Origin of the sequence: Nocardia sp. NPDC005746 (assembly GCF_040630785.1) — a bacterium.
Lineage (GTDB): Bacteria > Actinomycetota > Actinomycetes > Mycobacteriales > Mycobacteriaceae > Nocardia.
In genome coordinates, this window is the sequence record NZ_JBEXYE010000001.1 from 399898 (window position 1) to 457568 (window position 57671).

Here is a 57671-nt window from a genome sequence, read left to right on the forward strand (position 1 = left end):
ACTGCCCTCGGAGTACATGGTGGTCGAGCCCTGCGGGTCGAAGCCCGCCAGTTTGGACCGCCAGCCGATGAACTTGCCGAGCGCCTGGATCGACACGTCGGTCGGATCGTCCTCCTCGTAGTCGCCCATCAGCGCGACGCCCGCGGTATCGATATTGAAGCCGCCCGCGTGCGCGCCCTCGACCGGGCGGTCCAGACCGCCGTAGCGTCCTTCGAAGATCTGCCCGTACTTGTCGACGAGGGCGTTGTAGCCGATGTCGCACCAGCCCAGCGTTTTCGCGTGATACGAGTAGATGGCACGCACGATGCCCGCGGACTCGGCCTTGGTGTAGTCGTTGCGGCCGGCGGTGTGGTGCACGGTGATCGCGGAGACGCCGTCGTCGTAGGTGGGTTCCTCGCAGCGCAGCGACTCGTCCGCGCCCCACTGCGCCCGGGAGATCACTTTCGGGCCGCCGCCGGGCAGCGGCGCGGCCACCGAGGTGAGGTTCTCGTCGATGCTGCCGCGGCCCGGATCGATCAGCACCGCGGCCAGTTTCTCCAGGTTGATCTGCGCGGGATCCGCTTTGCTGTCGTCCAGCGGAGTCGGTTCGGCGGGCGTGGCGACGGCTTTCGCCTTCGGCGTCACCAGCATCTGCACGGTCTTGGTGTTGCCCACGTAGATGGGCTCGGTGCCCTTGCGCTTACCCGGCTGGGACTTGTCGCTACCGGATTCGGACTCGGCGTCGTACCACGGTCCCCAGGTGCCGTCGGGGCGCTGGGCGCGAATCTTGGTGGTGGCGTTCAGAACGTCGGTCGCGGTGAGCGCGACCATGCTGAACGGGGTGTCGCGGGTGAGTTCCTTGACCTGCGCGCCGACCTTGTCGACCAGGTCGGTGGGGACCGCGCCCGGGGAGAGGGCGGGGGCGCGCAGATCGCCGGTGAGACCGGGGACCGGGTGTGGACCCGGGGCCGCCGGGTTGTCCGCGGCCGGGATCGGGGCCGGGGCGGGGGCATCAGCCGGTGCTACGCCGCCCGGAGCGGGAGCCACTGGGGCGGAGGAGATTTGGGTGTTCGGCGCCACCGGGATCTCCGGCCCCGGTTCGGCGATGAATCCGGGCGCGCCCGCAGGGGTGGCCGGTTTCGCGGAGCCGGGGACCACCGGTGTGGCGTTGGGGAGTGAGCCCGGCACGGGGGGCCGGATGGCGCGCGGCGCCGGGGCGGGTGCGACCGGCTGCGGCTGGGGATTATTGAGCCTGGGCAGCGGGATCTCGGTCGGCAGTGGCACGCCCGGGATCAGGTTCTGGGGGATCTGAATCGAGCTGGGCAGCGGCAACATCCGCAGATCGGATAGTCGGAGGTCGGGCAGGTCCAGCCCGGTCAGCTCGCGCAGCGGCAGCACGATGTCGGGCACCGAGGACAGGGCGACTTCGGCCATTTGTGCTGGTATAGCTGCCAAATTGCTTTCGTCCGCGTTCCGGACATCCCGGGCGTCACTCAGTGCGAGGACACCGAGGGGCACGGTCAGCGCGAGGGCGGTGATGACCGGGAGCGTGTAGGCATGTTTCGGTCTGCGATACGGCACAAGCATCTCCCATTCAGGTAAATCGGTCTAACCGCGCCCCCGAGCACAAGCTTGCTACTTGGCGCATCAACGAGCACACTAGTCCCTACTGTCACATTCCCTGAACGTATGGTTGAGGCTTAGCTTTGGGTAACTCGAATGTAGCTTCAGCCCTCGAAAGAACGGGTATGACATGCCGAACGGGTACCTAGCCGAGCGCCGTAGACGGCGCGGTCTGCTCACCCTGTCTCTCGCTGTCGCCGCCACCACCGGCGGCACCGCCCTCCTCGTGTGGGCCTGGCCCGAGAACGCCCTCCATTTGACGGTGGGCGCCGGTCACGGCCGCGGTCTCAGCCAGCACGGCGCATTCGAGAAGGCCGCGGAAGGCTGGACCGCCGACCGCATCCTCTCGAACTACTACTCCGGAGCCGACCTCGCCGACATCGGCGCGACCTCCGTCCGAGTACGCCTCATGGAGCAGGACGACAAAACCCTCGACGTCGTCTCCGACTCCGTCTTCTACGTCGCCGGCCGCCGTGTCATCCCCGGCCAGGCCGCCCACCTCACCCCCACCGCCTCAGGCGCGGACGTCACCATCACCCAGGACTGCGACGGAAACACGTTGTGGGAGGGCTCGACCGACGACCCGTGGGCCTACCCCGTCACCGAAGGCACCGCCCGCCCCGCCGAGGAACAACTGGAAATCTGCGGCGGCAACGCCTTCCGCGGCGTCCTCGGCGTAGCCCTGGACGGCGACTCCTTCCGCACCGTCAACGAGGTAGACCTCGACGACTACCTCAAGGGCGTGGTCCCCGCCGAAATGATCCCCGGCTGGGCCGACCAAGGCGGCGCCGAAGCCCTCAAAGCCCAAGCCATCGCCGCCCGCTCCTACGCCCTGGCCGAAGACCGCTACACCTACGCCCAAACCTGCGACACCACCGACTGCCAGATGTACCTCGGCACCGACAAAGAGGACCCCCGCACCACCGAGGCCGTCGACTCCACCTCCGGCCGAGTCCTGGTCCGCGACAACCACATCCTCCGCGCCGAGTACTCCGCCGCCCCCGACGGCGGCCCCCTGACCCCCGCCTCGGCCATGGAAATCGGCCCCGCCCTGACAGACTTCCCGGCAGTGCAGTCGCCCGGCCTCCTACCGGGCCTCCTGTCTCCCCAGACTCCCCAAACCGGTACAACCCCAACGGAAGTCGACCCGGAAACCGGCGCCCCGCTGGAAACCACCACCCCCAGCACAGGCGCGCCGACCTACCCGGATCCGTCCTACGCCCAACCGGCCCTTCCGGACGCCGAAAACCCGGCAACTCCAGGCAATGTCACCCCGGACACCCCGGCTCGCCCCAACCCGGGCAACCGAACCCGAGGCAACCTCCCCAGCCCCGGCAGTGCCGACCCGAACTCCCTGCACTCCGACACCCGCGGGGTCCCCGATCAAGCACCCCCACAGCCACTGGCGGTCCCCGCCGTCACCCCGGCTCCCCGAACCGTAACTACCCCAACTCAACCCACCCCTACTCGTCCGGCCTACACCCCGGCGCATCCGACCACGCCGAGCCCAACCCTCTACCCGGCCGAGTAACCCATGTACAGGGCGGCGCCTTCGAGAAGAGGGTGCCGCCCTTGTGTGTGTTTCAGTCCAGGGAAAGGTCGCCGAGGGATTCGGAGAACTTGCGGAGGAGGGGGATCAGGGCCTCGCGGTCGCCGGGGGTGAGGTCGGCCAGGAGGCGTTGTTCGTTTTCCATGTGTAGAGGGAGGACGTTGTCGACGAGGGTGCGGCCGGTGTCGGTGAGGCGGACTCGGATGGCGCGGCGGTCGGCGGGGTCGGGGACGCGTTCGACCAAGTCCTTGGCGACCAGGCGGTCGATGCGGTTGGTGATGGCGCCGGAGGTGCGCATGGCGGCCTTGTTGAGGGCGCCCGCGGTGAGGCCGGATTCGCTGCCGGAGCGGCGGAGGGTGGCGAGGACGTCGAACTCCCAGAACTCCAGACCCTGAGCGCGGAAGAAGTCGGTGAGTTCGCGCTCGATGATGTGGGCCAGGCGGGAGATGCGGCCGAAGATCTCCATGGGGGAGCTGTCGACGTCGGGGCGCTGCTGACGCCAGGCCGCGGTGATCTGGTCGACTGCGTCGGGCATGTGACCTGCTCCTTTCGGTCCCCGAAATAATCTCAACGTTGAGATACTTGACGCTGAGGTATCCGGGATGGTGTTATCTCAACGTTGAGATTATCAATGAGGAGCTATCGATGACCACCACACGCGCTGGAGCCGCAGGACTTGCGGGAACCCTCGCCGTAACCGCCCTCGCCCCGCTGGTCTTCGGATCGACGTACGCGATCACCACCACGTTCCTGCCGCCGGACCGGCCCATGTTCACCGCGCTCATGCGCGCGCTGCCCGCCGGACTGCTGCTGCTGGCCATCACCCGCAAGCTGCCGCACGGGCAGTGGATCGGCCGCGCGGCCGTGCTGGGCGCGCTGAACATCGGCATCTTCATGCCGCTGCTGTTCCTGGCCGCCTACCGCCTCCCGGGTGGCGTCGCCGCCGTACTCGGCGCGGCCGCACCGCTTTTCGCGCTGGGCATCGCGACCGTGGCGCTCAACGAGCGGCTCACCGTCCGCAAGGTGCTGGCGGGCGTGATCGGACTCTTCGGCGTCGCGCTCGTAGTACTGAGGGCCACAGCGGTTCTCGACACCGTCGGCGTGATCGCCGGTCTGCTGGGCGCGGCGTCCATGGCGGGCGGCACCGTGATGACCAAGCGCTGGGGACGCCCGGAAGGCGTGAGCCCCTTGGCCATGACCGGCTGGCAGCTCACCGCCGGCGGCCTGATGCTGCTGCCGCTGGCCGCCATCATCGAGGGCGCGCCGCCCGCGCTGGACGCCCGCAATATCGGCGGCTACCTCTACCTGGGCCTGATCGGAACCGCTGCCGCCTATGCCATCTGGTTCCGCGGCATCGCCAAGGCTCCCGCCACCTCGGTCTCGTTCCTCGGACTGCTCAGCCCGCTGTCGGCGGCCGTCATCGGCTGGGCCGCGCTCGGCCAGGCGCTGGCCCCGCTGCAGATCCTGGGCATGGCGATCGCGCTGGGCGGCACCCTGCTCGGTCAGACCGGCACCGCGCCCAAGGCGCCCGAACCCGTCACCGACACGCCCGCACCGGCCCGCACCGCGGCCTGATCCGGAAACCTTGCGAAGGAGCGAAACATCATGCAGATCACAGTGTTCGGAGCCAGCGGAGACACCGGGAGCCGGGTCGTGGCCGAGGCGCTGAGCCGGGGTCACCGGGTGCGCGCGGTCGCTCGCGACGCCGAGCGGCTGCGGCATCTGCCCGAGCAGGTCGAGGTGTGGGCGGGTAATGCCGCCGATGCCGCCGCCGTCGAGAAGGCCAGCGCCGGTAGCGATGTCGTGGTCAGCGCGACCCGCCCGGTCCCGGGCAGCGAGCACGAGCTGGCCGAGGTCGCCGCGGCCCTGCTGGAAGGGCTGGCGGACAGCGGAATTCGGCTGCTGGTGGTCGGCGGCGCGGGCACCCTGACCGTCGCCGGAACCGGCAGGACGCTGGCCGAGCAGCCGGAGTTCCCGGCCGAACTGGGCCCGATCGCCGAGGGCGGCCGCCGTCAGCTCGAGGTGTTCCGGACCACCGCGCACCCGGTGAACTGGACCTACGTCAGCCCGCCCGCGCTGTTCGAGCCCGGTGAGCGGACCGGCGTCTTCCGGTTCGGCCTCGACGAGATGATCGCCGACGACCAGGGCAATTCCTCGATCTCCATGGAGGACATGGCCATCGCGCTGCTCGACGAGATCGAGAATCCCCGCCACCACCGCGTCCGATTCACCGTCGGCTACTGAAAGCCGCTACCGCACAACGAAAACACCGCGGGGCGCGACCGATGAACCGGTCACGCCCCCGCGGTGTATCGCCGGTTCACCGGTTGCAGATCCCAGTGTTCGGAGGAATCAGGTTCCGTCAGGACGTCTGCAATCTGCGCTGCGGCTGGCCGGTCACGTCGGCGATGGTCTGATAGTCACTGTCGACATGAACCACGATCGCGCCGTGGACCTCGGCCGTTGCGGCGATGATCAGATCAGGGAGGGGTAGGCGGTGTGCGCCGCGTTCGGCCAGCAGGCCCTGCACTTGGAGGGCTCGATCCATCACCTCCTCGGTTATCGGTAACCAGACCAGCGCCTTCTGGCCGCTGATCTTGTCGAGGTAATCCTGATGTGATCGGGCGGAATAGCCGATCTCCAGTGCGGTCAGATGGCAGGCCGCAACCAGAGCGCCTGGAGTGCTGGTGATTTCGGCGAAATCCGCGGCCGCGCGATCATCGCGGAGCACCCACTCGAAGGCCGACTTGTCCGCCAGCATGAACAGTGTTCTCAGCGCCATGCACCTCGCATACCCTCGGGCGACAGATCGGTTTCGCTGTCACGCAACTGCTGCAGCACCTTCGCGACCGCACGGCGATTGGCGACTTCGCGCAGGGCCGCATTAACCGTGGCCACCTTCGTTTTCGTACCTAGCTCCTCGGCTGCGAGCTCGAGGGCTTCGTCGTCGATGTCGATCAGGGTTCGAGACATGGCCCACCTCGTTGATATCAGGAAATATGAACTCATGATATCAGCGATTCGCTCGCAGTGATATGAACTGGGCGGTTGGCAGTCCGGCAAAACGACCGTGGGGCGTGACCGATGGTTCGGTCACGCCCCACGTGTCGGCCGATTCCTCACGGCCCGAAGGCTTTACGCCACGCGGAAACCCGCGCCCGCCCCGCCGTGACGGTCGATGTCGGCCAGCACGGTGGTGATGTTGGTGGACAGCTCCGGCTCGTGGATCAGGTTGCCGCCACCGGTGCACAGCGGCAGTTCGATGCTGATCGGCCCGGCCCGGAAGTCGGTGCCCGCCACCACCATGCCGACCAGCTGGTCGCCGCGCAGCACGGGCGCGCCCGAGTCGCCGTGGTTGGCACACACCTGGCTACGGAAGTAGGTGGACTTGGTCTCCCATACCGGACCGCAGGTGAAACCGGTGGTGCGGCCGTTCTTGCAGACGTTCTCGCCGATCCGCGGCGGCGCGCCGACCGAGTTGATGACCGACTGCGCGACCTGACGGGTCGGGATCACCCGGTCGGCGTTGAAGACGATGATGGCCCAGTCCATCTCCTCGTCCTTCTCGGCGATGACGCCGATACCGCCGGAGCGGGTGTACTCGGCGGCGATGCGCGCGCCGACCTCACCGCAGTGGCCGGCGGTCAGTCCGACCAGCTGATTCTTGTTGTCGTAGCCCATCGCGGTGATGGTGCACTCGCTGACCGAGGTGGCGTCCTGGAGGTCTTCGACGTAGACGCCGGAGCCACCGCCGAGCGTCACCACCGGGGCGGCGTCCGCGGAGCCGGCGAACAGGAGGGTGGAGCTCACCGCAGTGACGGCCGCGGCCGCCCAGTGCAGAACTCGGGCGCGGCCCGCAGACTTCATCAGGTTTTCCCCATCCCACGAAAAATCGATTCCAGCGCGCCGAATTCGGGAGTCCGGGGGCGCGCGCGTGGAGCATGTCACGCCCGCAAGTGATTGGCAAGTCCCCACTTCCGGAGCTATTCGGAAAAGCTATGCCCGACAGCCGGTTCCAGCGGAAACAGACTTGGCCGTGTCGGTGGCCCGTGATAGAAATCGGGCAGTGGTGATCGCACCACCGAGAGCAGTAGCGGCCCATGCGCAGCGGCCGCTGCGAAATTGGGGAGAATTCGAATGGCTTTCTCGGGCAAGCTCGCCTTGACCATGTTCGTTTCCGCGGCCGCCGTGCTGATGACGTCGCTGGGGGCCGGTACCGCCAATGCCGAGCGGGGACCGGATGGATCGCTCTACGGCACACTCGCGCTGAGCACCGACGGTGGCACCTTCTACGGCGCCGCGTGGAACTACCCGAGCTGGGGCGCTTCCGACGCGGCCGCGCTGAACAAGTGCGCCCACCGCGGCTGCAAGGTGATGGTGCAGTTCGCCAATGGCTGCGGCGCCATCGCCGAGAGCGCCGACCACACCTACTACTACGGCGGTTCGGGCCGCAACCGCGCCGAGGCCGAGCGTGACGCCATGGACCGGCTCACCAACTGGCTGCCGTCCCCGCCGGCCATGTTCGGCAGCTCGGCCCCGCCGAAGCAGTCCGTGCACGTGCGCTACAGCGAGTGCACCGCCGGCGCGTAAGCCCCTCGAACAAGCCCCGACCGGCGCATACTGGTCGGGGCTTGACCTTGACGCTGCGTCAACTTGCATCCTGAATTCGTCGAGGAGAACGAGAGGATACGAAAGGCCGGAACGTGGCAACCGAATGGTCCATCCAGCAATTGGCCGCAGTCGCCCGAACCACCAGCCGCACCCTGCGGCATTATGGTGAGCTCGGGTTATTGCCGCCGAGCCGGATCGGGTCGAACGGTTACCGTTATTTCGACCAGGAATCCCTCGTCCGGTTGCAGCGCATCCTTTTACTCCGCGAGCTCGGTCTCGGCCTGCCGGCCATCGCCGAAGTGCTCGCCGGGCAAAAGGACACCGCCGCCGCCCTGCGCACCCATCTGGAATTGCTGAAAAACGAGCAGGACCGGATCGCGCGCCAGATCACCTCGGTGCAAACAACATTGCGCAAGACGGAAGCAGGTGAACAACTGATGGCAGACGAGGTATTCGACGGATTCGACCACGCCCAGTACAAGGACGAGGTCATCGAACGCTGGGGCAAGAACGCCTGGGACAGCGGCAACCAGTGGTGGAACTCCAAGAGCGAGGCCGAGAAGAAGGCCCACCTCCAGACCCACCTGGACATCGCCGCCGACTACGGTCGCGCCCGCGCGGCGGGCCTGGCGGTCGACAGCGACGAGGTGCAGGCCATCGTGCAGCGGCACTACGACTGGCTCGCGACGACGCCCACGAATGGTCCGGTGACCGCTCAGTACTTCAACGGACTCGGCGACATGTACGTCGCCGACCCGCGTTTCGCGAAGAACTACGACAAGCACGGCGACGGCACCGCCGTGTACGTCCGCGACGCGATGCGGGTGTACTCCGCCGCCCGGCTGTAGTCCCCGGGCAGTGAACTGTAGCCGCGCGGGGGAGTGGCCCGAGAAGTGAACAGCCGCCCGGCCTTTCGGCCGGGCGGCTGTTTCAGGTCAGCGGGTGGTCAGGCCGCGCACATCGACTGCATGACACCGCGCAGGATCGGCGCGCCGTAGGTGGCGGGTGCGAAGGCGATGGTCTGGGCGATGCCGAGGGGCGTGGTGATGGTGGAGGCCACCCCGGTGAATCCGGCGATCGTATTGCCGATGGTGAGCAGCAGGCTGGTGGCGTCGAGCGCGAAGGTGATGAGTGAGAAGACGTTCTCCACCTTCACGTCCGCGAGCGGCACCGTGTCGAGCGCGCGGCCCTCGTAGATGTCGAAGCCCAGGTTGGCCAGGAAGGTCAGCGGACCGTAGTCCAGCGAGTCCACGATCGGGCCGAGCTGCTCGGTACGGCGCAGCATCATCACGTCGGCGACTCGGTTGTCCCGCAGGAAGCCTTGCAGCGCATCGGCATTGGCGTTCACCGACGCCGGGTCGACGGGCAGCCCGGCCGCGGTGGTGAGGAACTTGCGGGTGCGTTCGACCAGGTCGGCGGTCTTCAGTTCGGCCAGCGGCGTGCAGCTGCCGTCGGCCTTGGTGAGCTGGTTGGCCAGATCGATGAGCGGCTGCGGCACATCGACGCGCTCGTCGGGCAGCTCGAGCTGCAGCTTCCGATACGCGCCAGTGGCGCCGCAACCCACCGACAGCTGCGACTGCACCGACCGCGCCAGCGACTTCACGCCGTTGAACAGCGCGCCCACCACCGGCTTGAGCACGAAGCCGACGGTCGGCACCAGGCTGGCCGCGAACTGGGCGGGGATCTTCACGATGCGGGTGGCGAGAATGAACACCTCGACCACATCGCGCACCTTCAGCTGCGAGACCGCGATGGTCTTGTGCAGCTTGCCGGTCTTGACGGCGTCGAGGTTGTTGACGATGTAGGTGACGATCGGGTCGTCGAGGAACTGGGTGCGGTCGTTCACCTCGTCCGGCCCCAGGGGCAGTCCGTTGCGGTGTACACGGATCGACGCGACGTTCTGCCGGAAGTCCTCGACCGATCGGTCGTAGGCGGTCTGCTGCTCGGCCGGAACCACCGTGCGAATGGCCGTGGCGGCCGCGGTGATGACGTCGTCGAAGGTCGCCGCGGGCTTGCCGCAGATCTCGTCGGCGTCCGCGATCTGCGCCGCGGCGAGCGCGTCGCCCTCGTCGGCGCGAGCGGGGGCCGCGCCCGGGACGAGGGCGGCGGTGCCCAGGATGGCGGTGATGGACAGTGCCCCCACGAGCGGGGCGAATCGAGCGAGGCGCATGCACACGGTCTTTCGGGGGGCCGCGCAAGCGCACGGCAACAAACTGGTCGGTTTACAAATCGAGTCGATATGTAATACCGCTCCCATGACGCCACCGTCAGCCGTTTCGTGAACTCTGAGCGAAAACCCGGCGACCAATCCCGCTCGCCGGGATGACCTGCGCCACGCGCTGCCGCGAGCTCCCGGCCGTCCGGCCACGGTCCCCGGCAAAGGCCTGGCATCGCCCCAGCGCCCGGCCTGCGCGCCCACCCCGGCGGAGCCCACGCGCGCCTACGGTCACTGCCGGTAGTCTGGGCGACCGTGACCGTCGCATCCCCCTTCGATCTGATCGTTGTCGGCTCCGGCTTCTTCGGGCTGACCATCGCGGAACGCACCGCCAACCTGCTCGGCAAGCGAGTCCTGGTGGTCGAACGCCGCTACCACCTGGGCGGTAACGCCTACTCGGAGGCGGACCCCGAAACCGGCATCGAGATCCACAAGTACGGTGCCCACCTCTTCCACACCTCCAACAAGCGGGTGTGGGACTACGTGAACCAGTTCACCGAGTTCACGAACTACCAGCATCGCGTCTTCGGCCTGCACAAGGGCCAGGCGTACCCGCTGCCCATGGGGCTGGGCATGATCTCCCAGTTCTTCGGCCGCTACTACACCCCGGACGAGGCGCGTGCGCTGATCGCCGAGCAGGCGGCGGAGGTCGCCAGCGACGATGTGACCAATCTCGAGGAGAAGGGCATCTCGCTGATCGGCCGCCCGCTCTACGAGGCGTTCATCCGCGACTACACGGCCAAGCAGTGGCAGACCGATCCCAAGGAGCTGCCGGCGAACATCATCACCCGGCTGCCGGTCCGCTACACCTTCGACAGCCGCTACTTCAACGACACCTACGAGGGTCTGCCCAAGGACGGCTACACCGCGTGGCTGACGAAGATGGCCGAGAACCCGAACATCGAGGTGCGCCTGGACACCGACTGGTTCGACGTGCGCGACGAGGTCCGCGCCCAGAGCCCGGACGCCCCGGTCGTCTACACCGGCCCGCTGGACCACTACTTCGACTACAGCGAGGGCGAACTCGGCTGGCGCACCATCGATTTCGAGACCGAGGTGCTGGAAACCGGTGACTTCCAGGGCATCCCGGTGATGAACTACAACGATGCGGACGTCCCCTTCACCCGCATCATCGAGCCGCGCCACTTCCACCCCGAGCGCGACAACTACCCGGCCGACAAGACGGTCATCATGCGCGAGTTCTCGCGCTTCGCCCAGACCGGCGACGAGCCGTACTACCCCATCAACACCCCCGAAGACCGCGCCAAGGTGCTCGCCTACCGCGAGCGCGCCAAGGCCGAAACCGCTTCGGCCAAGGTGCTGTTCGGTGGCCGCCTGGGCACCTACCAGTACCTGGACATGCACATGGCCATCGGCGCCGCGCTCAGCATGTTCGACAATGTGCTGCGCCCGCACCTGGAATCCGGTGCGCCGCTGGTGGATGAGGCCTGATGACCGCACAACTCACGCGGGAAGACATGAGCACCGAGACTCGCGCCGTATCCCTGCTCCAGCGCATCATCCTGCCCCGGCCGGGTGAACCGCTGGACGTCCGCAAGCTGTACCTCGAGGAATCCGACACCAATTCCCGTCGCGCGCATGCCATTACGCGCACCGCGCTGGCCATCGGCGCGGAGTCGGAGGTGTCGTTCTGCACTTACTTCAACGCGGTCCCGGCCAGCTACTGGCGGCGCTGGAGCGTGCTGACGTCGGTCGTGCTGCGCCTGGAACTCTCCGGCCACGGCCGCGTCGACGTCTACCGCTCCAAGGCCGACGGCTCCCGAATCCACGTGCAGGGCAACGAGTTCAGCACGCCGGGCGAGGGCGCGGCCGCCGCCGACTTCGTCGAGTTCGAGGTGGATCTGGGCCCGTTCGAGGACGGCGGCTGGATCTGGTTCGACATCACCACCGACAGCCACGTCGAAATGCGCAGCGGCGGCTGGTACGCGCCCGTCGAGGCGCCGGGTGAGGGCAGCATCGCCGTCGGCATGCCGACCTTCAACCGCCCCACCGACGCGGTCAAGACGCTGACCGCGCTGGGCTCCGACCCGCTGGTGCTGGAGAAGATCCAGGCCGTCATCATCCCCGACCAGGGCACCAAGAAGGTCGTGGACGAGCCCGGCTTCGCCGAGGCCGCGGCCCGCCTGGCCGGTCGCCTCGCCATCCACGACCAGCCGAACCTCGGCGGTTCCGGCGGCTACAGCCGCGTCATGTACGAGGCGCTCAAGACCACCGACGCCGAGTACATCGTCTATATGGACGACGACATCGAGATCGAGCCGGACTGCATTCTGCGGGCCCTGGCCTTCTCGCGTTTCGCCAAGTCGCCCATCCTGACCGGCGGCCAGATGCTCAACCTGCAGGAGCGCTCGCACCTGCACGTGATGGGCGAGGTGGTGGACCGCTCCATCTTCATGTGGACCGCGGCCCCCAATGTCGAGTACGACCACGACTTCGCCAAGAACCCGCTGCGCGACCGCGACAACTCCAAGCTGCTGCACCGGCGCATCGACGTCGACTTCAACGGCTGGTGGACCTGCGTCATCCCGCGCCAGGTGGCCGAGGAGATCGGGCAGCCGCTGCCGCTGTTCCTGAAGTGGGACGACGCCGAATACGGCTTGCGCGCAAGGGAACACGGCTACCCGACGGTCACCCTGCCGGGTGCGGCGGTGTGGCACATGGCCTGGTCCGACAAGGACGACGCCATCGACTGGCAGGCCTACTTCCATCTGCGCAACCGCCTGGTGGTCGCCTCGCTGCACCTGCCCAACGACGGCCGCCCGATGGTGGTCAACACCGTCAAGGCCACGCTGAAACACCTGCTGTGCCTGGAGTATTCGACGGTCGCCATTCAGAACGAGGCAATCCGCGACTACCTCGCCGGACCGGAGAAGCTGTTCGAGCTGCTGCCGACCGCGCTCGGCAAGGTGCACGCCATGCGCAAGGAATACCCGGACGCGGTCGTGGTGCCGTCCTCCACCGAACTGCCCCTGGCCTCTCGCGCCGAGGTCGGCGCGGTGGGCGAGCCGGGCAACCCGATCGCCAAGGTGGTGCGCCTCGGCAAGGGCGTGCTGCACAACTTCCGCAAGGCCAACCCGAAGCATCACGACACCCCGCAGCTGAACGTGCCGACCCTGGACGCGCGCTGGTTCCTGCTCTCGCAGGTCGACGGAGTCACCGTCACCACCGCCGACGGCCGCGGCGTCGTCTACCGTAAGCGGGATCCGCGCAAGGCCAAGGAGCTGTTCACCGAGGCCATGCGCCTGCGCAAGGAGCTGGCCGAGCGCTTCCCGGAGGTGCGCGAGCAGTATCGTCGCGCGCACGCGCATCTCACCAGCCAGGCTGCGTGGGAGAACGTCTTCGGTATCGACGCTTCCGCCGCCCAGACGAGGAATGAGCCCAAATGACGGCTGCACAGCCAGCTTCCGGCGTGGACCGCGGACTGCACGCGGTCCCGGACGCGCCGGCGACTCCGGCCGCACCCCCGGCCGAGGTCAAGATTCTCAACCTGGTGCAGGGCACCATCGGACAGAACCCGGCGGTCGTGAAGGCCGCCCGCGGCATGTCGCATTTCGGTGAGCACTCGCTGGGCTGGATCGGCATCGCGGCGGTCGGTGCGCTGGTCGACAAGCCGCGCCGCCGCCAGTGGGCCGGGGTCGCGGTCGGCGCGTTCGGCGCGCACGCCGCGTCGGTGGTGATCAAGCGGGTGGTCCGCCGCCCGCGTCCTAACGATCCGTCCGTGCAGGTCAACGTGTCGACGCCGTCGAAGCTCAGCTTCCCGTCCTCGCACGCCACCTCGACCACGGCGGCGGCGGTGTTGCTCGGCCGACTGACCGGGCTACCCTTGCCTGCGGTGCTCGTCCCGCCGATGCTGCTCTCGCGGGTGGTCCTCGGTGTGCATTACCCCTCCGACGTGCTGGCGGGTTCCGCGCTGGGCGCAGCATCAGCCGCCGCCGTGCTCGCCGCCGAAAAGAGACTCGCGAAGTGACCGCCCAGGAAGAAGCCATCGTTGACATGAGCGAAGAGCCGACCAGCACCGACCTAGCAGAGGCGGTCGTCAAGGGACCGCCGAAGACGTTGGGCGGCGGCTTGATCAAGGCCATGCGCCCGCGCCAGTGGATCAAGAACGTGCTGGTCCTGGCCGCGCCGCTGGCGGCCGGCAAGACCGCCGCGGGCGATCTGGTGATCAGCGATGTGTCGGTACTCGGCCACGTGGCTCTCGCCTTCCTGGTGTTCTGCATGGCCGCGTCGGGCATCTACCTGGTCAACGACGCCCTCGACGTGGAGGCCGATCGGGCGCACCCGACCAAGCGTTTCCGGCCCATCGCGGCCGGCGTGGTCCCGGTGAACCTGGCCTACGCGCTCTCGGCGGTGCTGCTGATCGGCTCGATCCTGCTGTCCTTCGCGGCGAATTGGCATCTGGCCGTGGTGATGGCGGTCTACGTCGGCATTCAGCTGGCCTACTGCTTCGGCCTCAAGCACCAAGCGGTGCTGGACATCTGCATCGTGTCATCGGGCTTCCTGCTGCGCGCGGTCGCCGGCGGCGTCTCCTCGGATATCCGTCTGTCCCAGTGGTTCCTGCTGATCATGGCGTTCGGTTCGCTGTTCATGGCGGCCGGAAAGCGCTACGCCGAACTGAAGTACGCGCTCGACACCGGTGCGAAGATCCGCAAGTCGCTGGAGTACTACACGCCGACCTACCTGCGTTTCGTCTGGACCCTGTCGGCCACCGCGGTGGTCGTGTTCTACGGTCTGTGGGCGTTCGAGCAGGATCGCGCCAAGGACACCATCTGGTTCGCCATCTCCATGATCCCGTTCGTCATCGCCATCATGCGCTACGCGGTGGATGTCGACGGCGGCGAAGCGGGTGAGCCGGAAGAGATCGCCCTGGGGGACCGGGTCCTCCAGTTCCTCGCAGTCGCCTTGATCGGAGCTCTGGGTGTCGCTGTCTATCTCACCTGACGTGGTAGAGGGAGAAGAGCGAGAGACGGGCGCGCCGACGGCACAATTGCCGGTCGGTCGCGCCCGTCGGCGTGCGGATGACTCCGCGCGCGGTGCCTCGCGACTATCCCGAGCCACGTTCATCGGTGGGATCGCACTGACCGCGACACTGTTCGCGGCCGGTGCGTGGCAGCGGCGCTGGATCGCCGACGACGGCCTGATCGTTCTCCGCACGGTGCGAAACCTGCTGGCGGGCAACGGTCCGGTCTTCAATGTCGACGAACGGGTCGAGGCCAATACCAGCACGGCCTGGACCTACATCGTCTACTTCTTCAGCTGGCTGACCCAGGCCCGGCTGGAATACGTGGTGCTCGGGATCGCGCTCACGCTGTCGGTGCTGGCCATCGTGTTCGCGATGCTCGGCACCGCCCGGCTGTGGGGCGGAACGGGTTCCGCGCTGCTGCTTCCCGCGGGCGTGCTGGTCTACATCGCCCTGCCCCCGGCGCGTGACTACGCCACCTCCGGACTGGAGTCCTGCCTCGTCATCTTCTGGCTGGCGGTGCTCTGGTGGGGGATGGTGCGCTGGAGTCAGGCCGAGAAGGCGCGCCCCGCAGGCTTTCTCGCGCTCGTCTTCTTCGCCGGATTGGCCCCGCTGATCCGCCCGGAGATGACACTGGTCGGGGCGCTCGCGCTGCTCATGCTGTTCTGCGCCCCGGTGCCCGAGACCCGCTTGCGGCCCTGGCTGTTCCGGGTGCTGATCGTGGCGGTCGCGGGTCTGCTGCCCGTGGCGTACCAGATCTGGCGGATGGGCTACTACGGCCTGCCCTACCCGAACACCGCGGTGGCCAAGGACGCCGGCGGCGCGAAGTGGGGCCAGGGTATGGAATATCTCTGGGATCTGGTCGGGCCGTACTGGCTGTGGCTGCCGCTGCTGGTGCTGCTGGTGGCCGGTGTGGTGGTCGGGCGGCAGCGCCGCGACCAACTCTCCGGTTCCTATCCCGCGGGCGAATCCCGGAAACCCGGATGGCGCGGGCGGATTGACAGTTTCAGTCATTGGCTGCGGACCCCCGCCGCGGTGGTCGCGCTCATGCTGGGCAGCGGATTCGTGCTCACCGTCTACGAGATCCGGGTCGGCGGCGACTTCATGCACGGCCGCATGCTGCTGCCGCAGGTGTTCTGCCTGATCCTGCCCGTCGCGGTGCTGCCGCTGCGGCTGCCGCGCAGGGTGGCGGCGGGCGCGACCGGAATGCGCCGCATGGACTGGGCTTTCGTGGTCGTGCTGGCCGCGTTCGCCGGAACCACGGGGTGGGCGCTGTTCGCGGCCGACACCACCGCCATCACGACCGGCACCAAGATCCGGGCCAACGGCATCGTGGACGAGCGCATCTACTACGTGCTCAACACCGGCCACGATCACCCGATCCGCGCGGAGGACTACCTGGACTATCCGCGCATTCGCGCCATGGTCCGGGACATCGGTAATACGCCGGACGGCGCGCTGCTGCTCAGCTCGCCCTCGTTCACGAACTGGTATCTGGTGCCCGCACCGGTCCCCGAGGGCAATCAGGAGCACGTGGTGTTCTTCCTGAATCTCGGCATGACCAGTATGAACGTGCCGCTGGAGGTGCGCGTCATCGATCAGATGGGCCTGGCGTATCCGCTTGCCTCGCACACCGATCGGCTGACCGACGGCCGGATCGGCCACGACAAGAACCTCTACTCCGACTGGGTGGTCGTGGACACCGGCATGGTGGACAAGCACCCGTGGATGCCGTGGTTCCTGGACGAGAAGTGGACCATGCAGGCGCGCACGGCGCTGTCCTGCCCCGCCACCCAGGACATGCTGGCCTCGGTGCGCGCGCCGCTGACCTTCGACCGCTGGCGGCACAACCTGGTGCAGTCGCTCGACTTCGCCAAGTACCGGATCGATCGGGTCCCGAAGTACGAGATCCAGCGCTGCGGATTGGTCGACCCGACCGAGCCGCCGAAGTAACCGGACAGTACAGCAGCCCCGTATCCCTCGCGGATACGGGGCTGCTTTGCGCTGTACGGCAATTAATTTGGGCGTTTTGTCACGAACTGAAGATGAAATTTGAAATTCTGTCTCAATTAGGTAACGCCTGGCGGGGGGTTCCGCGATACGCTACTCGGCAGGCCGCTGCGGGTGATCTTCCTATGTGTCACAGCGGATGTCATGAGTTTGGAAAGGCCGGAACAACACGATGCCTAGCGCTGCCACCACTGTGCGTGGGAAACGGGGAACTCGACCGCGGCGAGCGTGGTTCACGAGGGCGACATTCGGCCTGGCCATGGCGCTGATGCTGCCGTTCGGGGCGTCGGTCGCCGGCACCGGCGGCACCGCGCAGGCGGCTCTGAATCCGGCCGGTTTCGATTTCTACGTGGATTCCGCGATGGGCCCGATCAAGTCGCGCGTCTTCCGCGCCAATGACGGCAACACCAATCGCGTGGTCTACCTGCTCGACGGCATGCGCGCCCGCGAGGACCTCAACGGCTGGGAGATCGAGACCAACGTCGCCCAGGCGTTGATGGACGCCAATATCAATGTGGTGATGCCGGTCGGCGGCGCGTCCAGCTTCTACGCCGACTGGACCCAGCCCAGCACCTTCCTGGGCATGAAGCCCGGCACCGCGCCGGGCGACGTGACCGGTTCCGGCGCCTCGTCGGTGTTCTCGGGTGGTCCGGGCAAGTCCTACACCTACAAGTGGGAAACCTTCATCACCAGCGACCTGCGCAACGCGCTGCGCGATCGGCTGGGCTTCAGTCCGAACCGCAACGGCGTGGTCGGCGTGTCCATGAGCGGCAGTGCCGCGCTCATGCTGGCGGCCTTCCACCCGGACCAGTTCAGTTACGCCAGTTCGAATTCGGGTGTGCCGAATATGAGCACGCCCGGCATGCGGGCGGCGATCCGCGCCGCGATGCTGGACTGCGGCGGCTACAACGTGGATGCCCTGGCTTCGTCGGAGGCCAGATGGCAGCACCTCGACCCGGCCGTGTTCGCAACGCGGTTGAAGGCCAACAACACCCGGCTGTGGATCTCCGCGGCGAGCGCCATTCCGGGCGGCGGTGACATCTCCGCGATGGCGACCAAGGAGGGCATGGGCATCGAGGCGGTGGCGCTGGCGAGCACCCGGATGTTCCAGGCCCGCTTGGCCGTTGTCGGTCTCGGCAATGTCGCCTACGACTTCCCGCCCACCGGCATCCACAACTGGCACACCTGGGAGCCGCAACTCATCAAGCAATTGCCCGATCTCTCCTCACACATCGGGTAAGGCGCCGGGTTTTGTCTCGAGCCCTGTATCAATGCAGCTCAGGGCACGTTTCCGGAAAAGTGTGGCGCCCGTCACTTCTGTCACAAACCGATAACGAACAGTTCGCCAACGCACGATAGGCTCCCCGAGACCTTCTGCCGGGCGATGACCGAACCGGCGGAATTGCACGGAATGAACAGGACACGAAAGGCCGGACGAAGGCATGCGAGGCGAGTGGGTTAGACGTCCAGCGATGGGCGGCGGATGGTTGAAACGATCGGCACTCGGGCTCGCCGCGGCCCTCATGGTTCCCCTGGGCGCGTCGGTGGCCGGAGTCAGCGGCGTCGCGCACGCCGCCTTCAACCCGTCCGGGTTCGACTTCTGGGTCGACTCGGCCAGCATGGGCCCGGTCAAGACCCGCGTCTTCCGTGCCGCTGACGGCAACACCTCGCGGGTCGTCTACGCCCTCGACGGCATGCGTGCCACCCAGATCCTCAACGGCTGGGAGAACGACACCGAGGTCGTCCGCGCGCTGACCGCCGCGAACATCAACGTGGTCATGCCGGTCGGCGGCGAGTCCAGCTTCTACGCCGACTGGGCCGAGCCCAGCTCCATCCTCGGCATCGGCGGCGGCAGCGGCTCGGCCGGTTCCTCCTCGGGTTCCGCCTCGGGCTCGCAGTCGGGTTCCGGCGCGTTCGGCCTGTTCGCCGGCGGCCCCGGCAAGAGCTACCGCTACACCTGGGAAACCTTCATCACCCAGGACCTGCGCAACGCGCTGCGTGACCGGCTGGGCTTCAACCCCAACCGCAACGGCGTGTTCGGCCTGTCCATGGGCGGTTCGGGCGCGCTGACCCTGGCCGCCTACCACCCGGACCAGTTCAGCTACGCGGGCTCGTTCTCCGGCTACCTGAACGTCTCCGCGCCGGGCATGCGTGAGGCCATCCGCGTCGCCATGATCGACGCCGGCGGCTACAACGTGGACTCGATGGCCCCGCCGTGGGGTCAGCAGTGGCTGCGCATGGACCCGTTCGTGTTCGCGCCGCGCCTGATCGCCAACAACACCCGCCTGTGGATCTCCGCCGCCAGCGCCATCCCGGCCGCCGGCGACGTCACCGGCGTCATGTCGGTGATCCAGGGCATGCCGCTGGAGGCGCTCGCGCTCGCCAACACCCGGGCCTTCCAGGTCCGGATGTCCACCCTGGGCGCGCAGAACGTCACCTATGACTTCCCGGCCAGCGGTGTGCACAACTGGCGGAACTGGGAGGCCGAGGTCTACCGCATGATCCCGGACCTCTCCAACAACATCGGCTAGAAACCCGCGCTCAGCGCGTAAAGTCCCCCGGGCGTAGGTCAAGATCTGGACTCGCCCGGGGGACTCGTGCGTCGACACGCCCGACACGCCGACGCGGACGTCCGATACTTGAGCAGTTTCGAAGAGAAGATCGTTCTGCTGGATCGTCTGTGCTCCGATGAGAGGCTGGGTCGATGCTGGTGCGTGGCTTCAAACGAACTGTGCTGGGTATCGCGACGGCGATGCTGCTGCCATTAGGCGCCGGGGTGGTCGTCTCCCCGCCCGCATCAGCCGGATTCAATCCGTCGGGATTCGACTTCTGGGTCGATTCTCCCGAGATGGGCCCGATCAAGTCCCGGATCTTCCGCGCCGCCGACGGCAATACCAACCGCGTCGTCTACGTGCTCGACGGCGAACGCGCCCAGGGCGACATGAACGGCTGGGAGATCAACACCAATGTCGCCGAGGTCCTGCAGAGCTGGAACATCAATGTGGTGATGCCGGTCGGCGGCCAGTCCAGCTTCTACGCGGACTGGGATTCACCCAGTTCGTTCTTCGGCCTGCGGCCCGGCAGCGGCTCGTCCGCGTCGAATTCCGGATCCGGCGTGACCGAGGCGCTGGGCGGTGGTGAGGGCAAGAGCTACCGCTACACCTGGGAATCACTGCTCACCAATCAGCTGCGCTGGGCATTGCGGGATCGCCTGGGCTTCAATCCGAATCGCAATGGCGTGTTCGGATTGTCGATGGGCGGCAGTGCCGCGCTCACGCTGTCGGCGTACCACGCCGACCAATTCAGTTTCGCCGGATCATTCTCCGGTTATCTGAACATTTCCGCGCCGGGTATGCGCGAGGGCATTCGCGCGGCCATGATCGACGCCGGCGGTTACAACGTCGACTGCATGGCGCCGCCGTGGGGTCCGCAGTGGTTGCGCATGGATCCCTTCGTCTTCGCGCCCACCCTGATCGCGAACAACACTCGCGTCTGGGTCTCGGCCGGCAGCGGCCTGCCGATGCAGCAGGACCTCCAGATTCCGTTCGGCGCGGCCGCCGACCGCATCGTCCGCGGCACCCCGCTGGAAGCGTTGGCGCTGGCCAATACCCGCGCGTTCCAGGTCCGCATGATGACGCTGGGCGCGAGCAACGTGGTCTACGACTTCCCGTCCGCCGGACTGCACGCCTGGACCAACTGGCAGGACGACGCGTACCGGATGATTCCGGACATGTCGGCGAATATCGGCTGACGTCCGAAATCCGCTCCACAGCAACACGCTTCGACACGAGTTCGCCCGATGTTCGATCAGCGGCATGAGACCGAGTCTCATGCCGCTGTTTTGTTGTGCCTGGTCGGACCGCATCGGAGGCATTGCCTGTACATCGGAGGCATTGCCCGGTGCATCGGAGACTTTGCCGGCCAGCGGGATTGGGGGCTGTCGATTCCCGGCTGAGCTGTTGTCATAGGAATGGCGAATAGACAGGTGAGTGACACAAGTCACTGGTACCGAATCGCTGTTTGCGCATAGGTGAAATGCGAGTTCGTGTACGCGTCGGATGCCCTTCCCGTCAGTGCCGCGACACTCGCGAGTCGGCGTGTTTCTCATTGTGCCGAAAGATCATTCGGTCCTGTTGCCGAGAGTGGGCTCCGTGACATATTGTCACGCGGAACCAATCTGATGAGGTTGTCGGGGATCTCGCTGTCCGGTGATGTCGCGGCCGATGTCGGCTGCACTCATGGGGCGGGTTGGCCGTCAGCAGCGAAGTAGCCGGAGTAAAAGAAAGCAGGATTCATGAGGTTCGGCAGGAACGGGGGGAGTACTGCGGCGCGTCCGACACGCGGTGCGGGTACATGGATGAGGCGGACGCTGGTCGCATCGGTCGCCGCTCTCGCACTGCCGGTGGTGGTGGGCGGCGCTCCGGCGCAGGCCCTGCCCGCTCATGGCATCACCCACCGGATGAACCCGGGCGCCACCGAGGACCTGATGGTTCCCTCGAGCATGGGCCCGATCAAGGTCCAGGTCCAGTGGGCCCGCAACGGCGGCAACGGCGCGCTCTACATGCTCGACGGCATGGCCGCGCGCGACGACCGCAACGCGTGGAGCTTCGAGACCAACGCCAACCAGCAGTTCTCGAACGACGACATCACCCTGGTGATGCCGGTCGGTGGTCAGTCCAGCTTCTACACCGACTGGCTGGCCCCGAGTAACACCAACGGCCAGAAGTTCACCTACAAGTGGGAGACCTTCCTGACCAAGGAGCTGCCCGCCTTCCTCGAGGGCTACGGCGTCTCCCGCACCAACAACGCGGTCGTCGGTCTGTCGATGAGCGGTGGCGCCGCGCTCGCGCTGGCCGCCTTCCACCGCGACCAGTTCAAGTGGGCCGGCTCGTACTCCGGCGCGCTGAACGTCTCCGCCCCCGGTATGCGGGAGGCCCTGCGCGTGGCCGTCCTGCGCTGGGGCGCCTACAACATCGACTCGATGGCGCCGCCGTGGAGCCCGCAGTGGCTGCGCATGGACCCGTTCGTGTTCGCCCCGCAGCTGCGTGGCCTGCCGATGCGTATCTCGGCCGGTGGCGCGCTGCCCGGTGAGTTCGACCGGCCGGCCAATGTCGGCGCGGTGTTCGACACCGGCGTCGGTATGGGCATCGAGGCGGTCTGCCTGCTCAACACCCGCTCGTTCCAGGCCCGCCTGGCGCAGCTGGGCATCCCGGCGGACTTCGACTTCCCGGCCACCGGCACCCACTCCTGGAAGTACTGGGAGGCCGAGCTGTGGAAGTCCCGCATCGGCATCCTGCAGGCGCTGCACGCGATCTGATCTTCCGATAGCCCGAATGCCGGTCACCCCTCGGGGTGACCGGCATTCGCCGTTTCCCGGACGGGTTCGAAAGCTAATGTGGCACAGGTGGTATCGCGACGACGGCGCTCGTGCCGGATCAGGGGGACGGTCGCCATCGCGGCGGCCGTCGCGATAGTGCTCACCGGTGCTCCGGCCGCCGCGGAGCCGGCGCCCGCCGCGGCGCCCGTCATCAGTCAGGTCATCCCGCTCGGCGCGAGACGTGTTGCGCTGTGGGTGGATTCGCCCGCCATGCACGGCCGGGTGCAGGTACAGCTGTTGCTGCCGCGCGATTGGGACGCGCGGCCCGCCGCCAAGTTCCCGGTGCTGTTCCTGCTGGACGGAACACGCGCCGGCGATGAGGAGAGCGGATGGACGAAAGAGGCTGGGGCACAGTCGTTCTACGCTGACAAGAACGTGGTGGTCGCCCTGCCCGTCGGTGGCGCGGCGAGCTACTACACCGACTGGAGACAGGCTTCGGAAGGCAAGACCAATCGGTGGGAAACGTTCCTCACCAAGGAATTACCGCCGCTGCTCGAACGCGACTGGCGCACCACCGATGTGCGCGGCATCGCTGGATTGTCGATGGGTGGTTCGGCCGCCATGACGCTGGCCGCGCGAAACAAGGGCTTCGCGCGTTTCGCCGCCTCGTTCTCCGGACTGCTCACGGCCACGACTATCGGTATGCCGCAGGCGATCCAGCTCGCGCAGCGGGCGGCGGGGGAGAACAACGCCGACTTCATGTGGGGGCCGCCGGGCGCCGCGGAGTGGTCCGCGCACGATCCCTATGAACTGGCCGAACGGCTCAAGGGCGTCAGCCTTTACATCTCCAGCGGCAGTGGGTCCGGGGGTGTCCGGGGTGGTGCGACGATCCCCGGAGTGAGTACCGACTGGTCGGGTACGGCGCTGGAGATCCTGGCGCTCATGTCATCCCGGCAATTCGCCGCGAAACTCGACAAATTGAGCATTCCGGTCTCGGTGAACTACCGGGCGGCCGGCACGCACGCTTGGCCGTACTGGGATTTCGAGATGCGACAGTCCTGGCCGCAGGCCGCGGCCGCGCTCGGTGTGGAGCAGTGATCGAAATACACGCCTGCTGAACGGGATACCCGCCGGTTGCCCCCAATACCTCCGAGCCGACTGTAGAGTGCACCGTTGTCCGTGACTCCCGTCACGTCGGTGTGGTTCCCCCCTGCGGTTCAGGAGATCGATCTCTATGGCAGTACAGGGCGCTTCGTCATGCCCACAGCACGGTTCGGTTCGGCTCACCACGCGCGTTCGCGTCCGGAGGTTCTGGCGGCGCGCCCTGGTCACGGCCCTGGCGGTGGCCGCGCTCCCGGCGTTGGCCGGGCCCGCGGCCGCCATGCCCACGCACCCGGTGCATCGCACTCCCGAAGGCGGATTCGAGGAGCTGTACGTGCCCTCGAGCATGGGCCCGATCAAGGTTCAGGTGCAGTGGGCGCGGCACGGCGGCAACGCCGCGCTGTACCTGCTCGACGGGCTACGTGCCCGAAATGACTTCAATGCCTGGACTTTCGAGACGGATGCCTTGAAACAGTTCGCCGAGGACAACGTCACCCTGGTGATGCCGGTCGGCGGTCAGTCCAGCTTCTATACGGACTGGCGCGCGCCCTCCTCGACCAACGGGCAGAAGCTCACCTACAAGTGGGAGACCTTCCTGACCGAGGAGCTGCCGGCGTTCCTCGAGGGCTACGGCGTCTCCCGTACCAACAACGCGGTGGCCGGACTGTCCATGGGCGGCTCGGCGGCGCTGGCGTTGGCCGCCTACCACCGCGACCAGTTCAAACACGCGTCCTCGTTCTCGGGCTACCTGAACATCTCCGCGCCCGGTATGCGGGAGGCGATCCGGATCGCCATGCTCGACGCGGGCCGTTTCAACGTGGATTCGATGGCCTGGCCGTGGAGCCCGCAGTGGCTGCGCATGGACCCGTTCGTATTCGCGCCGCAGCTGCGCAACCTGCCGCTGTACATCTCCGCCTCGTGGGGCGTGCTCGGCCCGCACGACAGTCCGGACTCGGCGACCGGCATGTTCAACACCGTGAACGCCGTTGCGCTGGAGACCTTGTCGATGGTGAACACCATGTCGTTCATCGGCCGCATGGAACAGCTGGGCATCGACGCGCACTACAACCTGCCGGTTCAGGGCACCCACTCCTGGGGCTACTGGCAGGACCAGCTCGCCGACGCCCGGCCCGACATCCTGGCCGCGCTGGGGGCTTGACGCCCGGCCCGGACCGGCAACTGGGCGTTTGCTGCGGAACGGCAGATTTGCGTGTGTCCTACCGGAACTCACAAGGTTCCGGAGGTACAACACTAATGTGGCTGGAGTTGTCCGTGGGATCAGAACAGGGCGCATGCGCAGGATGGCATGCGCCATAGCGGCGGTATTTCCGCTGGCAGCGGGCACTTTCTTAGTGCCGGGGGCGGCGAGCGCCGCCCCCGAGGCCCCGGCTCCGGCGGCCTCGGTCCAGAAGGTGAACTGGCTGAACGACCACCGGGTCAACGTGTGGGTGAACTCCCCGGCGACCGGTTCCCCACTCCAGATTCAGCTTTTGCTGCCGCGTGACTGGAACACCAAACCGGACGCCAAATTCCCGGTCGTCTACATGCTCGACGGCCTGCGCGCGACCGACGACGAGAACGGCTGGACCAAGGACGCGGGCGCGGCCGGCTTCTACGCCGACAAGAACGCCCTGGTGGTGCTGCCCATCGGCGGCCAGTCCAGCTTCTACGCCGACTGGCTGGCCCCCGACAACGGCCACAACTACCAGTGGGAGACCTTCCTGGTGAAGGAACTCCCGCCGCTGCTGGAGAGCCAGTTCCGGGCCACCGACGTGCGTGCGGTGGAGGGCCTCTCGATGGGCGGCACCGCCGCCATGATGCTGGCCGCGCGCAATCCGGGCTGGGTCCGCTCGGCGTCCTCCTACTCCGGGTTCCTCACCCTGACCTCGCTGGGCATGCCGCAGGCGGTCAACTTCGCCATGCACGACGCGGGCGGCTTCGACTCGTCGAAGATGTTCGGTCCGCCCACCAGCGCCGCGTGGAAGGAACACGACCCCTACGAGCAGGCCGAGAAGCTCAAGGGCACCGCGCTGTACGTCTCCAGCGGCAACGGCGTCGCGGGCGCCGCCGACCCGCTCTCCGACATTCCCGGCATCAGCACCAACTACGCCGGCCTCGGGCTCGAGGTGCTGTCGCGGCTGAGCACCCAGAACTTCGTGGCCAAGCTCAACAAGCTGAATATCCCGGTCTCGGTGAACTACCGCGCCTCCGGCACCCACACCTGGCCGTACTGGGACTTCGAGATGCGTCAGGCCTGGCCGCAGACCGCGGCCGCGCTCGGCGTGGACTCCACCCCGCCCAACTGCAGGACCGGCGGTGCGATCGCCCCCGTGGTGCAGGGCAACAACTGGCTCGGCGACTGCCTGACCGGCGAATACCCGATGACCGGCGGCGTCGGCCAGGACTTCCGCGGCGGCCGGGTGATGTTCTCCCAGGGCACCGGCGCGCAGCCGGTCGCGGGCGCGATCGGCGGCAGCTACGCCGGACTGGGCGCCGCAACCGGCGCCCTCGGCTTCCCGACCGGCGGCGAGGGCGGGCTGCCCGACGGCCGCGGCCGGGTGCAGCACTTCCAGAACGGATCCATCTACTGGACCCCACAGACCGGGGCCCAGGCGGTGCGCGGCGCGATCCTCGACGAATGGGCCCGGCAGGGCTTCGAGAACGGCCCCGCGGGCTACCCGAACGGGCAGGAGGCGCGCACGCCCCAGAAGGACGGCGTGGTCCAGAGTTTCGAGAACGGACCGGTGTACTTCACCGCCAAGACCGGCGCGCACCTGGTGCAGGGCCTGATCCTGGGCAAATACTCCCAGCTCGGATTCGAGAACGGCCCCTACGGTTTCCCGACCAGCGGTGAGCAGGGGCTGCGCGACTTCGGCCGCTACAGCGCCTTCGAGGGCGGCAATATCTACTGGAGCCCGATCTCGGGCGCCTGGGGCGTGCGCACCGGCCAGATCATGGATGCCTGGGGCGCAACCGGATTCGAGAACGGACCGCTCGGCTTCCCGATCTCCGACGAGGGGCAGACCCCGGGCGGCCTGCAGCAGACCTTCCAGGGCGGCACCATCACCATCCACGACGGCCGCGCCGTCGCGGCCACCTTCGACGGGCGGCCCATCGCCATCCCCGGCAGCGAGGCCCCCAAACCCGACCCGGCCCCGGCGGCAGCTCCGGCCGCCACCCCGGCTCCGGCTCCCGCGAACGCCCCGGCTCCGGCTCCGGCCCCGGCCCCCGAGGTTCCCGTCCCGGCGGCAGCCGCACCTGCCCCTGCGGCCCCTGCTCCCGCTCCGGCGGCAGCCGCACCCGCCTCGGCTCCGGCTCCGGCCGGGGGCCCCGCCGCGATCCCCGCTCCGGCGGCGGCTCCGGTCCCGGCCCCGGAACCCACTCCGGCCGAACCGCCGTCCCCGGCGCCCATCCCCGCGCTGGGCCCTGAAGTCCGTCCCAACTGAGACTTTTGCGACGACTTTCACGACGAACAGGCCCTAATCGCCCCTAAGAAACGGATGAGGGTCCGTTGTGGTTCGGGCTCCGCGTCCGGGTTGCGGCTAGCCTGGGGGCGACCTTTGCCCTTGGACAGAAATAGGAAGCGAATAGATGCACGGAACCCGTGGAAAGGTATTCGGCGTGGTGGCCGCCCTCGCCGCCGCCGGCCTGCTCGCCGCGTGCGGTAGCAACGACTCGACCGCCAAGAGCACTCCCACGCTGAGCGCCACCAAGACCACGGCCGCCGCCTCCGGTGCCGCCACGCCGTCGGCCGATCAGCAGGCCCCTTCGGCCGCGCCCGACAGCGGGACCTCCCAGCGCCCGGACCCGATCCCGAGCCAGTTCCTGACCACGCCGCCCGGTTCCCCGGCGCTGACGGACAAGGAGAAGGGCTTCCTCGAGGAGCTGAAGAAGGCCGGCATCACCCCGGGCTCCTCGGATATCGCCATCACCGCGGCGAATCTGGTCTGCCAGGGCAAGGCGGAGAACGCGCCGCAGGACCAGATCATCACGTACGTGACCGCCATCGCCGGCTCCGACCCGGCCTTCGATCCGGCCAAGATGTCGGTCGAGCAGGCGGGTAAGACCTACTACGACGTCGCCACGAAGAGCTACTGCAACAAGTGACGACACGACGCCGAAACGGACGACGCCGGACCCGGCCCGTAGGTTGCCTGCTCCTCGCCATCGCCGCGATCGTGATCGTGGTCGTGGTGGCGCTGCTGCTGTGGTACCTGCTGGCCGGCCGGCTGCGGCTGCCCGGCCCCAAGCCGCCGGGACCCACCCGTCCGAGTTCGCAGCCGGCCGCCTGCCCGGATGTGCTGTTGCTGTCCCTTCCGGGCACCTGGGAGTCGAACGCCACCGACGACCCCTACAACCCGACCGCGAACCCGGCGTCGCTGATGTTGAACATCTCCAACCCGATTCGGGCCAAGTTCCCGAACGAACGGCTCGAGGTCTACACCGTTCCCTACGTCGCCCAGTTCTCGAATCCGGTCGCCATTCCGCCGGACGGGCAGACGTCGTACAACAACAGCCGGTCCGAGGGCGCCAAGCGGGCTTCGGAGAAGCTGGCCAAGACCCACGCCGACTGCCCGCTCACCACCTTCGTGCTGGCGGGCTTCTCACAGGGCGCGGTGATCGCGGGTGACGTGGCCGCGCAGATCGGCGCGGGCAAGGGCCCGGTGCCCGAGGACCTGGTGCTGGGTGTGACCACCATCGCCGACGGCCGCCGCGATATCGGCGACCCGGGCGAGGCCACGGCCATCGGACCGTCCCCGGCGGGCGTCGGCGCGGAGGTCGCGCTGCGGGGCCTGAACGTGCCGGGCATCACCATGACCGGACCGCGCGGCGGCTTCGGCAAGCTGTCCGGCCGGGCCTTCACCATCTGCGCCGCAGGCGATTTGATCTGTGATTCGCCCCGGCAGGCGCTCAACCCCGGAAACATCCTCGGCAGCCTGAATATCCTGGTCAAGGCCGCGGGCAACCCGGTCCACAGCCTCTACAACGGCTACCAGGTGGACGACACCGGGACCACCGCCACCCAGTGGACGGTGAACTGGGCCTCAGGTCTCATCGAAAACGCCCCGCACCCAGCACATTCGTGAGTCAATGGTGACCCCCGCCGACCAACCCCCCAGTTTGGGGGTCACCCGGTAAAGTGCTCCGGGTTGCGACACTGCCGAGACCCGGTGGGTGCGGCAACTCACATCCCTGTCCTAGTTGTGTCCTATCCGGGGCGCTCCCCACCTATTTGGAGGCATTCGCGCCGGTGAAGCCATAGTCCAGTGGTGTGAGCTGGGAGATGTTCGGCCGCTCCGAAGCATGGCCGGATCGCTCCTCTGTAACATGTCCCTGGCTCGAGAACATCTAGCCAATAGACGGTCACCGCGCAGACCGCAACGAAATTCTGCAGGTTGGCTCTCCCATGGAGCTCCCGCGGGCGAACACAGTCGGGGCCTCACAGGTAACAGCGGCAAAGCAGCCGTTCCATGCCGCGTGTGCCTCGGAGGAGAAGAAGGAATGGACGAGACTTTCGACGATTACCTCGACGAAACGGGGAACATCACGATTCCCGAGGGACGTACCCTCGTCGACTACGTCGAGATGCACACTGCGGGCAATGACGCGAACGACCTTGCCTACCGCTACATCGACTACTCACGCGAGCGCGACGGTGAGTACCAGGACCTCACTTGGAGCCAGTTCGGCACCCGGCTGCGCGCGGTGGCCGCCCGACTGCAGCAGGTGACCAAGCGGGGCGATCGGGTCGCCATCCTGGCCCCGCAGGGCCTGGATTACGTCATCTCCTTCTTCGCGGCGATCTACGCGGGCACCATCTCGGTGCCGCTGTTCGATCCGGACGAGCCGGGCCACACCGACCGGCTGCACGCCGTGCTCGGCGACTGCACGCCCTCCGCGATCCTGACCGCGAGCTCCTCCGCCGCCGGCGTGCGGCAGTTCTTCCGCTCGCTGCCCGCGGCCCAGCGCCCGCGCATCATCGCGGTCGACGCCATCCCCGATAGTGTCGGTGAGTCCTGGATCCGCCCCGACATTCGCGTCGACGACATCGCTTACCTGCAGTACACCTCCGGCTCCACGCGCGTGCCGGCCGGCGTCGAGATCACCCACCGCGGTGTCGGCACCAATGTGCTGCAGATGGTGAACGCGCTGGATCTGAACGAGAACTCGCGCGGTGTGACCTGGCTGCCGCTGTACCACGACATGGGTCTGCTGACGGTGATCCTGCCCGCCGTGGGCGGCAAGTACATCACCATCATGTCGCCGGCCTCCTTCGTGCGCCGTCCCTCGCGCTGGATCAACGAGCTGGCCGCGGTCTCCGACGGCGCCGGAACCTTCGCCGCCGCACCGAACTTCGCCTTCGAGCACGCCGCCGTGCGCGGCCTGCCCAAGGCGGGCGAATCGCTGGACCTGTCGAACGTGCTCGGCCTGATCAACGGCTCCGAGCCGGTGACCACCACCTCGATGAAGAAGTTCAACGAGGCGTTCGCCCCGTACGGCCTGCCCAAGACCGCCATCAAGCCGTGCTACGGCATGGCCGAGGCCACCCTGTTCGTGTCGGCCACCCGGCACGAGGACGAGGCCAAGGTCATCTATGTGGACCGCACCGAGCTCAACGCCGGTCGCGTGGTGAAGGTCGAGCAGGGCACCGAGAACTCCATCGCGCAGGTGTCGTGCGGTTACGTCTCGCTGTCGCAGTGGGGCGCGATCGTGGACCCGGAGACCGTCGACAATCCCGAGGGCGCGCGTGAGCTCCCCGAGGGCGAGGTCGGCGAGATCTGGTTGCACGGCAACAACATCGGCATCGGCTACTGGGGCCGCGCCGAGGAGACCCAGAAGACCTTCCGGAACCGTCTCACCAACCGCCTGCCCGAGGGCAGCAAGGCCGGCGACGTCCCGCTGGACGGCAACTGGCTGCGCACCGGTGACTACGGCGTCTACGTGGATGGCGAGCTGTACATCACCGGCCGCGTCAAGGACCTGGTCATCGTGGACGGCCGCAACCACTACCCGCAGGATCTCGAGTACTCCGCGCAGGAGGCCTCGAACATGCTGCGTCCCGGTTTCGTCGCCGCCTTCGCGGTGCCGGCCAACCAGCTGCCCGCCGAGGTCTTCGCGCAGGACAGCCACTCCGGTCTGAGCTACGACGCCGACGATGCCAGCGAACAGCTGGTGATCGTTGCCGAGCGCGGTCCGGGCGCGGGCAAGGCCGATCCGGCCCCCATCGCCGACGCGGTCCGCGCGGCCATTTCGTCCCGGCACGGTGTCACCGCTCGTGACATCCTCCTCGTTCCCGCCGGGTCGATTCCGCGTACCTCGAGTGGCAAGATCGCGCGTCGCGCCTGCAAGGCGGAATATATGGGCGGGACCCTGCGTGGTGGTTACACGCAGCAGGCCTTCCCCGATGCACCAGACGAGGAGTGAGACGACCGTCTCGAAGTTGGATGGCGCGAGCCGATAAGGTTCGCGCCATTCATGCATGAAAACACCGCCGCGCACCGTAAGCAGACAGGTAGCTTGAGGAACTGATGGCTGAGAACGAGGGCACGGACCCCACCCAGACGACCGAGCACGCGCCGACCACGGATGCCGCGGCGAAACCTGCGGGCACCGACATGTCGGTGCAGGATCTGCGGGAGTGGTTGCGCCGCTGGGTCTCCGATGCGACCGGGCAGCCGCTCGACAACATCACGGTGGACCGGCCGCTGGAGGAATTCGGCTTGGCCTCGCGCGACGCTCTCGCGCTCGGCGGCGACATCGAGGAGCTGACCGGGGTCGTGCTGAACGCGACCATCGTGTTCCAGCACCCGACGATCGGTTCGCTGGCGGAGCGAATCATCAACGGTGAGCCAGACCTTCCGGCCGAGGCGGCCGACGACTCGTTCTACACCCAGGGTTTCCAGCCCGGCGACGCGCACGACATCGCGATCGTCGGCTTGTCCACCCGTCTGCCGGGTGCGGGTGATACGCCTGAATCCACCTGGGAATTTCTGATCAACCGCGGCGACGCGATTCGCGAACTACCCGAGGGCCGCTGGGACGAGTTCAAGTCGAACCCGCAGGTCGCCGCGCAGATCGAGCAGGCCAATACCCTCGGTGGATACCTCGATCAGGAGGTCGTGAAGGGCTTCGACGCGGAGTTCTTCGCCCATTCCCCGGTCGAGGTCGAGCGCATGGACCCGCAGCAGCGGCTCATGCTCGAGCTGACCTGGGAGGCTCTGGAGCACGCGCGGATTCCCGCGAACGAGCTCAAGGGCAAGCCTGTCGGTTTCTTCGTCGGCACGTCCACCAACGACTTCACCTACATCGGCATGCAGGCCCTGGGCGGGCCGCGTGACCCGAACCTGCCGATCTCGGCCGAGGGCTACATGCTCACCGGCTCGTCGACGGCCATCATCGCCAATCGCGTCTCGTACTTCTACGACTTCCGCGGCCCGTCCGTGGCACTCGACACCGCGTGCTCGTCCACCCTGGTGGCGGTACACGAGGCCGTGCGCGCGCTGCGCGCCGGTGACGCCGAGCTGGCCCTGGCCGGTGGCGTCAACCTGATCCTGGCTCCGGCCGCCACCCTCGGTTTCGAGATCAACGGCGTCTTCGCGAAGAACGGCCGTCTCAAGGCGTTCTCGTCCGATGCCGACGGTTTCATCCGTTCCGAGGGCGCGGGCCTGATCGTGCTCAAGCGTCTCGCCGACGCGGAGCGCGACGGCGACAAGATCTACGGTGTCATCAAGGGCTCCGCCGTCAACAACGACGGTCGCTCCAACGGCATGCTGGCCCCGAACCCGGATGCGCAGGCCGAGGTGCTGCGCCGGGCGTACCGGGACGCTGGAATCCCGCCTTCCACAGTTGATTACATCGAGGCGCACGGCACCGGCACGCTGCTCGGAGATCCGCTCGAGGCCGACGCCCTCGGCCGGGTCGTCGGTCGCGGCCGTGAGGACGACAAGCCCGCGCTGCTGGGTTCGGCCAAGTCCAACTTCGGCCACATCGAGTCCGGTGCGGGCGCGGCCAGCCTGGCCAAGGTGATCATGGCGCTGCAGAACAACGTCATTCCGCCGAGCATCAACTACGTGGGCCCCAACCCGCTCATCGCGTGGGACCAAGCGCACCTGAAGGTCGTCGACGAGCCCACCGAATTCCCGCGCTACAGCGGCAAGGCCACCATCGGTGTCTCCGGCTTCGGCTTCGGCGGCACCAATGCGCACGTGGTCATCCAGGAGTACGTGCCCGCCGCTGCGGCTCCCTCCGTCGCCGCGACCGATGGGCTCGACGACGAGTCCACCGATGTGCTCACCGAGGCCGAGGCTCTCACCGAAGCTGCCGCACCGGAAGCAGAGTGGACCCGCGACGAGCCGCTGCCGCTGATCATCCCGGTGTCGGCCTACCTGCCCTCGCGCCGCAAGCGCGCCGCCAAGGATCTGGCTGACTGGCTGGAATCCGAAGCGGGACAGGCGACTCCGCTCGAGGATGTGGCCCGCGCGCTGGCCAAGCGCAACCACGGCCGCTCGCGCGGTGTGGTCGTCGCCAAGACGCACGAGGAGGCCATCGCGGGCCTGCGCGCCATCGAGGCGGGTAAGCCGGGCACCGGCGTCTACACGGCTGATTCCCCGGCCGCCCGTGGCGCGCTGTGGGTGATGGCCGGTTTCGGTGCGCAGCACCGGAAGATGGGCAAGCAGCTCTACCTGGAGAACTCGATCTTCCGCAAGGCCGTCGACCAGGTCGACGAGCTCGTGATGGACGAGGCCGGATACTCGGTCCGGGAGATGATCCTGGACGACGAGCAGGACTGGGACATCGGCACGGGCCAGGTCGGCACCTTCACCATTCAGGTGGGTCTGGCCTCGGTGCTGCGGGCGCACGGTGCGGAACCCGAAGGCGTCGTGGGTCATTCGCAGGGTGAGGTCGCGGGCGCGTACATCTCGGGCGGTCTGCCGCTCGAGGACGCCGTGCGCGTGATCTGCGCTCGTTCGAGGCTGATGGCCGAGGGCGAAGCCATGCTGACCGACGATCAGGTGCGCAACATGGCGCTGCTGGAGTACTCCGCGGAGGAAATCGCCAAGCTCGTCGAGACCGAGTTCCCCGACATCGAGGTCGCGGTGTACGCCGCGCCGAACAACACGGTGATCGGCGGCATGCCGGACCAGGTGCATGCGATCGTGGCGCGCGCCGAGTCCGAGGGCAAGTTCGCGCGCGTGCTGCAGACCCGCGGCGCGGGCCACACCTCGCAGATGGACATGCTGCTGGGCGAACTCGCCGCCGAGCTGGCCGGTATCGAGCCCACCAAGCTCAAGCGCGACCTCTACTCCACCGTCCACGCGGCAGCCGTCTACCGCGGTGGCAACGCACCGGTGCACGACGTGGACTACTGGGTCATGAACATGCGCGGTTCGGTGTACTTCACCAACGCGATCCGCCAGGCTGTGGACAACGGCATCACCACCTATCTCGAGCTGGCCCCGAACTCGGTGGCGCTGATGCAGGTGCTGGGCACCACCTTCGCGGCGGGCGTGCATGATGCCGCGCTCATTCCGACGCTGAAGCGTAAGGAAGACGAGGCCGCCGGCGTCGTCTCCGCTCTGGCGCAGCTGTACGTGCAGGGCCACAAGGTCGACCTGCCCTCGCTGCTTCCCGCCGGTGAGTACGCGCCGGTGCCGCGCACCGCGTTCCTGCGTAAGGAGTACTGGCCCAAGGTGTCCGGCAGCTTCGGCGGCTCGGGCGACACCGTGGTGCCGGGCTCGCACGTGGCGCTGCCGGACGGCCGCCACGTGTGGGAGGTGCAGGCCCAGGCCGTCACCGACCTGTCCGCGCTGGTGAATGCCGCTGCCGTGCAGGTGCTCTCGGATGTCACCGTCGGCGCGTCGCTGGCGCACGAGGCGATTCCGGTGAGCGGCACTCTGACCACCACGCTCACTCCGCATCCGGGTGGTGCGTCGGTGTCGGTGCACGCCAAGGCGGGCAATGTCTTCCGTCCGCTGTTCGACGCGGTCGTCACCTCCGGCGCTCCGCTGCCGGAATCGGCGGTGGCGCAGCCGGTCGCGGCCGTCGAGGCGGCTCCGGCCGCCGCGGTCGAGGTCGCGGAGTCGGCCGGTGAGCGCTGGGATCCGAACGGCACCCAGACCATCGAGGCGCGCCTGGCGATCATCGTGGCCGAGTCCATGGGTTACGCGGTCGAGGACCTGCCGATGGAGATCCCGCTCATGGAGCTGGGTCTGGACTCGCTGATGGCGATGCGCATCAAGAACCGCGTCGAGTACGAGTTCGACATCCCGCAGCTGCAGATCCAGGCGGTGCGTGACGCCAGCCTGCTCGAGGTCGGCAAGGTGCTGCGCTACGCCATCGAGCACCGCGATCAGCTCGAGGACATCGCGGCCCGCCAGGCCGCCGGTGAGGACATCGCCGTCGACGCCGACTTCGTCTCCGCCGCGCGCGCCGCCATGGCCGCGGGCCAGGATCCGGCCGCACTGCTGCCGAAGACCGAGACCACCTCGCCGGTGGACGAGGCCGAGGCGATCGTCGCGGAACCTGTTGTCGCCAGCTACGAGGCATCCGCGCCGGTGGCCGAGACCGACGCCGACAATGTCCCGCCGCGTAACGCGCCGGAGCGGCTGGTGTTCGCGACCTGGGCGCTGGTGACGGGTAAGTCGGCGGGCGGCATCTTCAACGCGCTGCCGAAGCTGGACGACGAGACCTTCGGGAAGCTGGTCGCTCGATTGTCGGAACGCGCCAAGGCTCAGATCGATCCCGAGCGGATCCGCGGCTGCGAGACCATCGAGAAGATGTCGGATGTGGTCGCGGAATACCAGGAGCACAGCGACGACGTCGAGGGTTTCGTCCGTACCTTGCGTGCGAAGGAAGCCGGATCGAACGCCGTGCCGGTCTTCGTGTTCCACCCGTCGGGCGGCAACACCCTGGTGTATGAGCCGCTGCTGAAGCGGCTTCCAGCGGGAACCCCGATGTTCGGTTTCGAGCGGGTCGACGGCACGATCGAAGAGCGTGCACGTCAGTACATTCCGGAGATCCGTAAGCGGCAGCCGGAAGGGCCCTATGTCTTCTATGGCTGGTCGCTGGGTGCGGTATTCGCACTGACCGTGGCGCAGATCATGCGCGCCGAGGGTGCGGACGTCCGGCTGGTCGGTCTGATCGATCTGGCGATTCCGGTTGAGCCGGAACAGGATACGCCCGAGGCACGAGTGGCGCGCATGCGCCGGTACCAGTCCTTCGCGCAGAAGACCTACGGCTTCGCCGGTGAACTCGACGATGAACAGCTGGAGGAACTGGCTGCGGCGTCGGACGAGGACCAGATCCAGATCATCATGGAGCTGGTGAAGTTCGCGGGCGCGAACATTCCGGGCGGTGTTATGGAACACCAGCGCACTTCGTTCATCGAGAGCCGGGAGCTGCAGAAGATCGAGCTCTCGAACTACGACGGCGATGTGACGCTCTACCTCGCCGACCGTTACCACGACGGCATGATCGAGCTGGAGCCCCGCTTCGGCGATCGCCGGCCGAACGGCGGTTGGTCGGAGCACATTCCGGCGCTCGAGGTCATCCACATTCCGGGTGACCATCTCCAGATCATCGATGAGCCGCGGATCGCTGCCATTGGTGCCGACCTCACCAAGAAACTCGCGGAGATCGACACCACCGGGAAATAACACCACCGCGACACGGGTTCTGCGAAAGTAGGTTTTTGCCGAAAGGAGTCCAGTGAGCACCTCCGCCGAGAAACTCGCCGACCTTCGACTCAAACTCGACATCGCGAGGGAACCGGCGGGTGATGCGGGAATCGCCAAGCGGGCGCGGAAGTCCATTCCTTCCGCCCGTGACCGCATCGACATGCTGCTGGACTCCGGAACTTTCGTGGAAATCGGTGCGCTGGTGCGCAATCCGGGCGACAAGAAGGCGCTTTACGGCGACGGTGTGGTCACCGGGCACGGCCTGGTGGACGGCCGCCCGGTGGCGGTCTTCTCGCACGACCAGACCGTGTACGGCGGTTCGGTCGGCGAGATGTTCGGCCGCAAGGTCGCGGGCATCATGGAATTCGCGGCCAAGGTGGGTTGCCCGGTGGTCGGCATCAACGACTCCGGCGGCGCCCGCGTGCAGGAGGCGGTGACCTCGCTGGCCTGGTACGCCGAGCTGGGCAGACGCCAGGAACCGTTGTCCGGCTTGGTACCCCAGATCTCGATGATTCTGGGCAGCTGCGCGGGCGGCGCGGTGTACGCGCCGATCAATACCGACGTCGTGGTCGCCACCGAAAAGGCGTACATGTTCGTCACCGGTCCCAAGGTGATTCGCGAGGTCACCGGCGAGGATGTCAGTCTCGAGGAGCTGGGCGGCGCGAATTCCCAAGCGCAGTACGGCAATATCCATCATGTGGCCCGGGACGAGAAGGCCGCGTTCGAGTGGGTGCGCGACTACCTGAGCTACCTGCCCTCCAGCTGTCAGGAGCTGCCGCCGGTGGTGAATCCCGGTCTGGAACCGGAGATCACGGAGTCGGACCGGGAACTCGAGGCCATCGTGCCCGACGCCGACAATGCCGGCTACGACATGCACGAGATCCTGCTGCGCATCTTCGACGACGGCGCCTTCCACGAATTCGGTGAATCCGCGGGCCGCAATGTGATCTGCGGTTTCGCGCGGGTCGACGGTCGCAGTGTCGGCGTGGTGGCCAATCAGCCCATGGTCTACGCGGGTGCGCTCGACGCCCGGGCCTCGGACAAGGCCGCACATTTCGTGCGACTATGCGACGCCTTCGAGATTCCGCTGGTCTTCGTGGTGGATACGCCGGGCTTCCTACCCGGCGTGGAGCAGGAGAAGATCGGTGTCATCAAGCGGGGTGGCCGGTTCATCTTCTCGTTCGTGGAGGCGACGGTCCCGAAGGTGACCGTGGTGATCCGCAAGTCCTATGGCGGCGGGTACGCGGTGATGGGTTCCAAGCAGCTGGGCGCGGATGTGAATCTGGCCTGGCCGACGGCGCGGATCGCGGTCATGGGCGCGGAGAGCGCGGTGTCGCTGATCGGGGCGAAGACCTTGGCGGCGGCGCCGGAGGATCAGCGTGCCGCCATACGTCAGCAGATGATCGATTTCTACAACGCGACGGTGGCGACGCCATGGGTGGCGGCCGAGCGCGGCTATATCGACGCGGTCATCGAGCCGTCGAGTACCCGGCTGGAAATCCGGCGGGCGTTGCGCTTGCTCAGGGACAAGAGAATTCCTCGCAACCCGCGCAAGCATCACCTGCTTCCGTTGTAGATTCCGAAACCGTTGCGGGTCGCGCCGGGGTGTGAAAAGCTCGCATTTCATTTTGAAATGCGAGCCTTGGGAGCGAAGCACTAATGGCTACCCGTCGAATTCGGCAACTCATTATCGGTGGCGCGGCCACCGCCGCCACCGCCCTGGCGGTCGTCGCCGCACCGAACGCGTCCGCGGTGACCTACGGAATCACCGGCGTCAACGGCCTGGCGCACGTCGGCACCACGTACACCCTCAGCACTCATGTCGGCGCCCCGAACGCGGGGACGCAGGTGGGCTTCTGGGTCGTGAACCCGGGTAGCAGCACGGTGATCAGCCTCGGCACCGTTCCGGTCGACGCCTCGGGCAACGCGAGCATGACCTGGTCCCCGTCGGCGGCCGGGCAGTACACCTTCACCGCGAACGACGACCTCACGGTCGGCCCCAACGGCGGCTCGACCCTCGGCATTCAGGCGACCGCGGTGCCCGAGGGCAGCATGGGCGGCACCGGCAGCTTCAGCGCTATCCCGGTCATCGGCGGGCCGCTGGTGGCCCTGATGAAGCTGATGGGCCTGGTCTAGGCGGCTCGCCGATTGCGCTGAATCTATCGGCTGTAAGGCATGAATGTGAGAGCCTTCAGCTATGAGTACCTCACCGCTGGCGCTACTCGAAGGCGGGCCGGAAGGCCTCGAAACACGGATCGTTCGGATCACTCCACCGGGCGTCGAACTGCGGGTCGCGTATGGGAACGGGTACGAGCGTTTCAAAGTGACGTCACGGTGGCAGGACACTCCGGACGGCAGTCTGCCCGTCTACGAGTGGGTCGCCCACGTGGACACCGAGAAGTAGCCACCGGAATTCGATCGGCCCCGAACACGGCGGTGGCCGCCCGCATGGTCGCGGGCGGCCACCGAATGCCGGACGCCTCGGGTCAGAAGACCCGCATCTTGCCCGGTGACCAGAACCCGGAGCGGTTCACCACATGGGTGTCGATCTGCGCGGGCCTGGGGAAGTCACCCTTGCCCGGATCGGCCGGGTTCGAGTAGTACGGCACGTACTGCTCCAGCGAACCCCAGTCGCGGTCGTAGTTGTCCTTCAGATACGTCGGAACGGTCTTCGACGACGCGAGCATCTGCGCCCAGCCGAGCGGGCCACCGAATTCCTGCGCCTGCCAGGTGTTCGTGGAACTGATCGCGAGCGGGCGATCGGGCAGGATGCGGTACTTGGGGGCCGCGTCGACCACGCCGTTGTGGTGGTCGAACGGGTGCTGGCACGGGAACTGCAGGCCCACCGCCCAGTCCAGCAGGATCGGCTGCGTCCGGCCCAGGTAGCTGTCGAGCGATACCAGCTTGGGCACCCGCGGCGGCGTGAACGCCAGCCACTGATCACCGATCAGGATCGGGTCATTGGCCCGGATGCGCACCACATTGGCGTCGTCGGACAGCGCCGAGAACGGGATGCGCAGGTTCCGCCAGGACGGGGCGGGGCCGATGTCCAGCGGCCGGTAGGCCCGGATCTCACCGAGGCTGCCGTCCGGATTGCGGTGCGCGTACTCCAGGAAGATGTCCTGGCCGTAGGTCATATTGCCGGTGTCGTCGAACGACATCGCGCGCCCGGCCGCCGAGATGACGATCAGCGGGGAGTCCTCCGAACGCTGCGGCAGCTGGTACCAGCTCGAGGTGAGCGAGGCGGGCTGCTGCACGCCGTCCTGATAGCTGCCCATCACCGGGGTGGTGGCCGGGTCCAGGCCGAACGGCAGCGCCACGGTCGATCCGTTGACGCCCTGCGCGCCCTTGCCGCCGCCGGTGCCCGCGTTCTGGCCCTCCTCGAAGGCCGGGCCGACGGTCTGGGTGGAGGTATTGCCGGTGCCCGGCTTCACCTCGACGGCGTCCGCGTCGAGCTTGGCGGCGACGCCGTTGGAGGAGAAGCCGACGGGGTTCTCCCCGGCCAGCGGGTCACCGTTCAGCGGCGGGTGGGCGGGGTCGATGATCGGAGTCAGGTTGCCGCTGTTGACATTGCCCTCGACCAGCACGTCATTGGCCAGTCCGCAGGTCTTGCCGGTGACCGCGTCGATGTTCGAGCGGGCCAGCGAATAGGCCGGGTACTGCTGCACCGCGCCCTTGAGCAGCGACACCACCTCGAAGATCACCATGAGCGCGGCGACCACGGTGAGCGGAATCGCGGCGAACCTGCGGATCCGCTTGCCGCGCCGGGTCTTCCCGCTCTCCATCGGCTTGGCGTAGCCCTCGCGCAGCGACTGCCACGCCACCACCGCCAGCGCCAGCCCGAACAGCATGAGCATCAGGGTGTTGGACTGGAAGCCGTGCAGGGAGACGGTCTTGTCGTACCACGGCACGCCGTAGCTGGAGACGTACCAGTAGCCGTTGATGCCGGAGAAGGCGGCGGCGAGGGTGAACAGCAGCCCGGCCAGGAAGACCGAGCGGTTCTTGCGGGACCGCAGGGCGGTGGCGGACACCGCGACCGCGGTCACCGCCGCCAGCGAGCCCGCGATGCCCGCGTACGAACCGAAGTGGTGGGTCCACTTGGTCGGGTTGAACATCATGAAGAAGATGGTTCCGAAGACCACGCCCATGAGCCGCCAGGTCGGCGCGCTCGCGATGCCCGGCACCTGTCGCCGGCGCAGCAGCACCAGCATGGTGGTCATCAGGCACAGGATCATGAGCAGGAACGCGAAGCGGCGGGCCAGCGAGCCGTCCACCGTCTCGACGAACAGGTAGTAGTAGCGCAGATAGTCCTTGTACCAGGCCAGATTCGGTCCGGTCACCTGCCGCACCCGGTTGGCCTCCATGATCCCGGCGAAGGTCTGATCGGCGAAAACCGCCACCAGCACCAGGGTTCCGGCCGCCGCGATGGGGGCCAGCAGCGCCACGTCACCGAACTGCTTGCGCCGCCGCACCACGATGGCGACCAGCGGCCGGATGCCCGCGAGCAGGGCCGCCACGCACATCAGACCGGTCGGCGCCGCCGCCAGCGTGAACGCCGCCACCAGCACCGCGACCGCGGCGGGCAGCAGTCGCGAGGTCGCGATGGCCCGCTCGATCGAGACCCAGGTCAGCAGCGCGCCGAAGGCCACGATCGGCTCCGAGCGCAGGCCGTTGTCGTAGGGCAGCCAGAAGGCCAGGAACACCAGGCCGCCGGTCCACAGCGCGACCTTGGAGCGCGCCACCGCATTGCCCAGGCGCGGCACCACCTCGCGGCTGATCACCAGCCAGCACAGGATTCCGCAGAGCAGCGCGGGAATTCGCACCCACGGGCTGGCGGTGGAGATCTCGGCGAAGGCCTGGATGACGTAGTAGTACCAGCCGAACGGCGCTTCCGGCACGCCGTACCAACGGAAGTAGTTGGCCAGGTAGCCGGCGTGCGGGGCCGCCCGCACCATGGTCAGGATGTAGCCGTCGTCGGAGGTGTTGGCGCCCACGAAATGCCACAGCAGCAGGGTGCCGATGATGCCGCCGTCCGCCCAGGTCGGCTTCAGCCAGTGCGCGGGCAGGATGCGCCGGTGCCCGCGGCCGTCGCTGGTGTCCAGCACCGCGAGCGCGCCCATGGCCAGCAGGGTGAGCAGCACGGCGGCGATGATCGCGACCAGCTTGATCAGCGTCGGCGAGGACGAGTACCGCGAGTCCACCGTCATGTGGAACGAAAGGCCCTCCGGGACGCCGCCTTTCATATCGGTGAAGACGCCCACCACCTGCGGCCGCAGGTCGCCCAGCAGCCGGCCCTCGATCGGCACGGTGACCAGTTCCCGGCCGCCGTCGGGGGTGGTCTTCTCGACCGTGCGGGTGACGCCCTCGAAGCCGGCGTAGGTCTCCTTGCTGTCGGAGGTGATGACGAGCTTCGAGCACTCGTTCATCTCCGCACGGGTGGCGGTGGCCACCACGGCATTCCGGTCCAGCACGTCCACGCTGTCGCCGGAGACGCGGACGAACATGGCCTCCAGGTCCGCGCTCTTGCCCTGCGGCGGTGCCGTTGCCAGCAGGATGCCGCCACGCGGATCCAATTGCCCGACCGCGGAACAGGGGATGGTGATGTTCACGTCGATCGGCACCTGCGACACCAGGGCCGCCTGCACCGGATCCAGCGAACCGCGCTGCGGCCAGCTCACCTCCGCCTGGGTCTGCTGCACCGGCAGGAACGGCGTCGCCAGCGCGAACAGCGCCCCGAGCAGGCCCGCGACGATCGCTATCAGCTTCGCTACCCGGTAATCACGCGGGTTCGCGGGGTCGGTCGCCGGAGGGTTCGGCTTCGTGAGCACTGCGGAGGCGTCTGGCACGGTTGCTGATCGTAGCTCCCCCACCTCTCCGAGACTTGGCACACGGCTTGGGAGCCGTTGCCGGATTCGCACGCGTGCCGGCGGTCGTGTGCCAACCCGATTCTGGACGTACCCGACGAGTTACCCTCGGCTCACGAAATCGGTTGTCACCTTCTATTTCGCCTTGATCGGTGAGTCCTTGGCCAGACCGGACCGCGTTTCGACGGTCACGTCCAGGGTCGGGCGTGAATTCGCGTTGGGGGCATACGGGGTGAACTTCTCGAGGGCGCCCCAGTCCCGTCGCCAGTCGTGGTTCAGGTACGACGGCCGGGTCTCGGACTGCAGCAGCAGACCGGTCCAGCCGAGCGGCCCGCCGCCGATATCGTCCTGCCAGGCATTGGAGGCGTCCTGGCCCACGCGGTCGGGCAGGATGCGCCATTCGGGCACCTCGGCCACGCCGTCGTGGTGGTCGAACGGGCGCTGGCACGGGAACGCGAGGCCCACGTGCCAGTCCTCGAGCACCGGGGCCTGGTCGCCGACAAGGGAATTCAGCGTCCGCAGTTCGGGCAGCCGGGGCGGGGTGACCGCCAGCCACTGGCGCGGGGTGATGTCGGCATCGTTCAGGACCAGGCGAATCGCGTTCGCGCCCGCGGGAATCTGGTCCAGCGGGATGCGCAGGTTGCGCCAGGACGGGTTCGGGCCGATGTCGATGGGCCGGATCTGGCCGACCTCGCGGACCTCGCCCGCGGCGTCGCGGGTGCCGTACTCGACGATCAGATCCTGTCCATAGGTCTGGACGCCGTCCTTGTCGAAGGACTTGATCCGGCCCGCCGCGGTCACCACCAGCACCTGGTAGGCCGGGTTATCGCGCACGGTGTTCAGCTTCTCGGCGTTGTACCACTGGGTGGTGAGCTTCGAAACCTGCTGCTCGCCATCGGTGTAGCTGCCCAGCACGGGGGTCTTGGCCGGATCCAGGCCGAAGGGCAGGGCGACCGAGCTGCCGTTGATGCCGGCCTGCTCGCTCTTGCCGCCGCCGGTGCCGGCCCCGGTGGTCTTGGAGGTCTTGTTGCCGGACTTGTCGTTCACCGAGTTGGCGCCGCCGGTGACGGTCTCCTCGGCGTCCGCGGTGAGGTCGGTGGCCACGCCGTTGGGGGTGAACCCGGTGTTCTGCGCGGCCAGGCCGTCGGCGTCGGAGCCGGTCCACGGGTGCAGCAGCGACCCGGGGGTGTCGGTCTCCACCAGCACCTCGTTGGCCAGGGCGCACGAATCGCCCTTCAGCGCGCGCAGATTCGACTGGGCGATGGAGTAGGCCGGGTACTGGCCGATGGCCGCCTTGGCCAGCGACAACACCTCGAACAGCACCAGTACGGCGGCCGCGATGGTGAGCGGCATGCTGGCGAACTTGTCGAAGCCGCGCACCGGCCGCGACGTCGTGTACGGCTCCCGGAAGTGCTGGTAGGCCGCGACCAGCAGGCACAGCACCGCCAGTCCCAGGAACAGCGTGGAGAAGCCCTTGCCCGCGACGAGCGGGGCCTTGTCGAACCACGGCACGCCGTAGCTGGACACGTACCACCAGCCATTGGATCCGGTGAAGGTCATGGCCAGCAGGAAGAACACCGCCGCCGTGAACAGCGTCCGGTTGCGCGGCGAGCGAATCCCGTTGACCCCCACCGCGACCGCGGCCAGCGCCGCCAGCGATCCGGCCAGGCCCGCGTACACGCCGAAATGGTGGGTCCACTTGGTGGGCGTGAACATCATCAGGAACAGCGACATGAACACGATGCCCAGCACCCGCGCCGACGGACCGCGTGAGGTGCCCGGGATGCGGCCGTTCTTGCGCAGCATCACCATCACGCACACGCCCAGGCTCAGCAGCATGGCGAGGATGCCGAATCGACGGGCCAGCGAGCCGTCTGGGGAGAGCATGAGCAGCGAGTCCCAGCGGGTGCGCTCGTCGAACCAGGCCACATTGGGGCCGATCAGGGTGCGCACCCGGGTGGCCTCCATGACCGAGGCCAGGGTCTGATCACCGAAAACGACCACCAGCACCAGGGTTCCGGCCGCGATGCCGGGCGCGAGCAACGCGCCGTAGCGCGACAGCCACGAACCGCGCTGCTGCCCGGCGCGTTTGATGATCACCATGAGCACCGGCCGCGCGCCCGCGATCAGGGCCGCGATGCAGATCAGGCCGGTCGGCCCGGCGGCCAGCGAGAAGCCGGCGATCAGCACGCCGACGGCCGCGGGCAGCAGCCGTCCGGTGGCGATGGCGCGTTCGATGGAGCACCAGGTCAGCAGGGCGCCCGCGGCGATCAGCGGTTCCGGTCGCAGGCCGTTGTCGTAGGGCATCCAGGCGGCCAGGAACACCAGGCCCGCGGTCCAGATCGCGACCTGGTCGCGGCGCACCCGGGAGCCCAAGCGCGGCAGCACTTCCCGGCTGATGACCAGCCAGCACACGATGCCGGCCAGCAGCGCGGGCAGCCGCATCCACGGGCTGGAATCACTGATCCGGGTCATCCAGGCCAGGACCTCGTACGGCCACCCGAAGGGCGCCTCGGCGACCCCGAACCAGCGGTAGTAGTTGGCCATGTAGCCCGAATACTTCGAGGCCCGGGCCATATTCAGGATGTAGCCGTCATCGGAGGTGTTGGCCCCGATGAAGTGCCACACCACCAGCGTGCCCAGCACCGCGACATCGGCGAGCCGCACCCGCCACCAGTGCGCGGGCAGGAAGCGGCGCGGCTTGCGGCCGTCGGCGGTGTCGAGCAGGTGCAGCGCGTACAGCGACAGCAGGGTGAACAGCACCGCGCCGATGATCGCCAGTCGCTTGAGCCAGGTCGGGCTGGAGGTGAAGCGCGCGTCGATCCGCACGGTGGCGGAGGCGTTCCCGAGCTGCTCCCGCTTCAGGTCGGTGAACAGGCCCACCACCTGTGGCCGGGTGTCGCCGCCGACGGTGCCGACGAACGGCGTCCCGTCCTTGCGCGCGACCCCGGTGAATTCCACGCGGGTCTGGGTGGCGTCCGAGCGCACGGTCACGGCGCCGCAGTCGCCGATCTCCGCGACGGGCGCGGACAGCAGCGGAATCAACCGCACCAGCACCGAGAGCACGGGCCCCTTGCCGGGTTCGTCGGTGACCTTGACCACCAAGCCCTTGGTCTCGGCCTGCCCGGAGGCGGCGGGCACCGTCGAGAACAGCGTCCCGCTCGGCAACTCCCGCAGCACCTGGCACGGCAGCGTCACGTCCAGGCTCAACGGCACGTAGGAAACCAGGGGCGCGGCCACGTCGGCCGTATCCCCTTGCGGCCAACGCAGAGTGGGCCGGTCCTGCTGCACCGGCAGGATCGGTGTGATCACCGCCAGCAGGAATCCGAGAAGACCGGACACCAGGGCGAGGATGCGGATGCGGTGGAACGCTCGGGAGTCTGCGCGCACGAAGAACGACTCTATGATGGTTGTTATCCGAACTGGGCGTGGGGCCGGGCCGGAAGACAAGAGGAATCATGACCGAGCTGCGACCTGGCGAAGTTCTCGCCGGGTATGTGATCGCGCGGCGGGTCGGGGCCGGGGGATCGGGCGTGGTCTATGCGGCCCGGCATCCGCGGTTACCCCGGCTCACGGCTCTGAAGATCTTGAAACGTGACGAGGTCGCCGAAGACGACGAGGTATGGCGGCGTTTCGAGCGTGAGGCCGATATCGCGGCGCATTTCGACCATCCCAATATCGTGCAGATCTACGACCGCGGCGTCGCCGAGGACCGGTTCTGGATCTCCATGCAGTTCGTGGACGGCGCGGATGCCGGTGAGCTGCATCATGTTTCGCCGGATCGGGCGTTGAGCATCGGCGCTGAGATCGGGGCCGCGCTGGATTACGCGCACGGCAAGGGCGTCCTGCACCGGGATGTGAAGCCGTCCAATATCCTCATCGCCGATCCCGAGAGCGGCCGCCCGGAGCGGGCGCTGCTCACCGACTTCGGCATCGCCCGGCTGCGCGACGAGACCACCAAGCTCACCCATACCGGAAATATCTCCGCCACTTTCGCTTTCGCATCACCGGAGCAGGTGAGCGGGAAGCCAGTCGGTCCGCGATCTGATCAATACTCGCTGGCCTGCACGCTTTTCGTGCTGCTCACCGACCAGCGGCCCTTCACCGCCGACAATCCGCTGGCCTGGGTGCACGCCCACACACAGGAGAAGCCGCGGCGGCTGAGCGAACTGAACCCGGCGCTCCCGGAAGCCCTGGACGACGTGTTCGACCGCGCCCTGGCCAAGGACCCGGAGGACCGCTTCGACAGCTGCGTCGATTTCGCCTGTGCCGCCACCGAGGCGTACTACTCCGATCCGGCTCTGGCCGTCACCGCCCGTGCCCGCCTGTTGCATCCACCGCCTCGGACCGTCGGCAGGCGAAGACGGAAACCACTGTGGCACGGCCGCTTACAGCGGCGTGTGCTGATCCCCGCCGCGGTGGCGGCGGTGACCGCGGCGGGCGTGGGATTCGCGCTCGACCAGGGCAACTCCCCATCCCCGCCGACCGCGCGAGGAATGGTGCCCGACCGGTTCGTGGGCACCTGGCTGGCCACCGAGGGCCAGACCAACTACCGGCTCACCGTGCAACAGGCCAAGATCGGCGATCCGGTGCTGTCCAACCGGGTGGACGGCGTTCTACCCAACGGGTTTCCGTTCCACTGCGAATTCTCCGCCCCGCTGGACCAGGTGCCCGGCGACGGCGACCGGCTCATCATCGGGACCTCCGAGATCGTGGTGCGCGAGCCCTCCAATGCCTGCCGCGCCAACGGGCCTACCACCCTCACCCTGCTGCCCGACGGGCGGGTCAGCCGCAAAACCGATGTGAGCGGCCTGATCACGTACACCAGCGCCGACACCCTGATCTCCTCCTGGGGCCGCGAGGACGCCGCCATCGCCCGCGCCTTCCCCAGCCTGATCGGTCAGCTCGCCGCCAACGGCACCGCGGTCGGCTGGCAGGGCGGGTCCTGCCGTCCCAAGGATCCCGGTCCGGACGAGGCGGTCCAGGGCGCGCACCGGGTGCGCTGCAATGCCGAGGACGCCACCGGTCAGCCGCGCTTCGACTTCCTCGACTTCGACACCCGCCCGGGCAAATCCGTGGCCGCGCTGTTCTTCGGCGGCAATGCCCGCGTCACCCCGGTAACCCATCAGGACGTGGCGGGTGATCTCACCGTCACCACGGCGGCCTCGGTGGATCCGGCCGTCACCCGGGACAGCGAGAGCCAGCGCGCGCTGGCCGCGGTCTCCTTCCCCGACGGCGATCCGCGGTCGCGTTTCGTCATGGTGCTGCACTGGCCCGGGCACACGGTGAACAACCTCCTGACCGACTGGCTCGACAGGGCTCCACTGAAGTAGCAGGGTTCCACTGACATAGGTAGGTGCGCGATCATGGCCGATCCGAAGCCGGGCGAGGAGATCGCCGGATATGTCATCGAACGCTGGATCGGTGCCGGAGGATCGGGCACCGTCTACGCCGCCCGCCATCCCCGGCTACCCCGCCTGGCCGCTCTCAAGGTGTTCAACCGCGACGAGGTGGACGCCGATACCGAGGGCTGGCGGCGCTTCGAACGCGAGGCCGACATCACCGCCCGCTTCGACCATCCGAACATCGTGTCGGTCTACGACCGCGGCATGGACGCCGGAAGACTGTGGATCGCCATGCAATTCGTGGCCGGTCCCGACGCCGACGGCCTCACCGGGCTGGCCCCCGAACGGGCGCTGCGCATCGGCGACGGCATCGCCTCGGCCCTCGACTACGCGCACGGCCAGGGCGTGCTGCACCGGGATGTGAAGCCCTCCAACATCCTGCTCTCCCCGGCCGCCGACGGCCGCCCCGAACGCGCCCTGCTCACCGACTTCGGCATCGCGCGTCTGCGCGACGAGACCACCCACGTCACCAAGACCGGCGACATCTCCGCCACCTTCGCCTTCGCGTCCCCCGAACAGGTCTCGGGCCGCTACCTCGACCCGCGCACCGACCAGTACTCCTTGGCCTGCACCCTTTTCGTGCTACTCACCGGCACCCGCCCGTTCCTCGCCACCGACCTGGCGGGCTGGATCTACGCCCACACCAGCACGCCGCCCCTGCACGTCACCCAGCTCCGCCCGGACCTGTCCGCGGCCTTCGACCCCGTCTTCGACCGCGCCCTGGCCAAACACCCGGACGAAAGATTCCCCAGCTGCACCGATTTCGCCGATGCCGCCTGGCACGCCTGGCAGACGGGTTCCGCCCGAACCGTCCTGAACCCGGCCGCCGCGGCCCCGAACCCGCCACCGCCCGGGTTCGTCACCGACCCGTCCGTCCTGCGCTCCCCCCGCACCGACCCGACCCTGCTCCGCTCCTCCCGTACCGACCCCACCGCCCTCGCCGACGGCTACCGCACCAACCCTGACGCACCGGCCTACGGCGTCGCCCACGGCGCGCGCACCGGACCCTTCGAAGACGCCGCGCCCCACCGGCATCGGGCCCCCGAACCCGTCCCGGTGTCGACGGGTGTGAGCCGCGGCGTGGTCACCGGCCTGCTGGCCGTGCTGGCCGCCGCCGTGATCGGCGGCAGCGCCATCGTCGTCACCATGAACCTCGAAAGCCACGGAAGATCCACCGGCACACCGCTGTCCGCCGCGGTCCCCACCGTCGCCTCGGCCGCCCCCACCGCCCTCGCAACGGTCGCCGCCACCCCACCCGCCCCCGCGGGCCGCATCCCCTCCGCCTTCGTCGGCGACTGGTCCGGCACCAGCACCGCCAACGCCGACCGCTACCGCCTCTCCATCCGCCAGGGCAACCTCGACGACGTGGTCGTCACCTCGACCGTCCTCCGGGACAACCGCCCGATCTGCGTCTTCGACTACCGCCTCCTCGCCGTCTCCGGCACCGCCGACATCACCGTGGGCTCGGGCAACCTGGTCACCGGCGACGCCGACGGCTGCCTGGTCCAAGGAACCCACGAACTCGTCCTCACCGACGGCCGCATCACCCGAGCCCTCTCCCGCAGCGGCGCCGTCACCTACACCCGCACCAACTGAGAGCCGAAAAGTCCTTCAACCGACCGGAATTCGATAGGGTTCCCACGACACGCGAGCTTCGGCGAAGATCGACAGGTCGTCGGTGCGCGGCGTCGGCGAGGAATGGAGAAGCGGGGGCATGGCGGAACTCCGTCCCGGTGAGATCGTGGCCGGGCATGTGATTCAGCGGAGGATCGGGACCGGGGGGTCGGGATCGGTCTACGTGGCGCGACACCCCCGATTGCCCCGCATGGTGGCGCTCAAGATCATGCACCAGAGCGCGCTGATGACCGAGGCGGACACCTGGCGGCGCTTCCAGCGCGAAGCCGACCTCACCGCCCGCTTCGACCACCCGCACATCGTGTCCGTCTACGACCGCGGCGTCGCCGACGACCTGCTGTGGATCTCCATGCAGTACGTCGACGGCCCGGACGCCGGACTGCTGCGGGCCGTGGCGCCCTCGCGGGCCCTGCGCATCGGGGCCGAGATCGCCGGGGCCCTGGACTACGCGCACGGCAAGGGCGTCCTGCACCGGGATGTGAAGCCCTCCAACCTGTTGCTCGCGCCCGCCGACAACGGCCGCACCGAACGCGCCCTGCTGACCGACTTCGGCATCGCCCGGCTGCGCGACGAATCCACCAAACTGACCGCGACCGGCGTCATCGCCGCCACCTTCGCCTTCGCCTCACCCGAACAGGTGTCGGGCGCGCCCATCGGACCGCAATCGGACCAATACTCGTTGGCCTGCACGCTTTTCGTGCTGCTGACCGACCGCCGCCCCTTCGACGCCGACAATCCACTGGGCTGGGTGCACGCGCACACGACGGTCGCGCCGCTGCGACTGGGCCAGGTGCGGCCCGATCTACCGCGGGCGCTCGACGACGTGCTGAGTCGCGCGCTCGCCAAGGATCCGGCGCAGCGCTACCCGACCTGCACCGACTTCATGAACGCCGCCCGGGACGCGGCGGAGTCCCGCACGCCGACAACCTATTTCGTGACACCGCCGCTGCCGGGCGGCGCACCCTCGATTCCATCGCCGCACGCCGTCCAGCCCACGCCACCGGAATCCCCACCGCCCGCCCAGAGCGCACCCGTCGCCGGTCCGACCAGCCCGCGGCGCGGTGTCCTCGTCGCCGCCCTCGGACTGCTGTGCGTGGTCACCGCCGGCGGCCTGGGATACAGCCTGTTCCGGTACCTCGGTTCGACGGCGGAGGTGACGAACGCGTCCAGCACCCAGGCGTTCTCGCCGGTCTCGACCGTCAGCCCCACCTCCGCCGGTCGCCCGGCGACCGACGGGCAGGTGCCCGGGTCCGTGCTGGGCCGCTGGTCGGCGAAGACCGGTCCCTCGGGCGACGGCGACTACGCGCTGACCATCAACGGCGGCAATATCGGCGACCAGGTCTTCACCCTCACCGAGAAGATCACGCTGCCCGGCGGCGGCCAGGGCATCTGCTCGTACACCGCGCTGCTGGAGTCCAGCAATCTGTCGACCCGCATCTCGGTCGGCGAGTCCCGGCTCGAACCCACCGGCAGCGACCACGGCTGCCCGGTGTCCGCACCCCGGACCGATGTCGAGTTTCGCGGCGGCACGCTGGTGCGCTCCGGCGCGAATTACGCCGGAGCGACCTACACCAAGGTGAGCGCGCCGCCGCCGCGCTGACGCGGGGTCAGTGCAGGAGGCCGCGGACGTCCCACAGCCAGACGCCGTCGACGTACTTGGCGGGGAAGCCGAGGAGTTGGTCCAGGGTCAGGCGGAGGGTGTCGGCGTTGTCGGTGGGGGGGAGGACGACGACATCGGCTCGCCAGTAGCGGAGGTCGACCAGGGCGCGGATGCGGTCGGATTCCTCGATCGACGGAATCTTGTTGGTCTGCTGGGCTTTCGTCAGCAGGGTGGCGGTGGGGCGGTCGTCGGGGCCGTAGCGGCCCTTCTTGGAGGAGCCGGTGGGGCCGACGAAATACCCTCCGGCGAGGGGGAATTCGAAGCCGGAGTCGACCTGCCAGCGCAGGGCGCGGGCGTCGGGGGCCGTGGGCGGCGGGGCGATCACCACGGAGCCGCCCGACACGTAGTGGCGCACCGTGCCGTCGGTGAAGAACGCGGGCGTGGGGGCGCGCTGGACCACCGGCAGGACGGTGGGGGTGAGCGGCAGCAGGGCGAAGACCAGGGCGGCGAACAGGGCCAGCGGGCGCCAGTCGGTGGCGGAGACGCTCCAATAGTCCAGGGCGCGCTGGGTGGCCAGGACCAGCACCACGGCGATGGCGGGGATGGCGGCCATGGTGAAGCGGGACTCCAGGACCGAATTCAGCAGTGGCACATGGTCGAGCCACTTCCACGGCAGCACGATGCCGGTGTCGCCGAGGCCGATGGTGGCCGAGGCGCCCAGCGACAGGATCGTGAACAGGGCGATCACCGCGGCGGCGGCCCGCACCGCGCGTTCCCGCCACATGAGGGCGATGGCCACCGACACCACGATCCACAGCGGCCAGCCGAAGTACGAGTTCTCCTCGGTCGCATTGATGGCCACGTTCTGGCCGTGCGAGAACAGGCCGCCCAGGGACTCGGACGGGAACTGGAACAGCGCCTTCAGGTCGTTCTTCATCGGCCCGTGGTCGATGGAACGGTAGGACTGCGGCCCGAAGAACTGCCACCACAGCGGAATGTCGGTCAGCGCCACCGTGATCAGCGCCGCCAGCAGCACCGGCGGGGCCAGGCTGCGCACCATCCGCAGCCCGGTCTTCGGGGCGTGCAGGTGGTAGACCAGCGCGAAGAGTCCGAACGCGAGCGCGAAGATGAGCAGCGGCTCCTCACCGAGCGCGATCTGCATCGCCACCAGCAGGCCCAGCACGAAGGCGTCCTTGTTGCGGCGACCTCGGATCACCTCGGTGCCCGCGGCCGCGCGCCGCGCCATCCGAATCACCTTCAAGGCGATCACCGGCAGCAGCGCCAGCAGCACGAAATTCGGGTGGGCGTTGGCGTGCGAGATCATGGCGGGCGCGAACCCGCAGAACAGACCGCCCACGGCCGCAGCGAATTTGGACGAGACGAGCTCGCGGGAGAACAGCCAGTACCAGGCGAACGCGGTGCCGCACAGGCCCAGGGTGAGCACCAGCACGAACGTGACCGTCGGGCCGAACAGCAGCGTGACCGGGGTGAGCGGCACCCCGACTCCGAACATGGCGGTATTGGCCATCATGTTCACGCCGTCGGGATAGTTCTGCAGCGTGGTGCCCAGCGGATTGTGCAGATGCGAGACATCGTGGGCGGTGACCGCGAAGAACCACTCCCACATGGTCTGGTCCTGGCCACTCTTGATCAGGTAGCCGCGGTCGGTGTGCATCCACTGACCGGACAGCACCAGTACCGCCAGCGACAGGTACGCGCCCGCGACGAGCAGATCGGCCCGGGCCAGGCGTAGCCGTGCGGCCGTGCGCTGCGCGCGAGTCAGATTGGGACGGACCGTATTCGGCGTGACGCGGTCGAGAACCGCCACCGCCGAGCCCGTTTCGTTCCCCCGATCGGTTTCCCGCCCCTGTGCCAACGCGTAACTCCTTGTGCCTTGCAATCAGCGGCCCACGCTACAGCTTCCGGCTGAGATTGCACTGGCGAGTCGAGAAGTTATCCACAGAATCGGACAGTTATCCCCAGATTCCGACTCATTTTTGGGGATAAGTGATCCTTGTCTCGCCCCACCCCTCAGACACGCACGACGAGGGTGAACGGTCCGATATCGGTGATGCGGTAGTGCCCGTCATCGAACAATGCCTTGGGCAGCGTCACCGTGATGCGCTTCACATTCGGATCGTTCGGATAGACGTCCTGGGACAGCCGCAGCGTGTAGCCGTCGCCGGAGCGCCGGAACAGGAACGCGTCCGGCGCCCGCCACGGGCAGTGCTCGAGCGCGTCGGTCAGCTCCTGCGGCGTCTTCAGCGTGCTCCAGCGCTGGATTTCGGCGGTGCGCGCCGCGAAGTCGGCCAGCGGGTTCGCGTAATGCGAAGTGAGCGCCTGGAATCCGAAGTATGGGTAGATCGCCAGGAAGCTGGTGTCCGCGGTCAGCACCACGCTGCCGTCGCGCGGCCGCCCGGTCTGCTCCAGCAGTTTCGCGTCGATCTCGCGGTAGTAGGAAACCGCCGACGGAGCCCGCTTGTCGGCGCGATCCCCATTGCCGTCGGTATCGGTGTAGGCCGTGGTGATCTCGGTGGCCAGCACTGTTGGAATGCCCTGGCTGAACCCGATCGCCCCGGCCAGCGCCACCGCGGCCGCCGCGATCCGGAACCGGCTCGGCTCGTTCAGCGCCTGGTAGACCGCCCGCGCACCCTCGGCGAACGCGAACACACCCGCCGCCGACAGCAGCGCCAGCAGCGGCGACTCCAGCCGGAACGACAGCAGGGTGGTCCCGGCCGCCGTCGCGGCCATGGACAGCAGGCACCACAGGTAGATGGCGACCACGCCGATGCCCAGTGCCTGCGCGCGCCGTGAACTGCCCGCGCGCAGCACCAGCCAGATGGTTCCGGCCAGGCAGAACACACCCAGCAAATCGAACTCGGTCATCGGCAGCGGCAGCCGCGAACCCGTCTCGGGGAGGTAGTGGAACGCGGAGCCGGAGCCCAGAGATGCCTTGCCGGACAGGAACTTCAGTAGGAACGGGGTCCAGACGGCGAGGGCCAGCACACCCGCGATGGCACCAACTCCGATGAGCCGGACCAGGATCGGCCAGATGGCCCGCCAGGTGTGTTGCGATCGGATGGCGAGCCCCGCGGCGATGACGGCCATCAGGCACACCGCGAAGACCGCGACACCGAAGTAGAGGCTGTAAAAGGTGGCGCCGAGGCCGAGGAACAGCCCGGTCCCCACCACAGCGCCCCAGCCGCCCGCGGTCGTCTCCGTGTCCTCACCGGTCTCGGCGGGTCGATACAGTGCGCCCCAGGCCATTACCAGCGCGGGTCCCAGCAACAGCGTGAGCACCGCGCTATAGGCCTCGGGCGCACCGTAGGCCAGGGTCACCGCGGTAGTCGCGGCGGCGACAGCGACCGCCCAATCCGCGCGAATCAACTTGGACCACAGCACCAGGGCGACAGCCGCGGCGACCGCCAGACCGATGATCGCGAAGGGCTTGAACGCCTCCCACCCGGCCATGCCGGTCAGGCTCGCGAACCGGCCGCCCAGCCAGAACCAGCCCGCTGGATAGAACGGCGGCAGTTCGGCATAGTTCATATCGCGCAGCGCAGCGCTGTCGGTCAGCCGCGTCAAATACTGCGTCCGGAACTCCTGGTCCACGGACATGCCGAACAGGTACAGCTTGGTCGCGGCCAGCGGCATGCCGAGCGTCACGGTGACGAAGGCCGAAAGTCCGCCCCAGGACAGCAGTTTCGCTACCCACCCCCACGTACGCAGGCGCAGCAACACGACCGCGACCACCAGCATGGCCAGTGCCACCACCTGCCCGACCGTGGTGAGCGCGCGGGTCACGTTGGAGGAGTTGAACGCCGGCCAGTGCACGACCGAGAACGCCTCGAGCCCGATCGCGGCCACCACGGCCGCCACCACGGCGGCGAGCACGGCCTCCCCGGCCGCATTACCGGCCTGCCGCGCCAGCACCGCCGCTCGCCCGCTCGCCCGCTCGCTCATCCGCACCAGCCCTCCGCATTCGTGTCATGGACCGCCGGTCAGCCTAGCCAGTGCCGCGTGCGCGGACCTCTCGCCGGGGCCGACCCGCCGGAAATGAAAAACGCCGCACCCCGGGACCGGAATGCGGCGTTGATCGCAAACTCGCCTAGATGGGCAGCTTGCGGAAGATCGGACGCGGCACGTGCCGCAGGATCATCATGACGTAGCGGAAAACGCCGGGGGCCCAGACGATTTCCTTGCCCTTCTCCGAGGCGGACACCGCGAGCAGCGCGACGTCTTCCTTGTTCACGGTGAGGCCGTTCTCCTTGGCGTGCGCGGAGAGCCGGGTACGCACCATGCCGGGGCGGATGACCGTGACGCGCGGGCCGAACGGGGCGATCGCCTCGCCCAGGCCCAGGTAGAAGCCGTCCAGGCCGGCCTTGGTGGAGCCGTAGACGAAGTTGAAGCGGCGCACCCGCTCACCGGCGACCGAGGACATCGCCAGGATGCGGCCGAAGCCCTGCGCCTTCATCTTCTCGCCGAGCAGCACACCCACCGACACGGCGGCGGTGTAGTTGATCTCGGCCATCATGACGGCCTTGCGCTGGTCCTGCCAGAAGATCTCGCCGTCGCCGTCGATGCCGAACGCGACGATGGCCACGTCGATATCGCTGGTGGCCCAGGCCGCGTCGATCACGGCCGGGTGGCTGCCGGTGTCGAGCGCGTCGAAGTCGACGACCTGGACCTCGGAGGCCCCGGCCGCCTTCATCTGCGACACGGCGTCCTCGCGCAGCGGGTCACCCGGCAGGGCCGCGAGGACGATGCGCGCGGGGCCCTTCTTCAGGTACTCGGCGCAGATCGCCAAGCCGATCTCCGAGGTGCCGCCCAGCAGCAGAATGGACTGCGGGTTGCCTACCGCATTGATCACTGAAGCTCCAGCCTTCTCGCCATATCGGACATGAAAACGCCTGTGGGGTCGACGCTCCGGCGGATCTTGATCCACTCGTCGATCCGGGGGTACATCTTGTGGAAGGTCTCCGCGTCGGTGCGCGAATCCTTGGCAGTGTAGATACGGCCGCCGAACTCGAGCACACGGCGGTCCAGTTCCCGGACCAGTTCGTTGAGACCCGGACGAATCGGGAAGTCGAAGCAGGTGTTCCAGCCCTCCATGGGGAAGCTGAGCGGAGCCTGGTTCCCGGGACCGAAGAACTTCAGCACATTGAGCGCCGAGTGATGGCCGGATGCCTGAATATCAATGATGATCTTGGTGAATTCGTCGAGGGCTTCCGGCGGCACCACGAACTGGTACTGCAGAAATCCCTTCGAGCCGTAGGCCCGATTCCACTCCGAGATGACGTCCAGCATGTGATAGAACTGCGTCAAGTTCATCAGTTTGCCGGTGTAGTTACCGCCGAGCGCGTAATACGCCTCACCGACCATGCCCAGCGTGAACTTGTTGACCGCGAAGCTCGGGAAGATATCCGGCACCGTCAGCAGATTCGGGGCGTCGAACTTCAGCGGATTCTTGCGCAGCTTCTTCGGCAGTTCATCGAGTTTCGCCAGCCGACCGCGAGAGACATTGGCGCGTCCCAGCTTCGGCGGCCCGGAGATCACGTCGAACCAGGTCGAGGAGTAGGTGTAGTTCGCCTCGGACCCGTCCTTGTGGACGGCGATGGTCTCTTCCAGGTCGACGGTCTTGATGCCGTCGGAGATGAAGTACGCCGTCTCGGTCGGCGTCATCTCGATGGTCGCGCGCAACACGATGCCGGTCAGCCCGTTGCCGCCGACGGTCGCCCAGAACAGCTTGGCGTTCTTCTTCGGCCCGATGGTCTGCACCTTGCCGTCGGCGGTGAGCAGATCGATGGACCGCACGTGATTGCCGAAGCTGCCCGCGCTGTGGTGGTTCTTGCCGTGGATGTCGGAGCCGATCGCGCCGCCCACGGTGACCTGCCGGGTGCCCGGGAGCACCGGAACCCACAGGCCGAACGGCAGCGCCGCCTTCATCAGCTGATCGAGGGACACGCCCGCGTCCACGTCAACCAGCCGGGAGTCCCGGTCGATGCGGTGGATGCGGTTGAGCGCGGTCATGTCGACGACCAGGCCGCCGGCGTTCTGCGCGTGATCGCCGTAGGAGCGGCCCAGGCCGCGGGCGATGACGCCGCGACGCAGGTGCGCGGGCTTCGAGTCGTTGTCCTCCGCGACCATGGCGACCGCCTTGGCGATCAGTTCCGGGTCGCTGGTGGAGAGCACTTCCGAGGTGGTGGCCGCGGTGCGTCCCCAACCGGTCAAGCGCCGAGTCTGCGTCGGCAGGTCGAACGAACCCTGCTGTGACACGGTGCCCTCTTTTTCTTTGCCGACTACAGGGCTGTCACCGTTCGAGCTGGGCTCGGCGGCGGCCTCGGTAGTGGTCTGAGCTTTCGTGGACATCGGCATAGAGGCTACAGGCATAACCGTTCCGAGGCTTGTGTCCAATGTCGCGGGCATTAGTCTTCTGCGTTGTGACCGCGGAACCCCATCTGCCCCTCCCGCCCGAGCTGCCCCTTGTCGACGAACCGGGTGGCACGGATGTCGATCTCAAGACGCAGATCATTCGCTTCCTGGCGACGGGCATCTTCTCCGCGGTGGTGGACTTCGGCCTGTACACCCTGCTTTTCACGGTGGTGGGCCTGCCGTTGCCGGTGGCCAAGTCGATCAGCTTCATCGCCGGCACCACGACGGCGTATCTGATCAACCGGCGCTGGACCTTCCAGGCCGAGCCGAATCGCAAGCGGTTCCTGGCGGTGATCGCCCTGTACGCGCTGACCTTCGCCTTGCAGGTGGGGATCAACCAGCTCTGCTATTACGCGCTGCCGGATGTCTGGTGGCGGATCGCCCTGGCGTTCTGCGTGGCGCAGGGCACCGCCACCGTGATCAACTTCATCGTCCAGCGCGCGGTGATCTTCAAGATCAATTAGGCGCGGTTCAGGATTCGACGAGGGCGCTGGTTTCTTCCTTGGCCCGGAAGTAGTCGCCGCCCTTGGCGCGCACATTGTCGGTGCCCCACTGCCGGGCCTCCCGCTGCGCGGGCACCAGGTGCGGGATGTGCTTGCGGCAGTGGATGTAGGCCTCCTCCACATCCACCACCACCCAGCGCTCGGGCATGCGGCCGCGGGACTCGGCGGG

General features: G+C 67.9%; 40 protein-coding genes and 1 pseudogene (2 of these 41 only partly in view). 28 read left to right on the plus strand and 13 right to left on the minus strand.

All coding sequences use genetic code 11. From position 1 onward, the window contains the following. Nucleotides 1-1413, minus strand: the 5' portion of a protein-coding gene (locus ABZ412_RS01845; protein WP_357275101.1) for an N-acetylmuramoyl-L-alanine amidase. The gene continues 693 nt to the left of window position 1, outside the view; the window shows 1413 of its 2106 coding nt (coding positions 1-1413); the start codon lies at nt 1411-1413; its stop codon lies off the left edge, out of view. Nucleotides 1414-1732: 319 nt separating this feature from the next. Here ABZ412_RS01845 and ABZ412_RS01850 point away from each other — a divergent pair, with 319 nt between their 5' ends. Then, on the plus strand, nt 1733-3133 hold the full coding sequence (locus ABZ412_RS01850) for a SpoIID/LytB domain-containing protein (RefSeq protein ID WP_357275103.1): 1401 nt from the start codon (nt 1733-1735) through the stop codon (nt 3131-3133). A gap of 52 nt (nt 3134-3185) precedes the next feature. Here the strand turns inward: ABZ412_RS01850 and ABZ412_RS01855 are convergent, their stop codons facing one another. Next, nucleotides 3186-3686 carry a MarR family transcriptional regulator gene (locus tag ABZ412_RS01855; RefSeq protein ID WP_357275105.1) on the minus strand — a complete coding sequence of 167 codons (501 nt, stop codon included), beginning with the start codon at nt 3684-3686 and terminating at the stop codon, nt 3186-3188. A gap of 110 nt (nt 3687-3796) precedes the next feature. Between ABZ412_RS01855 and ABZ412_RS01860 the strand changes: the two genes are divergently transcribed. Next, complete coding sequence (locus tag ABZ412_RS01860; protein WP_357275107.1) at nt 3797-4726, plus strand: EamA family transporter; 930 nt, start codon at nt 3797-3799, stop codon at nt 4724-4726. A 30-nt stretch (nt 4727-4756) separates the two neighbouring features. After that, nucleotides 4757-5395, plus strand: a complete 639-nt coding sequence (locus ABZ412_RS01865; protein ID WP_357275110.1) for an NAD(P)H-binding protein — start codon at nt 4757-4759, stop codon at nt 5393-5395. A gap of 118 nt (nt 5396-5513) precedes the next feature. On the opposite strand, the gene ABZ412_RS01870 is transcribed toward ABZ412_RS01865, so the two are convergent. From ABZ412_RS01870 to ABZ412_RS01880, 3 genes are all read right to left on the minus strand, one after another. Continuing rightward, complete coding sequence (locus ABZ412_RS01870; protein WP_357275112.1) at nt 5514-5933, minus strand: PIN domain nuclease; 420 nt, start codon at nt 5931-5933, stop codon at nt 5514-5516. After that, nucleotides 5924-6124 (minus strand): type II toxin-antitoxin system VapB family antitoxin, encoded by a 201-nt coding sequence (locus ABZ412_RS01875; RefSeq protein ID WP_357275114.1) that lies wholly within the window; start codon nt 6122-6124, stop codon nt 5924-5926. The genes ABZ412_RS01870 and ABZ412_RS01875 overlap by 10 nt, the downstream gene beginning before the upstream one ends. Before the next feature lie 162 nt (nt 6125-6286). After that, nucleotides 6287-7018, minus strand: coding sequence for a S1 family peptidase (locus ABZ412_RS01880; protein WP_357275116.1), 732 nt, complete (start codon nt 7016-7018; stop codon nt 6287-6289). 270 nt (nt 7019-7288) lie between these two features. Between ABZ412_RS01880 and ABZ412_RS01885 the strand changes: the two genes are divergently transcribed. Further along, nucleotides 7289-7741 carry a DUF4189 domain-containing protein gene (locus ABZ412_RS01885; RefSeq protein ID WP_357275118.1) on the plus strand — a complete coding sequence of 151 codons (453 nt, stop codon included), beginning with the start codon at nt 7289-7291 and terminating at the stop codon, nt 7739-7741. A 113-nt stretch (nt 7742-7854) separates the two neighbouring features. Next, nucleotides 7855-8610: a MerR family transcriptional regulator gene (locus tag ABZ412_RS01890; protein WP_357275121.1), complete on the plus strand. Its 756-nt coding sequence runs from the start codon at nt 7855-7857 to the stop codon at nt 8608-8610. A gap of 98 nt (nt 8611-8708) precedes the next feature. On the opposite strand, the gene ABZ412_RS01895 is transcribed toward ABZ412_RS01890, so the two are convergent. Continuing rightward, on the minus strand, nt 8709-9932 hold the full coding sequence (locus tag ABZ412_RS01895; RefSeq protein ID WP_357275123.1) for a hypothetical protein: 1224 nt from the start codon (nt 9930-9932) through the stop codon (nt 8709-8711). A gap of 300 nt (nt 9933-10232) precedes the next feature. Between ABZ412_RS01895 and glf the strand changes: the two genes are divergently transcribed. The 19 genes and pseudogenes from glf to ABZ412_RS01990 all read left to right on the plus strand — a co-directional run bounded on the left by glf (nt 10233) and on the right by ABZ412_RS01990 (nt 38467). Beyond that, nucleotides 10233-11429 (plus strand): UDP-galactopyranose mutase, encoded by a 1197-nt coding sequence (gene glf, locus ABZ412_RS01900; RefSeq protein WP_357275125.1) that lies wholly within the window; start codon nt 10233-10235, stop codon nt 11427-11429. Further along, nucleotides 11429-13384, plus strand: coding sequence for a glycosyltransferase (locus tag ABZ412_RS01905; protein ID WP_357275127.1), 1956 nt, complete (start codon nt 11429-11431; stop codon nt 13382-13384). The genes glf and ABZ412_RS01905 overlap by 1 nt, the downstream gene beginning before the upstream one ends. After that, complete coding sequence (locus ABZ412_RS01910) at nt 13381-13965, plus strand: phosphatase PAP2 family protein (protein ID WP_357275130.1); 585 nt, start codon at nt 13381-13383, stop codon at nt 13963-13965. The genes ABZ412_RS01905 and ABZ412_RS01910 overlap by 4 nt, the downstream gene beginning before the upstream one ends. Nucleotides 13966-13991: 26 nt before the next feature. After that, nucleotides 13992-14939, plus strand: a complete 948-nt coding sequence (locus ABZ412_RS01915) for a decaprenyl-phosphate phosphoribosyltransferase (protein WP_357275132.1) — start codon at nt 13992-13994, stop codon at nt 14937-14939. Nucleotides 14940-14985: 46 nt separating this feature from the next. Continuing rightward, the gene (gene zomB / locus ABZ412_RS01920) at nt 14986-16911 is read left to right on the plus strand and encodes a flagellar motor control protein ZomB (protein WP_357275919.1); all 1926 of its coding nucleotides are present in this window, start codon (nt 14986-14988) and stop codon (nt 16909-16911) included. Nucleotides 16912-17227: 316 nt separating this feature from the next. Further along, nucleotides 17228-18208, plus strand: coding sequence for an alpha/beta hydrolase family protein (locus ABZ412_RS01925; protein ID WP_357275134.1), 981 nt, complete (start codon nt 17228-17230; stop codon nt 18206-18208). Between the two features lie 232 nt (nt 18209-18440). After that, nucleotides 18441-19499 (plus strand): alpha/beta hydrolase family protein, encoded by a 1059-nt coding sequence (locus tag ABZ412_RS01930; protein ID WP_357275136.1) that lies wholly within the window; start codon nt 18441-18443, stop codon nt 19497-19499. 173 nt (nt 19500-19672) lie between these two features. After that, complete coding sequence (locus tag ABZ412_RS01935; protein ID WP_357275138.1) at nt 19673-20719, plus strand: alpha/beta hydrolase family protein; 1047 nt, start codon at nt 19673-19675, stop codon at nt 20717-20719. Between the two features lie 606 nt (nt 20720-21325). Beyond that, nucleotides 21326-22285 carry an alpha/beta hydrolase family protein gene (locus tag ABZ412_RS01940; RefSeq protein WP_357275140.1) on the plus strand — a complete coding sequence of 320 codons (960 nt, stop codon included), beginning with the start codon at nt 21326-21328 and terminating at the stop codon, nt 22283-22285. Nucleotides 22286-22372: 87 nt separating this feature from the next. Further along, the gene (locus ABZ412_RS01945) at nt 22373-23383 is read left to right on the plus strand and encodes an alpha/beta hydrolase family protein (protein ID WP_357275142.1); all 1011 of its coding nucleotides are present in this window, start codon (nt 22373-22375) and stop codon (nt 23381-23383) included. 136 nt (nt 23384-23519) lie between these two features. Further along, on the plus strand, nt 23520-24545 hold the full coding sequence (locus ABZ412_RS01950) for an alpha/beta hydrolase family protein (RefSeq protein ID WP_357275144.1): 1026 nt from the start codon (nt 23520-23522) through the stop codon (nt 24543-24545). 142 nt (nt 24546-24687) lie between these two features. Further along, nucleotides 24688-26472, plus strand: a pseudogene (locus ABZ412_RS01955) (alpha/beta hydrolase-fold protein); the annotation flags it as partial. A gap of 505 nt (nt 26473-26977) precedes the next feature. Continuing rightward, the gene (locus tag ABZ412_RS01960; RefSeq protein ID WP_357275146.1) at nt 26978-27493 is read left to right on the plus strand and encodes a DUF732 domain-containing protein; all 516 of its coding nucleotides are present in this window, start codon (nt 26978-26980) and stop codon (nt 27491-27493) included. Continuing rightward, nucleotides 27490-28473, plus strand: coding sequence for a cutinase family protein (locus tag ABZ412_RS01965; RefSeq protein WP_357275149.1), 984 nt, complete (start codon nt 27490-27492; stop codon nt 28471-28473). Before ABZ412_RS01960 ends, ABZ412_RS01965 begins: the two co-directional genes overlap by 4 nt. A 415-nt stretch (nt 28474-28888) precedes the next feature. Continuing rightward, nucleotides 28889-30811, plus strand: a complete 1923-nt coding sequence (gene fadD32, locus ABZ412_RS01970) for a long-chain-fatty-acid--AMP ligase FadD32 (RefSeq protein WP_357275150.1) — start codon at nt 28889-28891, stop codon at nt 30809-30811. A 104-nt stretch (nt 30812-30915) separates the two neighbouring features. Further along, nucleotides 30916-36042: a polyketide synthase Pks13 gene (gene pks13 / locus ABZ412_RS01975; RefSeq protein WP_357275152.1), complete on the plus strand. Its 5127-nt coding sequence runs from the start codon at nt 30916-30918 to the stop codon at nt 36040-36042. 52 nt (nt 36043-36094) lie between these two features. After that, nucleotides 36095-37639: an acyl-CoA carboxylase subunit beta gene (locus tag ABZ412_RS01980; protein WP_357275154.1), complete on the plus strand. Its 1545-nt coding sequence runs from the start codon at nt 36095-36097 to the stop codon at nt 37637-37639. A gap of 83 nt (nt 37640-37722) precedes the next feature. Next, nucleotides 37723-38199 (plus strand): hypothetical protein, encoded by a 477-nt coding sequence (locus ABZ412_RS01985; RefSeq protein ID WP_357275156.1) that lies wholly within the window; start codon nt 37723-37725, stop codon nt 38197-38199. A 61-nt stretch (nt 38200-38260) separates the two neighbouring features. After that, nucleotides 38261-38467, plus strand: a complete 207-nt coding sequence (locus ABZ412_RS01990) for a DUF5988 family protein (RefSeq protein WP_357275158.1) — start codon at nt 38261-38263, stop codon at nt 38465-38467. Nucleotides 38468-38549: 82 nt separating this feature from the next. On the opposite strand, the gene ABZ412_RS01995 is transcribed toward ABZ412_RS01990, so the two are convergent. After that, nucleotides 38550-41891 carry an arabinosyltransferase domain-containing protein gene (locus tag ABZ412_RS01995; protein WP_357275922.1) on the minus strand — a complete coding sequence of 1114 codons (3342 nt, stop codon included), beginning with the start codon at nt 41889-41891 and terminating at the stop codon, nt 38550-38552. A gap of 171 nt (nt 41892-42062) precedes the next feature. After that, on the minus strand, nt 42063-45317 hold the full coding sequence (locus ABZ412_RS02000) for an arabinosyltransferase domain-containing protein (RefSeq protein ID WP_357275161.1): 3255 nt from the start codon (nt 45315-45317) through the stop codon (nt 42063-42065). 68 nt (nt 45318-45385) lie between these two features. Between ABZ412_RS02000 and ABZ412_RS02005 the strand changes: the two genes are divergently transcribed. The 3 genes from ABZ412_RS02005 (at nt 45386) to ABZ412_RS02015 (ending at nt 50567) form a co-directional block, all read left to right on the plus strand. Then, nucleotides 45386-47260 carry a serine/threonine-protein kinase gene (locus ABZ412_RS02005; RefSeq protein WP_357275163.1) on the plus strand — a complete coding sequence of 625 codons (1875 nt, stop codon included), beginning with the start codon at nt 45386-45388 and terminating at the stop codon, nt 47258-47260. 33 nt (nt 47261-47293) lie between these two features. Beyond that, the gene (locus tag ABZ412_RS02010; RefSeq protein WP_357275165.1) at nt 47294-48928 is read left to right on the plus strand and encodes a serine/threonine-protein kinase; all 1635 of its coding nucleotides are present in this window, start codon (nt 47294-47296) and stop codon (nt 48926-48928) included. 118 nt (nt 48929-49046) lie between these two features. Then, nucleotides 49047-50567, plus strand: coding sequence for a serine/threonine-protein kinase (locus ABZ412_RS02015; RefSeq protein WP_357275166.1), 1521 nt, complete (start codon nt 49047-49049; stop codon nt 50565-50567). A gap of 7 nt (nt 50568-50574) precedes the next feature. On the opposite strand, the gene ABZ412_RS02020 is transcribed toward ABZ412_RS02015, so the two are convergent. The 4 genes from ABZ412_RS02020 to ABZ412_RS02035 form a co-directional block, all read right to left on the minus strand. Continuing rightward, entirely contained in the window at nt 50575-52395 is a 1821-nt protein-coding gene (locus tag ABZ412_RS02020; RefSeq protein WP_357275169.1) for a glycosyl transferase, read from the minus strand. A 203-nt stretch (nt 52396-52598) separates the two neighbouring features. Next, nucleotides 52599-54530, minus strand: a complete 1932-nt coding sequence (locus ABZ412_RS02025) for a galactan 5-O-arabinofuranosyltransferase (protein WP_357275171.1) — start codon at nt 54528-54530, stop codon at nt 52599-52601. Nucleotides 54531-54675: 145 nt separating this feature from the next. After that, nucleotides 54676-55437, minus strand: a complete 762-nt coding sequence (locus tag ABZ412_RS02030; RefSeq protein ID WP_357275173.1) for a decaprenylphospho-beta-D-erythro-pentofuranosid-2-ulose 2-reductase — start codon at nt 55435-55437, stop codon at nt 54676-54678. After that, the gene (locus ABZ412_RS02035) at nt 55434-56942 is read right to left on the minus strand and encodes an FAD-binding oxidoreductase (RefSeq protein ID WP_357275925.1); all 1509 of its coding nucleotides are present in this window, start codon (nt 56940-56942) and stop codon (nt 55434-55436) included. The genes ABZ412_RS02030 and ABZ412_RS02035 overlap by 4 nt, the downstream gene beginning before the upstream one ends. Nucleotides 56943-56980: 38 nt before the next feature. Here ABZ412_RS02035 and ABZ412_RS02040 point away from each other — a divergent pair, with 38 nt between their 5' ends. Further along, nucleotides 56981-57463: a GtrA family protein gene (locus tag ABZ412_RS02040; RefSeq protein WP_357275176.1), complete on the plus strand. Its 483-nt coding sequence runs from the start codon at nt 56981-56983 to the stop codon at nt 57461-57463. 7 nt (nt 57464-57470) lie between these two features. On the opposite strand, the gene ABZ412_RS02045 is transcribed toward ABZ412_RS02040, so the two are convergent. Then, a protein-coding gene (locus ABZ412_RS02045; RefSeq protein WP_357275178.1) for a pyridoxamine 5'-phosphate oxidase family protein crosses the window boundary here: on the minus strand, nt 57471-57671 show its 3' end. It continues 417 nt past the right edge of the window; the window shows 201 of its 618 coding nt (coding positions 418-618); the start codon falls outside the window, past its right edge; its stop codon occupies nt 57471-57473.

Bases quoted from the DNA above. Each gene is read 5' to 3' on its own strand.
- ABZ412_RS01850 (WP_357275103.1), top strand. From the start codon at position 1,733: ATGCCGAACGGGTACCTAGCCGAGCGCCGTAGACGGCGCGGTCTGCTC.
- ABZ412_RS01855 (WP_357275105.1), bottom strand. From the start codon at position 3,686: ATGCCCGACGCAGTCGACCAGATCACCGCGGCCTGGCGTCAGCAGCGC.
- ABZ412_RS01860 (WP_357275107.1), top strand. From the start codon at position 3,797: ATGACCACCACACGCGCTGGAGCCGCAGGACTTGCGGGAACCCTCGCC.
- ABZ412_RS01865 (WP_357275110.1), top strand. From the start codon at position 4,757: ATGCAGATCACAGTGTTCGGAGCCAGCGGAGACACCGGGAGCCGGGTC.
- ABZ412_RS01870 (WP_357275112.1), bottom strand. From the start codon at position 5,933: ATGGCGCTGAGAACACTGTTCATGCTGGCGGACAAGTCGGCCTTCGAG.
- ABZ412_RS01875 (WP_357275114.1), bottom strand. From the start codon at position 6,124: ATGTCTCGAACCCTGATCGACATCGACGACGAAGCCCTCGAGCTCGCA.
- ABZ412_RS01880 (WP_357275116.1), bottom strand. From the start codon at position 7,018: ATGAAGTCTGCGGGCCGCGCCCGAGTTCTGCACTGGGCGGCCGCGGCC.
- ABZ412_RS01885 (WP_357275118.1), top strand. From the start codon at position 7,289: ATGGCTTTCTCGGGCAAGCTCGCCTTGACCATGTTCGTTTCCGCGGCC.
- ABZ412_RS01895 (WP_357275123.1), bottom strand. From the start codon at position 9,932: ATGCGCCTCGCTCGATTCGCCCCGCTCGTGGGGGCACTGTCCATCACC.
- ABZ412_RS01905 (WP_357275127.1), top strand. From the start codon at position 11,429: ATGACCGCACAACTCACGCGGGAAGACATGAGCACCGAGACTCGCGCC.
- ABZ412_RS01910 (WP_357275130.1), top strand. From the start codon at position 13,381: ATGACGGCTGCACAGCCAGCTTCCGGCGTGGACCGCGGACTGCACGCG.
- ABZ412_RS01915 (WP_357275132.1), top strand. From the start codon at position 13,992: ATGAGCGAAGAGCCGACCAGCACCGACCTAGCAGAGGCGGTCGTCAAG.
- ABZ412_RS01925 (WP_357275134.1), top strand. From the start codon at position 17,228: ATGGCGCTGATGCTGCCGTTCGGGGCGTCGGTCGCCGGCACCGGCGGC.
- ABZ412_RS01930 (WP_357275136.1), top strand. From the start codon at position 18,441: ATGGGCGGCGGATGGTTGAAACGATCGGCACTCGGGCTCGCCGCGGCC.
- ABZ412_RS01935 (WP_357275138.1), top strand. From the start codon at position 19,673: ATGCTGGTGCGTGGCTTCAAACGAACTGTGCTGGGTATCGCGACGGCG.
- ABZ412_RS01940 (WP_357275140.1), top strand. From the start codon at position 21,326: ATGAGGCGGACGCTGGTCGCATCGGTCGCCGCTCTCGCACTGCCGGTG.
- ABZ412_RS01950 (WP_357275144.1), top strand. From the start codon at position 23,520: ATGGCAGTACAGGGCGCTTCGTCATGCCCACAGCACGGTTCGGTTCGG.
- ABZ412_RS01960 (WP_357275146.1), top strand. From the start codon at position 26,978: ATGCACGGAACCCGTGGAAAGGTATTCGGCGTGGTGGCCGCCCTCGCC.
- fadD32 (WP_357275150.1), top strand. From the start codon at position 28,889: ATGGACGAGACTTTCGACGATTACCTCGACGAAACGGGGAACATCACG.
- pks13 (WP_357275152.1), top strand. From the start codon at position 30,916: ATGGCTGAGAACGAGGGCACGGACCCCACCCAGACGACCGAGCACGCG.
- ABZ412_RS01985 (WP_357275156.1), top strand. From the start codon at position 37,723: ATGGCTACCCGTCGAATTCGGCAACTCATTATCGGTGGCGCGGCCACC.
- ABZ412_RS01990 (WP_357275158.1), top strand. From the start codon at position 38,261: ATGAGTACCTCACCGCTGGCGCTACTCGAAGGCGGGCCGGAAGGCCTC.
- ABZ412_RS02005 (WP_357275163.1), top strand. From the start codon at position 45,386: ATGACCGAGCTGCGACCTGGCGAAGTTCTCGCCGGGTATGTGATCGCG.
- ABZ412_RS02010 (WP_357275165.1), top strand. From the start codon at position 47,294: ATGGCCGATCCGAAGCCGGGCGAGGAGATCGCCGGATATGTCATCGAA.
- ABZ412_RS02015 (WP_357275166.1), top strand. From the start codon at position 49,047: ATGGCGGAACTCCGTCCCGGTGAGATCGTGGCCGGGCATGTGATTCAG.
- ABZ412_RS02025 (WP_357275171.1), bottom strand. From the start codon at position 54,530: ATGAGCGAGCGGGCGAGCGGGCGAGCGGCGGTGCTGGCGCGGCAGGCC.
- ABZ412_RS02035 (WP_357275925.1), bottom strand. From the start codon at position 56,942: ATGCCGATGTCCACGAAAGCTCAGACCACTACCGAGGCCGCCGCCGAG.
- ABZ412_RS02040 (WP_357275176.1), top strand. From the start codon at position 56,981: ATGTCGCGGGCATTAGTCTTCTGCGTTGTGACCGCGGAACCCCATCTG.